Here is a 57,671-nt window from a genome sequence, read left to right as displayed (position 1 = left end):
GGGAACACATGATAAGCTCCTTGAAACTTGTGAGCTATATAAAGAGATATATGATTCTCAGTACAAGAAGGAGGGAGCGGTATGAAGAAAGGTACGCTTAGAAAAGTGCTTCACTATGCGGGAAAGTACCGCGGACTTGTTTTCTTGTCGCTGATACTTGCGGTTGTTACCGCGGCACTTGCTTTATATATTCCAATCCTTGCCGGCGGAGCTATAGATCTTTTGGTTGGAACGGGTGATGTTGACTTTAATAAGGTCATGGCGGTTCTTCTTAAGATGCTTATTGCCATACTTATTACCGCAATCTGCCAGTGGATTATGAACAAAGCAAATAATGTCATCACTTTTAAAGTTGTAAGAGATGTGAGAGCTGAGGCTTTTGATAAGCTTCAAACGCTTCCTTTTGAGTATCTTGATAAAGTGCAGACGGGAGAAATAGTAAGTAGGATAGTTGCGGATATAGATCTTTTTGCGGATGGACTTCTTATGGGCTTTACGCAGCTCTTTACGGGAATAGTGACTATTCTTTTTACGCTTGTATTCATGTTCTATCTGAATTTCAGGATTGCGATAGTGGTTGTTGCGCTTACGCCTTTATCGCTTATTGTTGCGAGAGTTATCGCGGATAAGTCGTTCAAGCTTTTTAAGCTTCAAAGCGAAGCGAGGGCAGATCAGACTTCGTTTGTGGATGAGATGATAGGCAATCTTCAGGTTGTAAAAGCATTTGCGCATGAAGATGATAACATGGAGTATTTTGATGAGGTTAACGAAAAGCTAGAAGATGCTTCTACAAGAGCTGTTTTCGTTTCGGCTATAACCAATCCGGGTACAAGATTTATCAATAATCTGGTTTATGCTTTTGTTGCGCTGTTTGGTTCGTTTGTATGTATCGCGGGAGGAATGACCGTCGGCGGACTTACGATCTTTTTAAGCTATGCAAATCAGTATACAAAGCCGTTTAATGAAATCTCGGGCGTTGTGACTGAACTTCAAAATGCGCTTGCCTGCGCAAGGCGTGTGTTTGACCTTATTGAGGAAAAGAGTGAGGAGAAAGATAAAGATACTGCTCCCGAAAAGTTCAACGCTGAAGGTGTGGTTGATATCAGTGATGTTTCTTTTTCCTACGATAAGAAAAAGAAGCTTATCGAAAATCTTGACCTTAGTATTGTTAAAGGGCAAAGAGTTGCCATTGTCGGACCTACGGGAAGCGGAAAGACGACGCTTATTAATCTACTTATGAGATTTTATGATGTTGATAAGGGAAGCGTTAAGATTGACGGATATGATATCAGGGATATAAAGAGACTTGATCTACGGGATAACTTCGGAATGGTGCTGCAGGAAACATGGCTACGGCACGGAACCGTAAAGGATAATATTACTCTTGGAAGAAAAGATTTTACCGATGAGGAGATAATAGCTGCGGCTAAAGCAACCCACGCTCACAGTTTTATAAAAAAGCTTCCGGATGGATATGATACCGTGATCTCGGAAAACGGCGGCAATCTGTCGCAGGGACAAAAGCAGCTTCTTTGTATCACAAGAGTAATGCTTAATATTCCTCCGATGCTTATTCTTGATGAAGCGACGTCTTCCATCGATACTCATACGGAGATGAGGATCCAGAGAGCTTTTAACAAGATGATGAAGGGCAGGACAAGTTTTATTGTTGCGCACAGATTATCAACTATTGTTGAGGCTGACGTTATCCTCGTTATGAAAGACGGACATATAATCGAACAAGGAAATCATGAGACACTTCTTAACAAGAAAGGCTTTTACTACGAGTTGTATAACAGCCAGTTTGCGTAAATTGTTATGGCGGGGGCTATATTTGCGCTTGGAAGTCGTTAAATGATGTAATAGAATGTAAATAGATGTATTTAACATAAGAGGCATCTTTTTATACAGATAATGAGGGGCAGATAATGAAAGTGAATAAAGAAATCAAAAGGCCTGTTTTTGTTATTGGGCACAAGAATCCTGATACGGATTCGATCTGTGCTGCGATCACTTATGCAAAGCTAAAAAATGCAATAACAGGAGATGAATATATAGCGGGAAGAGCGGGACATCTCAATGAAGAAACGCAGTTTGTCCTGTCACATTTTGGCGTGCAGGTTCCTGTATATATCAAGGATGTAAGAACTCAGGTACGTGATATGGAGATAAGGATGCTCGAAGGAATCGGAGCGGATTTGTCTCTTAAAAGAGCATGGGCTGAGATGCGTGACGCCGAAGTCGTTACTTTGTGTGTTACGGAGAATGACGAGGTTAGCGGAATAATAACGACAAATGATATTGTTGAGACATATATGGATGTCATTGATCCGGGAATCCTCTCGCTTGCAAAGACGTCTTATCAGAATATTGTCGAGACACTGGACGGCGAACTTATAGTAGGCGATATCGGGGATATACTCGATAAGGGAAAAGTTGTTATCGCTGCTGCAAGTCCGGAGATGATGGAAAATCTTATTGAAGAGGGTGATGTCGTTATACTTGGAAACAGGTATGAGACTCAGCTTTGCGCAATAGAGATGAATGCGGGCTGTATCATTGTCTGCGAGGGTGCGGATGTTGCAAAGACCATTCGCAATCAGGCAAGAGAGCATGGAACAAAGATTATTACAACGCCGCATGATACATTCGTGGTGGCTAGACTTATAAATCAAAGTATGCCTATAAACTATGTTATGAAAAAAGATAATGTAGTTTGCTTCCATATGGATGATTATATCGAGGATATTCAGGAAGTAATGGCTTCCATGAGGCACAGATATTTCCCTGTCCTTGATAAGAACGAGCATTATGTCGGAATGATCAGCCGAAGAAATTTCCTCGGTGCGAAAAAGAAACAGCTCATTCTGGTAGATCATAATGAAAAGAATCAGGCGGTAAACGGCGCAGATTCGGCGGATATTCTCGAAATAATCGATCATCACAGACTTAGAACAATCGAGACATCGGGACCTGTTTTCTTCAGAAATCAGCCGCTTGGCTCAACCTGTACTATCATATATTTGATGTACAAGGAGTACGGAGTAGAGATTGATAAGGTGACGGCGGGACTTCTTCTTGCGGCTATTCTTTCAGATACGCTGATGTTCAGGTCGCCGACGTGTACAGCAATCGACAAGAAAGCGGGCGAGGAACTTGCTTTGATTGCGGGCGTCAATTACGAAGAATTTGCAAAAGAGATGTTCCATGCGGGTTCTAATCTTAGCGGCAAGACTGCAAGCGAGATTCTGCATCAGGACTTTAAGAAGTTTACCGTTGATGATATGAATATCGGTATCGGCCAGATTAATTCCATGAGCGCAGAGGAGCTTCTTGAGATAAAATCCAAGGTAGAGCCTGAGCTTAAGAAGGCAGCTGAAGACGATGGACTTGATATGCTCTTCTTCATGCTTACCAATATTATCGACGAGTCCTCAGAAGTTCTTTTCACAGGTGCCAAGTCGCAGTATACGATAAACAGCGCATTCGGAATAAATGCTTCCGGCGATAAAGCAACACTTCCCGGCGTTGTATCGCGTAAGAAGCAGCTCTTGCCGGCGATTGTTGAGGCGATTCAGAACTGATGCGGGGATTGGAACGGCTATTGTGAGAATATGAATAAAGTGTTATTGTAAGTGAATGAAAGCAATCTTCTGTTTGGGCAATTGGAGCCCATTCTTGGAAGATTGTTTTTTTGTTTTATCTAATAGAAATTTCTCCGAGATTAGAAAAAACGCTACGCTATGGATGCGACCGATGCGCAGAAGTATTATGCAAGCTAAAGCTTGCGCGCATTGGCGCGCAAAGAGTTTCTTTGCAACTCTTTGATCTCTTGAGCCGGATGTACGCGGCGTTTGTGCCGGAGGTGGCGCAGGAGCTTATATCAGTTCTGATGCCGATGCATGCTTTAGTGCCGGCGATAGTGATGGCACATTTGCATCATGGGATAAGCTGAAATAATGCCGAGGAGAAGTCGGAGAGAAGAGGGGAGTTTTGAAGAAGCGGTTTAGAAGAGGGGAAGATGAGGCGAAAACAGATGGAAGATATGACCTATAGAAGGAGAGATGCTGAGCCAAAAAATTGTTATATAGTAAAGGGAAGAAGCATCAAAATTATAAATGTCAACATTTTTTGATGCTTCATAAGACTTGCAAATACATGCTTGAAACATCGAAAAAATGTACATTTCCGAAATTTGATGCTGGAGAGACTGTATACTTGGGGGGATAGGCATCAATTCTAGATGTTCTCAAATTTATTGATGCTTATTACTTGTTTGGGGGCGAATGCGATAAATTCCTCTTGATTATAAGTTTTCTCTATGATATAGTAATAAAGCTGTACGTCATCAGAGGTGCAGTGTTATGCCGGCATGTCGGAATGGCAGACGATGCAGACTCAAAATCTGTTGTGGGTAACCACGTGTGGGTTCAAGTCCCACTGCCGGCACTAAGAAATACGCTTAAATAGTGGTGTTCAATAAAGTATGGGGCATTTCGTGGGGCATTATGCGAAATGTTCTTTTTTATTTTTGATTGTACAAGGCATTCTGGGATTCTTTGAGCGATATTCGTGTAATCATGGATGAAAAACTTTTTATATATTTATAAAGATGATAACTATGCTGTTTTGGTTTCAAACATGCTAGGTTATCTTTTATTTTATCTGAAAATGTATGAAGAAGTACCTTGTGCAGTTGCGCGTCATCGAAATGGGGAATGTGATCATCTAAGTATTACTCACTAGTCAGGATGAAATATGCCTTCAGAGAAGAAATGGCTTGAAATAAGGCATAGAATATGCCGAAGAAGTGGTGCTGGAGAAAGAGAAATATGCCTTCAGAGAATGAAAAGTTTGGAATGAGGCATACAATATGCTGTGGAAGTAATGCTGAGGGAAGAAAAATATGCCTTAAGAGAAGAAAAAGTTTGAGGTAAGGCATATTTTGTTTTGAGGAAGCACGGTTGCTGTAAGAAATATATGCCTTATAGCAAGCAAAAAAGCTGTATAAGGCATATTGATAAAAAAAAGCTTGTCGGGGCGCAAGTTGCGCGCACCCAATCAGACTAGAATCATCAATTCACGCTATCAGACTAGAACCACTAATTTACGCAATCATACAAGAATCACAAAAATCCGCAATCAAACAAGAATCAACAATTCACCCAACCCTCTTATCCTTGAACAAATAATATGCCAGCACGTGCAGGGCCTGCTTGAAGTCGCCGCCGCTTATTGCGGACAAGAGCTCTGTCTCGTTCAACAGCACTACGTTAAGAAATTCTGTATCATCAAGCTCCTGTGAAGCGGAGAGTGTGCAGTTTGTGGCACAGTATATGTGCACGTTACTGTTTGATATTGTTGCATTTGCGGGAATTGTGAGAAGGTGCGTCCAGTTGTCGGAGGTATAGCCTGTTTCTTCGCGGAGTTCTCGTTTGGCGGCTTCGAAAGCTTCATCTTCGGACGCGATAATGTTTTCCTTTGTTATACAAGGCTCACCTGCCACATCTTCTTTCTTTGCATATTCAATCCCGCCTGCGGGAAATTCTGTAGTGATCTCATCTATTCCGTGTCTGTATTGGCGGACACAGATGAAATTTCCGGATCTGTCGGTCGCAACTACAAGAGAAAAGCTGTGTTTTGAATAGTTATATACGGGCGTGATGGTCTGTCCGTCGGGGAGTTTATATTCGTTTCTTCTAAAATCAATCCATGCATCCTGGATGATATGTTCTTCATTTATTAGTTCCCAGTATAGTTTTTTCTCAAAATTGGTCATAAATTACCTCTTTTTTTATGTTTTTTACGCAATGTATTTTATCACAAATCAGGCTTTTGCTGATATAATATTTCGTAGGTACGTATATTTGAATGTATCGTTATTTCTTTATGAGGCGGTGTTTATATGAAACTATTGGCAGTTGATAAACTTGTGCCCGGACTTATCGTTTCGGAGAATATATATACGATTGATGACAGACTTGTTTTGGCTAAGGGAACAGTCCTTGATGAGAAGGACATTCTCAGAATAAAATCTCATTCTCTTTATAATATCTTCGTTGAAGATGACAAGCCGGTTGAGCGCAGTGCCAAAGAGGAGCCTACCCCAGAGGACTTTTTATCTTACGCTGATAAACTGAAGAATTCAGAGGGATTTATCAGATTTAAACGCGACATAGAGGAGAAGGCCAAAAAGCTTGAGGAATCATTTAAGATGATCGCCAATGACGGAGCACCTCTTGAGATAGATAAACTTACAGAACCCGTATACCACCTTTTTGTTGAGGCGGGTGGTACTGCCGGAGTTTTCGATATGCTTCACAATCTTAGAGATAACAGTGATGCTGTCTTTATGCATAGCTTAAATGTTTCCCTTATAGCAAATACGCTTGCAACCTGGATGAGACTTCCCGAAGATGTTGTTCGTGTCGTAACTGCGGGAGGACTTCTTCATGATATAGGCAAGATGCTCATGCCACCTGACCTTCTTAACAAGAAGGCGGCTCTTACAGAGTATGAAGAGCGTGTTATGAGAGATCATGTGACCAAGGGTTATGAACTTGTCAAGGATGAGGACATCGATCAGAGGATAAAGAACTGCATTCTTATGCACCATGAATTCAAGGATGGATCGGGATATCCGCTTCATCTTAAGGGAGATAAGATAGACGAAGTTGTTTCTATCGTTACCGTTTCCAATATATATGACGAGATGACATCCAGAAGAACCTACAGAGCGCCTATCTGTCCGTTTACGGTGATATCTCAGTTTGAAAAAGAGGGTATCAACAAGTTTGATCCCAATGTAATAATGACGTTCCTTGGCAATATCGCAAATACATTTATTGCCAACAGAGTTATGTTAAATACAGGGCAGACCGGAGAAATCATCTTTGTAAATGCAGATCACCTGTCACGCCCCGTTGTAAAATGCGGCGAGAACTACGTGGATCTTTCGTCAAACAAGAGTCTGTCTATCGTGGCAGTTATATAATTACTGCATCATTGGATTGTAAATGAATTATGTTTGTAGTATTCTGTATGTTGTAGAAATGGCCGTTGAGAGCACATTGTAGAATACAACATATTGAATGTTTTAGATTTGTTATGCGGAGCCGAACATGACTTGTAAAGAAGCGGATAAACTTATTCCATTATTTTTAGATGATGATCTTGATAACCGTGAACTTGCTGAATTCCTCAATCATGTTGAGACTTGCGCAGGATGTAAAGAAGAACTGACCATACAGTTTTTGGTCAAGGTAGGTATGAAGAGGCTTGAAGATGGTAATACCTTCAACCTTCGAAGTGAACTTGATGCTCTTTTGCTTGATGCAAATAAAAGGCTGACTACCAGAAGATATCTGGTGTTGTCGAGCTATCTTTTGCAGGCGGTGGTTCTTGCTCTTGGTGGAACGGCACTTTTTCTCGCACTTTTTTTATAGAAACGAGTTTTTTTTGTGGCTCTTTCGTGCCTTAGCAGGAATAAACTGCAGTTTCCTGTGATATTAAAATAAGCATTATGTTGGGGAAAAGTCATTGAGTATTAACGTTATTGACGCTACAAATTTCATAAAGGATGCATTTTACGCCATGCCTGTATTTTCCGATGAGAACGGAAATAATATCAGTGGCGTTTACGGTGCATTATATAAGTTAAAGAGCATGCTTTCAGAAAATGAAGAAGCTCTTTTTGCTTTTTCTTTTGAAAGAGATAATGAATCTGAGTATACACCTGCGGTTGTGGATCAGACGGAAAAGTTTGCGGAGATTCTTAAAGGTGCCGAAATTCCGGGACTTTTGGATGTATCAAATGGAGAATCCGCATCACCTGAACTGATCGCATATCTTGAAGGTGAACTTCTTAAACTGTCACCTACGGGTAAGGTTTCCGTAGTTCCAAAGTTTGAACTTAATATTTCCGTTACGTCAGATCTGGGCGAAGTTGAAGAGATTTTCAAAAAAGCTCATGAGTACGGAACAGGGGCAATAGATAATTACATCGGATATTTCCTAATGAGAGAGCGTGAGGCAGATAAATCATTAGGGAAAAAAGACACATTCGGTATAGCGCTTTGCTATGGTGAAAAGAACGTTATATATATTCCTTTAGAGAATTTTATAACCGAGTCGTACATAGGAAACAAGCTGAGCGAACTTAGCAAAGACTGCTCACTTGCCACATTTGATATAAAAGACGGATATGACTTATTTATGCCGTTTGAGATAAGCGAAAGAACTACGGGTTATGACAAGGAAGATACGGGATATCTGACTTCTCCGAAGTGCTTTGATACTCTTATCGGAGCTTATTTGTGCAATCCTATCAAGAACGATTACAGTGTTGAGGATATTTCCAAAGAATATCTTAAGATTCCTTTTGAAAAAAGAAATGATATATTTGGTAAAAGTGGGATAAAAGAAGCAGATGCGGGCAAGATAGCTGATTATGCATGTAAGGCGGCTTATATCTGCAAAGCTTGTGCGCCGCTTATAAGAGAGAAACTCTCAAAGACCGGAATGGAAAATCTTTTTTACAATATCGAGATGCCTCTTTCATACATTCTTTTTGCTATGGAAAAAGAGGGAATCATTGCAAAGAAAGATGAGCTTAAAGCGTATTCGGACAAGCTTGCAGTAAGGATCTCGGAGCTTGAAAAGGTAATTTACGAAGCAGCAGGATGTGAGTTTAACATAAACAGTCCGAAGCAGCTTGGCGAAGTTCTTTTTGAAAAGCTGGGACTTCCTGCAGAGAAGAAGACAAAGTCGGGATATTCAACAGCTGCCGATGTACTTGAAAAGCTTGCTCCCGATAATAAGATCGTTGCGGACATTCTTGAATACAGAGGTCTGGCAAAATTAAAGTCTACATACGCGGACGGACTTGCGGCTTATATCGCCGGCGACGGAAGGATTCATACAAGCTTTAACCAGACGATAACGGCTACGGGAAGAATAAGCTCTACAGAGCCAAACCTTCAGAATATTCCCATGAGAACCGAAGAAGGAAGACTTATCCGAAAGGTCTTTGTACCAAAGGAAGGATACGTATTTGCCGATGCGGATTACTCTCAGATCGAACTTAGGATACTTGCGCATATGTCGGAAGATAAAGGGCTTATCGATGCATATCATGAGGGCAAAGATATTCACAGGATCACGGCATCCAAAGTCTTTCATGTTCCTTTTGAAGATGTCACACCGCTTCAGAGGCGAAACGCCAAGGCGGTCAACTTCGGTATTGTATATGGAATCAGCTCTTTTGGCTTGTCCCAGGATCTGTCCATATCAAGAAGCGAAGCAAAAGAGTATATGGATAAATATTTTGAGACATATCCCGGCGTTAAGGAATATCAGGACAAAGTGATCGCAAGCGCCAAAGCAGACGGAGTGAGCGATACACTGTTTGGAAGAAAACGTCCCATTCCCGAACTTAAAGCGTCTAACTATAATCTCAGGCAGTTTGGCGAGAGAGTTGCGATGAATGCTCCGATTCAGGGAACGGCTGCAGATATAATGAAGATTGCCATGATAAATGTCTTTTTCAGGATAAAGAGAGAGAATCTTAAATCAAGGCTTATACTTCAGATTCACGATGAACTAGTTATCGAGACGGCACCTGATGAAAAAGATACAGTGACGGAAATACTTACAAAAGAGATGGAGAATGCGGCAGATCTTTCGGTTCCAATGGAAGTTGACTGCCATATCGGAAACGACTGGTATGAATCAAAGTAATTTACAGAATAAGATACAAAAAGGAAGAACAAACATTATCGGTGTTACGGGCGGCGTAGGTGCCGGCAAGAGCACTGTGCTTAAATACATAAGCGATAATTACAATTGCAAGGTTGTCTTTTCGGATGACGTTGCAAACGAGATAAAGAAAAAGGGGTATCCCGCATATGATGAACTCGTGAGGGTTCTCGGGCAGGAAATACTGGGCGAAGACGGCGAGATTGATAAGGCCAAAATGGCGACAGCAATCTTCGGAGATGTAAAAAAACTTGAAAAAGTGAATAAAATTTTGCATCCTGCAGTAAATACCTTTATTATTAATATAGTAGATGAAGAGAGACTCAAAAACAGAATCGATTTTGTTTTTGTTGAAGCAGCTCTTTTGATAGAAAATGGATATAAAAATATTGTCGATGAGCTTTGGTATATCTATGCCGATGAGGATACCAGAAGAAAGAGACTCAAAGATACAAGAGGTTATTCAGACGAAAAGATTGACGGAATATTTGCTCAGCAGCTTAATGATGAGACATACAGACTAAATGCGGATTTTGTTATTGATAACAGTAAAGATTTAGAATCGGCAAGTGAACAAATTAACAGTAAACTTGGAGAGTGGAGAGTATGATGGCAAGTTTGGAACAGACTGATCAGAAAGTGGTATTTGGTCTAGATATCGGAACAAGAAGCGTGGTTGGAACTGTCGGATACATGAATGACGGACAGTTTAATGTTATTGCGCAGGCGGTCGAGAAACACCAAACAAGAGCTATGCTGGACGGACAGATTCATGACATCGGTAAGGTTGGTGCTACGATAAGAGTTGTAAAAGAAAAACTCGAACAGCAGACCGACATACATCTTACGGATGTTTGTATAGCGGCTGCCGGACGTGTTCTTCGTACTGTCAGAACAAATTATGAGTATGAATATCCGGAATCACATGATATCACGGATGAAGATATATATAATCTTGATTCTGCTGCGGTTCAGCAGGCTTATTCGGAGTTTCTTCAAAAGAACACATCCGACCTTAAGTTTTATCTGGTAGGTTATTCCGTAATGCATTATTATCTGGACGGATATCAGATTGCAAACCTTGAAGGACATAATGCGGGTAAGGTAAGTGTTGAACTTATTGCGACCTTCCTTCCGGATGACTGTGTAGACGGACTTTACAAAGCGTGTGAGAGAGCGGGACTTAACGTTGCAAACCTGACTTTGGAGCCTATAGCTGCTATGATGGTTGCAATTCCCGATAGATTCAGAATGCTCAATCTTGCACTTGTTGACGTCGGTGCGGGTACATCCGATATCTGCGTTACCAATGACGGTTCTATAACCGCGTATGGTATGCTTCCTATCGCGGGTGATGATATAACCGAGATAATCGCTCAGCACTGTCTTGTTGACTTTAACCAGGCCGATGAGATTAAGATTGCGGCAAGTCATAACGACAGAGTTGATTTCATTGATATTATGGGACTTCGTAAGACCATAACGGCTAAGGATATTGCCAAGATCATAAGACCTCAGGTTGATATGATGGCGAAGAAGGCAGCAGAAGAGATCAAGAGATTGAACGGTGATAAGCCGGTTAGCGCCGTGTTCGTAGTCGGAGGCGGCGGATGCGTGCCCGGATATACCAAGGCTATAGCAAGAGAAATGGATATCCCCGAAGAGCGTGTTGCTTTAAGAGGTGAGGAAGTAATGAAGAGCATTACGTTCCTTAACAACGACGGAATAGAGAGAGATTCTCTTCTTGTAACACCGCTTGGTATCTGTATCAGCTACTACGAGGAAGCAAACAACATTATATTTGTTTCGTTTAACGGCGAGCAGACAAGGATTTACGATAACGGCAAACTTCAGATTATTGACGCTGCTATGCAGGCTTCATTCCAGAATGAAGATCTTTTCCCCAAGAGAGGAAAAGAACTCAGATATCTCGTCAACGGAAAAGAGAGAGTTGCTAGAGGCGAGCCCGGTGAAGCTGCTGTTATTACACTTAACGGCAAAGCTGCGGATATTCATTCAAAGATCCGCGCAAATGATATTATCGATGTAACACCTTCAACGGCAGGCGAGCCCGGAAAGGCTGTTATCGAGAATATTCCTGAATTTAAGACTAAGTTTGTTGTAAATGTAAACGGCGTAAATGTCGAGGCTTCAAGATTTGCGACTGTAAACGGTGAACCTCAGACCGCGCTTTACAATATTAAGAACGGTGATGACATTCAGATACTCGATTATAATACCGTTGAGCAGGTTGCTGCTTTAATGGATATTGAAATTACTGAAGATACGTATATAATCGTTAATAATGAACACGGTGACAAAACAACTCCCGTATATGAGAACTTCAAGGTTGAGTTTAAGGACAGAGAAGAAGCTATCATGGAATATTACAGGGATTTCCCCGATGCCGATGAAGTTGCCGTAAGTATGGCAAATGAAGAGGCATATGAGAGCGATGACTATGATGTGAGAAAATTTGACGGTCAGAGCGATCAGCTTGGATATGACGATCTTCCTGATGATGACGGTGAGTATCGCAGAAGCGAAGACTCTGTTAAGAATATCCTTGCAAGAGACATTCATATTCTGGTTAATAACGAAGCAGTTACACTTCACGGTAAGTCGGAGTACGTGTTTGTTGACATATTCGATTCTATCGATTTTGACCTCACAAGGCCAAACGGCAGAGCAATCGTTACGACCTTAAACGGAAAGACTCCCGATTACTTGCAGTCTATCCACGAAGGTGACAAGATAGAAGTATATTGGAAGTAAGGGGACTAGTTGATGCGTTTTACCAGTATTGCCAGTGGAAGCAGTGGTAACTGTACCTATGTCGGATCTGACAACACTCACATTTTGATCGATGCGGGAATCAGTATGAAGAGAATCGGGGAGGGGCTTAATAAGCTTGATATTTGTTTTGATGACCTCGATGCTATTTTTGTGACACATGAGCATGTGGATCATATAGCGGCTCTTCATACGATACTTAAGAGATACAACATACCTGTATATGCCACGGAAGGTACGATACAGGGAATAAGGAAAAGTGATAAAAAGAATGAGATGACAGGTTCCGTATTCTGTCCGGTTCAAGCGGATAAGAGTCTGTGTGTCGGAGATATGATAATAAATCCCATGACAATTTCACACGATGCTCTTGAACCCTGCGGATACAGGATATATTGCGGGGATAAAAAGATAGGCGTTGCGACCGATCTTGGCTGCTATACGGATTATACCGTTGAGTGCCTTTCGGGGTGTGACGCACTTCTTTTGGAAGCAAACCATGATGAGAGGATGCTTCTTGCAGGGCGTTATCCCTATATGCTCAAAAAGAGAATTTTGGGCGATACGGGGCATCTTTCCAATGCAAAGAGCGCAGAGCTTCTTTGCAAGATCTTAAATGATAAGATAAAGGGAGTTTTTCTCGGACATCTTTCAAAAGATAACAATCATCCCGATCTTGCTTACAAGACGGTAAGCGTTGAGATCGATATGGGAGACAATCCGTATTCAAGCGGTGATTTCCCTTTGATGGTTGCAGACAGAGCGGAGCTTTCGCCTGTTATCGAATTTTAAATAAGTGGAGGAAATATGAATAAGATTATTATTACAGTTGTTGGTAAGGACACAGTGGGAATTATTGCTAAGGTATGTACATATCTTGCAGATTCGGGAGTAAACATCCTTGATATTTCGCAGACTATCGTAAGCGGATATTTCAATATGATGATGATCGCTTCTATGGAAGGAATATCCAAAGATTTCAATACGGTTGCCGACGATCTCGAGAAACTCGGTAAAGATATCGGCGTTGTTATCAAGTGCCAGAGAGAAGAAATTTTTGATTCCATGCATAGAATTTAAGGAGACAACTTAATGATAAATACAAAAGAGGTCATCGAGACCAATGAAATGATCGAGAAAGAAAATCTCGATGTCAGAACAATTACAATGGGTATCAGCCTTCTTGACTGTATCGATTCCAATCTCGAAACACTCAAGAAGAATATATACAATAAGATTTATGAGTCGGCAAAAGACCTTGTTAAGACGGGAGACCAGATTTCAAGAGAGTTCGGTATCCCTATCGTAAACAAAAGAGTATCCGTTACACCCATCGCTCTTGTTGGCGGTGCGGCATGTAAGACAAAGGAAGATTTTGCCGAGATAGCAAAGACTCTTGATGAAGTTGCAAAGAAGATCGGTGTAAACTTTATCGGAGGATATTCGGCACTTGTCAGCAAGGGAATGACACAGGCAGACAGACTTCTTATTGAGTCTATCCCGCTTGCGCTTTCTCAGACAGACCTTGTTTGTTCATCAATAAATGTAGGTTCCACCAAGACAGGTATCAATATGGATGCCGTTCGTCTCATGGGAACAATTATAAAAGATACAGCAGAAGCAACCAAGGAAAATGATTCACTCGGATGTGCTAAGCTCGTTGTGTTCTGTAATGCACCAGATGACAACCCGTTCATGGCGGGAGCATTCCACGGTGTTACAGAAGCTGACAGAATAATAAATGTCGGTGTCAGTGGACCGGGCGTAGTTAAGACAGCGCTTGAAAAGGTAAGAGGAGAGAACTTCGAGATCCTTTGCGAGACTATCAAAAAGACAGCGTTCAAGGTAACAAGAGTAGGTCAGCTCGTTGCAAGAGAAGCATCAAAGAGACTTGGTGTTCCTTTTGGAATCATCGATCTTTCACTTGCACCCACACCTGCTATCGGAGACAGCGTTGCCGATATCCTTCACGAGATAGGTGTTGAGCATGCCGGTGCACCCGGAACAACTGCAGCACTTGCGCTCTTGAACGATCAGGTTAAAAAAGGCGGCGTAATGGCATCTTCATATGTAGGCGGACTCTCAGGTGCATTTATTCCTGTAAGTGAAGACCAGGGAATGATAAATGCAGTGGAAGCGGGAGCTCTTACACTTGAAAAGCTCGAAGCTATGACATGTGTATGCTCAGTCGGTCTTGATATGATCGCAATTCCCGGAGATACCAAAGATACAACTATCGCAGGTGTTATTGCCGATGAAATGGCTATTGGAATGATCAACCAGAAGACAACTGCGGTAAGACTTATTCCAGTTATCGGAAAGGGAGTAGGAGAGACTGTTGAATTTGGCGGACTTTTGGGATATGCACCCATAATGCCCGTAAATGGATTCTCATGCGATGCTTTTGTAAACAGAGGCGGAAGAATACCTGCACCCGTACACAGCTTTAAGAATTAAGAATAAAAACAAAAATATAAAACTTCCCGCAACCATTATAATGTGGCTTTCGGGAAGTTTTTTATCAAGAGTATTTGAGGTTAAAAGGAATAATGATGTTTGAATAAAATTCTTTTTCGCTGTTTCTGAAATCGGCTGAACCACCGTATGTTTCAGCTGCGGATTTAATTGATTTTAACCCTATACCGTTGCCGGAACGTCTGGTGGTGATATAGGTGTTATTTTTTTGCTTAACAAAGCCGTTGAAACTGTTGGTTGCAACTATATAGAGATTACTCATGTTTCTTTCAAGAATCTTTATATCTATCTTTCTGTCTTCCTCCGGAAGATCTCTGCAGGCAAGAACGGCATTTTCAAGAAGATTTCCGATTATATTGCACAGATCGATCGTTGATATCGTTATCTCTTTTGCAGGAAGAGTGACTTTGCAGTTAAACTGTATCTTTTCACTCTTGCATTGCCTCATATAGTGGTTTAGAAGAGCGTTCAACGAATTGTTTTTGCAGTAATATCTGATCTCGCTCTCGGGCATATTGTCTATATAATTACTTAAATATTCCCTGATTGATCTTATATCGCCGCTGTTTGCGAGAGAATCAAGAAGGCATATGGTATGTTTAAAGTCATGCCTTACTCTTGCTGTGGTCTCGATGTAGCTCTGCTGGCTTAGATACTGTGCCTCTTTCATCTGAAGGATATGATATTTTTCTTCATATTTAACGGCGTTCATTATCTCGAATACTATGTTATAGAAGATAACCGTCAGAATAATGAATACAAAGAACATTCCGATCAGAAGTCCCCAATAGGTTGAAAAAATATCATCGATGTAGAGTGAACTATATTTTCCAGGTCTTATGAGAATGCTTATTGCCATAAATATTACAGACACGGGCATTGTTATGATCCATATCTTGGATATTGTAAGCGTATCGACAAGGTTGCTTCCGTGGTCGTAAAGAGGAGACCAGAAAATAGCAAGGATAAAGAAACTCAGCGTAACACGTATAAATGTAGTCTCGATGTTGAAGCTGTCGGAATCGGACGCAGGGTTTACGATAGCGTCATATCCATACACCGCATTTATAATGATAGACATCATGGCACACATCCAAAGGTAGATCGCAAGGGATTTTGCAAGATCTGCAACAAGAGTTTGCTCGTAGATAAAATACAAGATGAAAACCAATAAAAGAAATGTAAAAGCTTTATTTGCATCAAGTGTAAGTGTTATAAACGAAAACAGTGCGGACAGTATTACCGTAATAGTGCTCATTCCGATAAAAAGCGGTTTTGTCCGGTACTTCAGGTTATTCTTAAACGGCAGGTAGCACATGATAAGTGCCGGAATAAGAATGAGGTTTGAAAAAAACATATTCAAAAAATTAAAGGCGTTCATCAGATAACTTCACTTTCGTTTCTAATTTTATTAAAGATATAATTCTTCCAGATCTGCTCAAGTTGTTTTTCTTTTCTGAGCGTGATGGGAGTCTGCATATCCCCGGCTATATAACAGCTTCCGTCTTTTAACGAAGTGATATAGTCCATATTTACCAGGATTCCTCTCATAACAGGAAGAAATCTGATGTCTTCGGTCAGAATGTCCGAGATCCTTGAAAAAGTCATTCTTACTTTATATGTCCTCTGATTCTTGAGGATGATCTCGTTGTAGTGGCCGATCGATCTGATAAGTGCGATATCTGAATACGGCACGGATACGTTATCTTTTTCATATGTAAAGAAAAGATAAGGAACATCTTCAGTCATTGTTTTTTTCTTTAGAAAATCATCCATTACCTTATAGAGTCTGCCTTTTTCGGCAGGTTTTGAGATGTAATCGTAGGCATGGATACTAAATGCTTCCGGCATGAATTCGTTGCTGGTCGAAAGAAAGATGATAGCGGTATCGGTATCGGTTTCCCGTATTTTTTTTGCGGTTTCGATTCCTGAAATGCCATTCATATAAATATCCATGAAGATCAAAGTATAATTATATTTTTTGTACTCGTATAGAAATTCTTCACCTCCGGAAAAGACTTCGATAGAAAGATCGAGTGAGTTCTCGTAAGCGTAACTCATAAGAATAGTTCTGAGCTGATCTGCATCAGAACGCAGATCGTCAACAATTGCAATATTCATTTAACAATAATTCCCCGTCATAAAATTAGCGTTTTGAAAAATATTTCATAATAGATTATAATATTATAATGCATCTTATGCCAAAAAAAAACATTTTATGACATAAATATTGCTTCGAAATCGCGTTGACAATAAAATTTTATACGTCAACGGCAAACGGTTTGACTTAAATGAGCGATATAGTTATGCAAAGAGGGGCACTTATGTTTAGAAGATTTAAAAATCTGTTTGTATTCGCTCTTGTTGCTGCCATCGGCACTGCAGGCCTTTCAGGCTGCGGAGAAAATTCTGAAACGGTTTCTGATATCGATCTTACGAAGATTCAGAGACTTTCTTATGATGCAACAAATGAGCATGAAATTGCGTTGGAGAAATTCAATAAAGGTTGTGAGCCTGCCAAGATCATCCGTGATGACAAGTCTCAGACCAATAAGAATTTTTGCCTGATTTTTCAAGGCGCAAAGGATTCTGTTACGGTAGAAAAAATACTTCAGATCCTCGATGAGAAAAATATCAAGGCCACATTCGCAATAACTGCGGCTACGGCGGCAGAAGATGATGCTTTGATCGATCTTATAATTCAAAAAGGACATGACATTATCGACAATGGTCTTAACGGCGATTCTTCAATTGATGTATTGTCTGATGAAGATATGGTCAGCAATTTTTCTGATTCCAGAAAAGTTTTTTCCACATTAATGGACGTTCCACCCGATAAGATGATGCTTAATACCACATATTACAATGACACGATATGTATGGCTGCATCCGCATCCGGTTACAGCAAGCTGGTTTCGCCGAGTTCGGGAAGTTATCTTAATGAAAAGAGCTTCAGAGACGATCAGAATACTTTCGAATATGTTTCAAAACAGGGAAACGGTAGAATTCTCGTTATCAAGCTTGATGAGTACGTGGAATCTCTTGAGGTTGATCCGAAGGTTGAATACAAGGACCCTGCTATTGACGTGCAGCCGACCATAGTTTCGTCATCAGAGGAAGATGAAGACAAGAGAGATGTTGTTACCATGGTAGGATGGCTTCTTGATGCCATGCAGACACAGGGCATTGACAACGTTAAACTTGATAAGCTCAAAGCTCTCAATGATGAAGAGTATGTAAGACAGCTGTATGAAGAGACAGGCGGATATTCAGCCGAAGTATATGAAGAAGTTGCAACAATGCAGGATGTTACAGGTCTTTGCTTCTACGGAATTCCTGAGAATGTTGAAAGCGTTGATGCCATTACAAAAGCTCTTATTAAAGCAGGTGCAAAAGCTACTTTCTTTGTAAGCTCGGAAGATATAGAGAAGAACCCTAAGGCTGTTGAGAAAATCGTTAATTCGGGATTTTCAATAGCGACAAGAGGTACTACGGGAGGAAATATCAGTAATAAAGAATTCTATGATATTTATGTAGACCTCAAGACTTCTGTCAGAAGTATTCAGAAGAATTACGGACTTAAGGCAAAATATTACATGCCCGAGGATGAGAGCGAGATAACCGAAAATCTCAGAATTGCCGCAAAAGTTGCGGGACTTGATATTGTATCACCCAAGAATGATGCAATCCCCGAAAAAGGAAATATCAGTTGCTTCGATCTTACAAGAGAGTTTGAGATGGAGAAGCTTAATGCCTATATTTCTTCAACAGCAGGCAAAAATCAGCAGATTGTAGATATAACTGAACTTGTTCGTTCGTCTACATGTGCTCCGGTTACAGATAAAGAAACTCTTGAGAGTTTGAGAATGGAAAACCATGCAAGACTTGCTCAGGAGAGAAAGAATATATACACATCCGAAAGAGCGGTAACAATGACATTCTACGGAATCTCCAATAAGGCGGTTCTTAACGACGTTCTTTCAATACTTAAGTTAAACGGATATAAAGCAACATTCTTTGTGACACCTGATGAACTCAGCAGATGCGGAGAATCAATTACCAAGATCCTTAACGGCGGTAATGAGATTGGTATTGCATATGTAAGCAATTCTCAGGTCGACCAGAGCTACGACGAAGTTGCCGGATATATACTCGGTGCTCAGCAGTATGCACAGTGGAAGTATGACGTAAGAGTCTCTGTAGTTATGCAGCCTTACGGTATTCCCACCAAGGATACAAAGGAAGCTGTTGCTTCATGCGGATGCTCACTTGCGGGATATGAGTATTCAATGGTTCAGTCTAAGGACAGAAGTGCGGTAGACTTAAGCTTCTATACAACACTTGCAAAGAAGGTTGAGGCGCACAGAGGAAGCGTTATCTACTTTAATATGAATTATTACACCGCAGACCAGGATGCTGCCGGCGGTGACGGAACAACACTTCTTGCAGAACTTCTCAATAAGTTTATTGAGACAAAGATATATGCACTTACTTATAAAGATGTATACGGAAAGCAGCAGGCTTCGACGGCATATACCGTTAAGACCTTCTCTGAACTTGCATCTTCACAGTATGTATATTCACCTATAAAGAACTCGCAGAAGATTGTTTCAAACAACAACAATATTGTTGGGGCACTTCCCGATAATGCTACAAAGAATGCCTATATGGCAGGACATTACATTGGAAATCCCGATGTTACATATATCCCCGGATTTACCGAGGATGAAATGAAGACTTACGACAAGACAGGTAAGATCTCCAAGAATAAAGTCATCTTCCTTACATTTGATGACTGGGGATATGAACAGGATATAAATGAACTTCTTTATGTCCTTGATAAGTACAAAGTAAAAGGAAACTTCTTTGTCAGAACAAACAACGTTGCTGACAACCCGAACCTCTTAAGGGCAATCGCGGTTGACGGACATATGATAGGATCACATTCGAATTCTCACATGGTTGCATGGAATTCGACACAGAATCCGGATGGTACCTATACCTACGAGTCAATCAGTGAGGAAGCCGGTAAGAGACTCAGAGCTGACGTTGTAAACAGCTACTCGACTCTTAATAAATATTGCGGAGACGTTGTGGTTGACGGAAGGCGAGCGCTTTCGACAATTTACAGACCACCGACACTTGCAATGAGCCGAATCGCAATGGAGAACATTTTTGATGTAGGATTTACATATATTGTCAGCGGAGACTTCAGCTCGGGGGACTATAACTGCAGCTCTGTTGATGAAGTTGTCAATATATTGCGAAACGGCAAGAGCGCATGGTATGGAACAGAGACTATAGGAAACGGTTCGTGTATCGTTTTACATATGTCACCCAATGCACAGTTTACTGCCGAGGCACTTGATATCATGATTCCGGAATGGAAAGCTCAGGGCTACAATTTTGGCAGACTTGACGATTACCTAAGATGATTGAGGGGTAAAAGATGGAATTTCTTGATAAGTTCAAAAAGAAAAAGGGTTCTGTAAACAAAGAAGACGTTATGACTGTTGAAAAGAAGGACAGACGAGTTCTTTCACATGTTCCGGATTCAACAAACAAAAGAACTAATACAGAACGAAGAGGAAACAGTAACGACAATAAAAATAATGATTACGAGGCTTTTCTCAAAGAGAGTAAGTCGGGCGTAAGATATGTTACAGGCTTCCCTGTACATATGAGAAGCTACTCCAAAGAGGGGCCTAAGGTCAGCGGAGTGGGCAAGGTTGTTGATATATCAAACACCGGTATGCTCGTTGAAGTTGGCAGAGAGGAATTTAGTGCCCTCAGTACTAAGACGATGCTCAAGGTTGACTTCAGGGTTGTTCCCGGAAGTATGCCTGAGGGTAATGAGATGCGGGTTAGGCAGAAAGTAAAAGTTGTCCGCACTTTCATTACTTCCGACGGCAAGTTCATGATTGGAATAAATTTCGGCAAAGAGCTTCATAATTATGCCGCTGCGAATAAGGACAGATTCATGTTTATGTCTTCGGTTGTCCTTATCGCGTTTACGATCAGCTGTATCATCCTTATGAGAGCGGAGAGCGTCATTTACTTTAAGTTTAATAAGCTCCTGTATCTGTACAGTATGATCACGGCAGTGTTCCTTTTAAGTAGATATGTATTCGGTGCTTTTTACAGACCGAAGAAAGTGGACCCCGATTTCACACCGGGTGTTTCAATCCTTATTCCTTGCTTTAATGAGGAAGAATGGATCGGAAGAACGATTGAGAGCTGTGTGAATCAGGAATATCCGATAGATAAGCTCGAAGTCATAATAATTGATGACTGCTCGACGGATAAGTCTGTTGAAAAAATAAAAGAAACAATCGAAAGGTTAAAGAAAGAGGCAAGCGGTAAATACGATCTTGAAGGCAGAATTTCCTACTGTGTACAGGAAAAGAACGCCGGAAAGAGAGATGCTCTTGTAAGAGGATCGGAACTTGCAAAACATGAGCTTGTTGTGTTTGTTGATTCCGACAGCTTCCTCGATCCTTATGCCATAAGACATCTGGTTCAGCCTTTCAAAGATCCCAAGATGGGAGGCGTTGCGGGAAGAACTGATGTTGCCAATACATACACAAATGCACTTACCAAGATGCAGAGTGTCAGATATTACATTGCTTTTAGAGTTATGAAAGCGGCCGAAGGATTGTTTGATTCGGTTACATGTCTCTCGGGACCTCTTTCATGCTACAGGAAGGAGATCATCCTTGCGAACAAGGATGCATGGATGAACCAGAGATTCCTGGGGCACAGAGCTACGTTCGGTGATGACAGAGCGATGACAAACTTTATCCTAAGACGCTACAGAACGTCATATCAGGATACGGCTGTTTGCTCAACGATCGTTCCCAACAAGCATTCTGTTTTCCTTAAACAGCAGATGCGATGGAAGAGATCGTGGCTTAGAGAATCACTTATTGCCGCTTCGTTTATGTGGAAGAAAGAACCTTTCGCGGTGATAGGATTCTATATGGGACTTGTGGTTCCCGTAGCCGCTCCTTTAGTGGTTCTTTACAACCTTGTATATGTACCTTTGACACAACACATTTTCCCGACTGCATTTTTACTGGGATTATTCCTGATGTCATTCCTGATGAGTATGTCGCAGATGCTTCTCAGAAAGAGCTCAACCTGGGCGTATGGCCTTTTATTCTGCATTTATTATGAGCTTATTCTTTTGTGGCAGATGCCTATTGCATGGTTTACATTCTGGAAGTCCACATGGGGAACAAGAATGACGCCAAGTGACCTTGAAGAAGCTGAAAAAAAGCGACTTCGCAAGGAACAAAAAAGCAAGAAAAAGTCATCAGATAATAAGAACGTGGAATAAGGTGGAAATATGTATAAGATTGAATCATCAAAAGATATAAAGAAGTTGATACGTTCGATACTGGAGCTTGTACTTCTGCTTGCGCTTTTGGCTTTTGTATTGAACGCACTGCTGACTTCTACAACATACAGACCGTATAATCCTTTGGATACCAATGTGGTTTCACGTATGGATCACGGATTTATAGCTCTTTCATATTCCGGTGTTGCAAGGGACGGTAACGGTTCCAGGATTGGTGTCGACAGGCTGGATGAACATCTGAATGCTCTTAAGAAGAGCGGATATGTTACTATTACGCAAAATGACATCGACAACTATTACAACAAAGGTATCGCTCTTCCCGATAAGGCTCTTTTCCTTATGTATGAGGACGGTAGGAATGACACTGCTATCTTCTCACAGAAGATAATGGAGAAATATAATTTTAAGGCTACAATGTTTACTTATGCCGAGAAATTCAGAAGAAGAGATGCATTTTTTCTTATGCCGGATGAGCTTAAGAGACTTGAAGAGAGCACATACTGGGAACTTGGAAGTAACGGATACCGACTTGGATATATAAATGTATTCGACAGATACAACAGATATATCGGAGAACTTTCAAGTGAAGAGTATTCAGCAATGAGTAAGTTCTTTGGAAGAAATTACAATCATTATCTTATGGACTATATAAGAGATGAAAATGATGTTCCGAAGGAATCTTACAACGAGATGCAAAAGAGGATCCTTGGCGAGTACGGACTTATGAAGAGCGAGTACACGAAAGGGCTTGGAAAAGTTCCGGGCGCTTATGTGCTGCTTCATTCAAATACCGGAAAGTTTGGTGAAAATGACAAAGTAAGTGCTGTGAATGAGAAAGCAATCGGAAACACTTTCAACATGAACTTCAACAGAGAGGGCTACGCACTCAATAACAGAAAGAACAGCATTTACGATCTCACACGTCTTGAACCTCAGTCAAGCTGGTATACAAACCATCTGCTTATGAGGATTAAGAGCGATCTTCCCGAGGAAGATCAGAAAAATATAGAGTTCATCAATGGGGATGGTGACTCAACAAATTCATGGGAGCTTGAAAAAGGAGCTGCCGAGTACAGGAAGAATGATGAAATTATTGCGCTTACATCTCTTCCGCAGGAAATGGGTATCTTAAAATTAAAAGGCAGCGAAAACATTAAAAATGTTGAAGTGTCTGCAACGCTTAAAGGAAATGTACTTGGATGTCAGTCTGTCCTTCTTAAGGCAAACAGTAAGCTTGACGCCGGATTGGAAGTCAGACTTATGAACAATCACCTCTATCTTGTAAACGGTAAAGAAATCCTTGAGGATGTCGACCTTTACGACTTTGACGGAAAAGAAAAGATTTCCGTTGAAGAAGATATGAGAAATTCTCTTGCAGGTGAGTATGCAGCTTTTGCCAGATATGCATCAAGTCACAAAGAGGCAGAGGAGTACTCAAAGCTTTCAAACAATGCCAAGAGAGCAAAGGTCAAAACTCTGGAAGATGGTGGGGAAGAATACAGACCTTCATTCCAGATCGGAGATAAAGGAAACAGAAAGCTTGATATAACGCTTATTGACAATTTGATCACTGTTAAAGTCGATGACAAAGTCGTATTTGAAAATTATGAGCTTAAGAAAGTAGGCGCAGGAGCGGTTTATTTAAAGAGCGCATGGACAGAATACGGTTACAGTCAGAGAAATATTGCCGATGATGTTTATGACGGAGTATTTGAGAAAGTAACCGTAAAAGATATTGATAACGGCACAGTGTTGTACACCAATGTTCTTAAAGGTGTGCAGAATGTTCAGAGAAAAGCTGAGCAGATATTTAATTCGGTAATAAACTGGTTTATTACAAATATTTGATTGGAAGAAGCCTGACAACGAATAGGGGAGACTATGAATAAAAAAGCTTATGCAGTTCTTTCGGCGGCGATATTGAGTTTCGGATTATTCTGTGGCTGTGGGGACACTACAGATAATAAGAAGGATATCGCTATGGGAAATGAAACTGAATACGCTGCGCACGACGGCCAAAATGGGGATGAAGCCAAAGATGCGTCTGTATGGTACCCCTATTGGGACAATGACACTGCTGATGAAGAGCTTGCGGCTATAGGCGACGATCTTGGCACGATATGTTTTTTTGCGGCATATTTTGACGAGCACAGCAAGATGTTTATTCCCGATAATATTACGGACAAGATAGAGCAGTTTGATAAGTCGGGTTATTTAAAAGGAAAGACAACATTTCTTACAATAGTTAATGATAAGTTGCTTGATGAGGGTTCATCCCTGAAAGACACAGAGCTTTTGTATGAGATATTGGGGAGTAGTAACCTTGCGGAGAAGCACGCGGACAATGTAATAAAGCTCGCCAAGAAATCTGGTCTTGGCGGAGTTGAGATTGATTATGAGGCTATCAAAAAAGACACTGAGCTATGGGGGCACTTTAATGAATTTATTAAGGTGTTGTCAGAAAAGGCTTCGAAAGAGGGACTCCTGCTCAGGGTCGTATTTGAGCCATCAGCGCCGATAGACAGCTTTGAATGGCCTGAATATCCGGAATATGTGATGATGTGTTACAACCTTAAAGGCTATGGAACGGAGCCGGGGCCGAAAGCAGATGTGACATTCATCAAGGATATGTATGAGAAGATGACCGTCCTTAAAGGAAAGACCAATTTGGCATTTGCAACGGGAGGATTTGATTTTGCCGAGGACGGTTCTGTAAAACAGGTTAATTACGCAAATGCAGTCTCTATCTGTGAAGAATATAACGGCGAGATTGTAAGAGACCCTGAAAGCAGTGCGGTTCATTTTGAATATACCGATGATATTGGTGAAAAGCACGAGGTATGGTACGCAGATCAGGAAACTCTTAAAGTTTGGATAAGTACAGCCAAAGAAGCCGGATGCGAAAAGTTTTCGATATGGCGACTTGGCGGAAACTTATAATTGTAAATTGATAAACAGGAAAACGATATGAAAAAGTCATAAAACCGACATTAAAAGTAAGTCTATTAATGGCGATTTTATGACTATTTTAGTGCAAAAAAAGTAGTTGCAATATTGGAAATGAGATGATATTATTTTAGTGTACTAAGTTGAATAGTACACTTACTGTGATATTTTATTATTTCATAAATTATTGACGGATGGGAGAACTATGAAAATTATAGACTACCAAGACAGCAGACCTATTTATGAGCAGATAGTCGAGAGTTTTAAAATACAGATTTTTAAAGGTATACTCCGGGCTGATGAGCAAATGCCTTCTGTCAGAAGTCTTGCAATGGAACTTTCCACTAATCCCAATACGGTTCAGCGTGCATATGCGGAGCTGGAGCGGCAGGGATTTATTTATACTGTTAAAGGCAGGGGAAACTTTGTCAAAGGTGATGATACGCTTAAAATTACAAGGAAGCAGGAAGTGATTGATGAGATCGTTGATCTGCTTGTTGAAGCAAACGGTATCGGGATTCCCTATGACGAAGTATTATCGGAGATAAATGAGAGGATAGCCGAGCTTAAGAAGGAGGATGGAAAGGCGTGATTGAGTTAATCGAGCTTAATAAGGCATTTGATGACATCAAAGCTGTCAATCATGTATCACTTAAGATTGCTGACGGAGAAGTCTTTGGTCTTGTTGGGACAAATGGGGCAGGAAAGAGTACAACATTAAGAATAATTGCAGGAGTTATCAAACCGGATTCGGGTGTTGTCTGTGTTGATAACAGGCCTGTTTATGACAATCCTGATGTGAAGAAGGATGTTTTTTATATTTCGGACGATCAGTATTTTTTCCCAAACAGTACACCTGATGATATGGCAGGCTTTTATGCATCGGTATATGAGAATTTTGATAAAGAGAAGTTTAATAAGTTTTTGACTGGCTTTGGCCTTGATAAGGACAGAAAGATAAATACTTTTTCAAAAGGTATGAAAAAGCAGGTTTCAATTTTATTGGGATTATGCGCCGGAACAAAGTACCTTCTTTGCGATGAGACTTTTGACGGACTTGATCCCGTAGTAAGACAGGGAGTAAAGAGCCTTTTTGCTGCCGAGATGGAAGACAGAGGTCTTACTCCCGTAATCGCTTCACACAATTTAAGAGAACTTGAGGATATATGCGATCATGTGGGACTTCTTCATAAGGGCGGCGTTATTTTGTCGGAAGATATCTCGGACATGAAGCTTAATATGCAAAAAATTCAGTGTGTATTCAACACAGATGAAGATGAAGAGAAAGCGCTTGAGGGACTCGATGTGCTTATACATGATAAACGTGGAAGACTCCATACCATAACTGTCAGAGGAGAAAGAACAGATGTGGAGAATGCATTTAAGCGTGCGGATATGGTCTTCTTTGAAATGTTAGCGCTTACATTGGAAGAAATATTTATCAGTGAGACGGAGGTGGTTGGATATGACATCCGCAAATTCATCATGGGTTGATAAAGTTAAAGCAAATAAAAATATTATGAGCAATAAGAGCTTATGGTCATATATATTGGTGGCTCCTGTTATGTTTATAGCTTTTATTGTGCCTATGGTGTTGTGGTTCATCAGATCGCATCATTATGGAATTGAGCATGAGCAGGATGCAGCTCAGTTATTGTTTGAAAAGCAATCGGTAGTTATGCACGCTTTGGGACTTGGATCAATGTTTTATGTTCTGATCGGTGCACTCGGAATAATATATGCATTTACAAAGTTTTCTTATCTTTTCAGTATGAGTAAGCTTGATTTTTATTTGAGTCTGCCAACTACAAGTGCCAGAAGAATTCAAAGCGCATATATGGTTGCCGTTAACAACTTTATCGCTATATTTCTTGGCGTTGAGGCTGTTGCTGTTCTTATTGCGGCAGCGTTCGGTGCTATAAATACCGCACTTATAATAGCAATTCTTATTCAGACGGTGAGAATGATCATATTTTTCTATACGTGCTTTACTATTACAACTCTTGCAATATTATTGTGCGGAACAAGGATGATCGCACTTGTATTGACTGCAATAATGCTTTATTTTCCCTATATTTTGGGAGAAGAGTTTCATTATTTGAATCGCATGTTCTTTTCAACAGCAAGTGAACTGTCTGAAAACACCGCAGTTTTGTCGCCTTGTAATGATGTGCATAGTGTGGCGAATATCATAATGAATAAATTCAGATTTTATTCTGTTGATAAGGTATTTGATGTTTCATCGGTCATGAATACGTATCTTCAAACAGTCAGATATGACATAGATATGATAGTAACGGCTGTTATTGCGACTGTTCTCGTTGTATTCGTATATAAGCACAGAAGGGCAGAGCATGTAGGCAAAACTGTCATCTTCAGACCTGTCAGATGGGCTTGTAAGGTTCTTGTATGTGTGATTGCTTCGCTCGGGGGAATGGTAGTTATTCGTTCCATCTTGGATTCGGCATGGAGCAGAAAGCTCTATATCATTCTTTGCATTGGGATGCTGGCAATCTGTGTTTTTGTCGGATCACTTATTGAGATCTGTCTTGATTCCGATATTAAGAGCTTTGCAAAAGGAAAACGTCAGACTTTAATGGCGATGGCTATCTTATTACTGATTTTTTTCATATACAAAGGTGACCTTCTTGGATACGACAGTTATGTTCCAAGTGCGTCATCTGTTGAAAGCGCAGCATTATTTTACGACGATTTCGGGTCAATGTATGACAACAAGTATTATTACAATTTTGATTCCAGAATAGATTGGTCTTCGTATTCTTTTTCCAATATGAAGATCACGGATATGGATGCTTTTATTCCCGTTGTTCAAAAAGGAATGGAATGTGCCAGAAAATGTAACGGAGATTTTGATAAGGCTGAAAAATATGGCTGGGAGCAAAAGGTCCTCTATAATTTAAAAGACGGAAGAAGAGTCTATCGTGATATCATAATTCCTTACGATATAGATCCGGCGCTTATGGATAAGCTTACAGGAAGCGAAGAATTTATAAAAGGACATGCCCCTTGTTTTTATGAGGGGATTTTCACTACTGAGAATCTGACAATGGCAAATTCATCATTGTCCTGTTCATTCCCCGGGGGTGATGAAAGTACCAATAATGTTTCTGTTATTTATGATGTTGTTGAAGCCTACAAACAGGATGTTTTGGAAAATTACAAGTATTCATATATCAGAGATACAAGTGCTATAGGTGAGTTATTCTTAACTTGTGGACCTACTTTATCATGTAATTTTCCGGTTTATGAAAGCTTTACGCATGTAATTGATGTATTGAAGAAAAATGACCTTTATGGCGGAAAAGATTATCCTTTTGATATGATAAAAGAACTTTCGGTTGATAATTATTTTCCGGGATATAACTTTGCCGAAATGTCTGAAAATGAGGCAATGGAACTATATTTTAAATGGTTTTATGGGACAAGGGAATATGGCTTTCAATCCAAAACATATACAGATAAAGATAAGATAAAAGAAATATTGGACAACTGTACATATGAAAATTATGCGGAGTGGGAGTATCCGTTCGATAAAGTTGATAAGCAGTTCAATTTATATTTTGATGACAAATATAGGGATATATTTGAATGTAATTTTGCATTTAAGAAAGGTTCTGTTCCCGAGTTCATTTATGAGGATTTAAATAAGTGAGGATAAAGTCTTTAATTACCGAAAGAATTAAACAACCGAAGCAAAGAGTAAAGACTGTCGGAAAGAGAGAACTTATTTCATGGTTCTTTCTTCTCCCTTCGCTGATCGGCGTATTTGTTTTTTTCGTGGCGCCATTCATGGTTATCATTGCTTATTCATTTATGAATAATCCGGTACAGAAAGAGTTTGTCGGATTCAGCAACTTTGTTAATGTCTGGAATAATGAAGCATTCAGGAAAGCGGGACTTAATACTCTTAATTTTTCTTTTACGGCAGTGCCGCTTGCGGTTTTGTTATCGCTGATACTTGCTGTCGTGATGGAATCGAGGATTCCGTTTAAGAGTTTTTTCAGATCGTCATTCCTAAGCCCGCTTATGGTTCCGACTGCGTCGATAGTTCTTATATGGCAGGTAATGTTTCATCAGAACGGAATCGTAAACAATGTTCTGGCAACACTTGGAGATACATCCAAGACAGACTGGCTCAAATCGGATAAGGCATATGTTGTTTTGCTGACGCTTTTCTTGTGGAAGAACCTTGGATACAACATGATCTTGTTTATGTCGGCACTCGGAGGTATTCCGAAGGAACTTATAGAAGTTGCAAGAATAGAAAGTGCCGGTAAATTTCAGATATTTTGGCATGTGAAGCTTAGGTTTATATCACCTACAATAATGTTCGTGACTATAATGTCACTTATCAATTCATTTAAGGTTTTCAGGGAAATATACCTGTTAACGGGGGACTATCCTTACGACACGCTTTATATGCTGCAGCATTATATGAACAATAAGTTTGCATCGCTGGATTATCAGATGCTTTCATCTGCGGCGATCATTATGTTCATAATAGTATCGATACTCATATACTTTTTACTTAAATTTGAGGACTCATACGGTAAAGACGTCGAGGGATAACAGCTTATATGGAAAATGAGTTTAGCAAAATATACAGAAAACGAATACAACAGAAAAAAGAACTGGAAGATAAGACAAAGAAGATCATAGTAACGGTTGCGGCGATTGTTTTTGCATTTTTCTTTATTATGCCGACGCTCCTTACGTTTACCAATTCATTTATGGCTGCGACGGAGATAAATGCAAACTACGGTTCGGTCTTCGATAATTACAACAAAAGTGACGGAAGTGCCAGGACATATATTTCAAAGACTGTGAATCTTAAGTTTATTCCGGACATGGTCACTTTCAATCAGTATTTCACAGTTCTTTTAAAGAGCCCCGAATATCTTTTCAAGTTCTGGTATTCGGTGATATATACGGTTCCGATAGTTTTCGTGCAGCTTGCACTGGCTTCGTTTGCGGCCTATGGTTTTTCAAGGCATGAGAGCAGGGCAAAAAAAGTGATCTTTTTTATATACATCATATTGATGCTTATGCCGTATCAGGTCACACTTGTTCCGAATTACCTGGTTTCTGATTTCCTTGGGATTCTTGATACAAATTGGGCAATCTGGTTTCCGGGATTTTTCTCACCGTTTGCGATATATCTTCTTACGAAATTTATGAAGCGAGTTCCGAAAGAGCTTACGGAAGCGGCAGAGATAGACGGAGCGGGTGAATGGGAAATCTTTTCCAGGATACAGTTTCCGCTGTGTAAGGGCGGAGTTGCTTCAATTATGATATTGGTATTTTTCGACTATTGGAATATGGTCGAGCAACCTCTTATCTTGCTTAAGGATGCGGATAAACATCCGCTTTCGGTATTTTTGTCTAAGATCAATCAGGGTGAGATAAGTCTTGCATTCGCAGTTGCGATAATTTATTTGATTCCGCCGTTGTTATTGTTCTTGTACGGCGAAGATTATTTAGTGGAGGGCATTTCCTACCAAGGAGGAGTCAAGGGATGAATAACGAAAATCAGCTTGTGGTTGAAGACAAGGATACAGACAAAGATAAAGGTAAAAAAAGGGATAAAAAAGATATTGTAAAGAACATAGCCATTGTTTTTCTTTGCATTATGCTTGCGCTGACTTTTTTCTCAAATACAATTATGAACTATTCGCTTGCCCAGGTTGCAACAGTTTCGGTTGACAGCGGAGAGATAGTTAAGGAAATTCCGATATCCGGAGAGATCGTTGCAGAAGATCCTTATGAAGTAACGGTGAAGGAATCAAGAAAAATCTCCGGTGTTGCGGTAAAAGAAGGCGCGCATGTAAAGAAGGATGATATTCTCTTTTATCTTGATGATATCGAGTCGGAAGAGTTTCTTGCAGAGAAAGAGAAGCTTGATGAGCTTGAACTTAAATATGATACGGAGCTTTTTTCCGGAAATGTGCCGGATGATGTAATCACAAATGTCCGCAAAGGAAAAAAGTCATCACATGATAAATATCAGAGTGAGTTAAAGGCTGCAACGGACAGATATGATGCGGCACTTGATGCAGACCGTGCGGCTCAGGCACAGATTGATGCAATTACGCAGAAAGCAACTACGGATAAGGCAGACAGTGATTATAACGCAGCAACTCCGGGATATACACTTGCGCAGGCTCAGGCAGATCTTGCGGATGCGCAGGCTCGCGGAGATGAAGACAGAATTGAAGATCTCCAGAAGAAGGTTGATGAGCTTACAAAAGATCAGAGCCAGCTTAACAACCTCGGAACTCAGCTAGATGCGGACAATCAGAAGAAGCTTGCCGCAGCTACGGCAGAAAAGGCAAGAACCCAGGCTGAGCTTGAAGCTGCCACAAAAGAAAAAGAGAAAGTGCTTGCAAGCCTCGGATCGGAGATCGGTCTTACAGATTTAAAAGATAAGATTGCAGAGTCAAAGGCTAAGCTTGCAAAACTTGAGGCTGAATCAACGGGAGCAACCATTAAGGCACCTGTAGACGGAATTATTTCAAGTATAAATAAAGTGGCAGGAGAAAAGACAAATGCCGAAGAGCCCGTTGCGGTCATTCAGGTTGACGGAAAAGATATGACACTTGAGTGTTCTGTAAAGACAGAGCAGGCAAAGCGAGTGAAAGTCGGAAATGTTGCTACTTTGACAAATCCATACAGCTTCGAGAAACCGGATTCCTTTAAGGCGATACTTAAGTCTATTAGGAATGACAAAAAAGACCCCGCCAATATGAAGGTTTTGACCTTTAAGATTGAAAGCCCCGAGGTTACGCCCGGTCAGGAAATATCTCTTAAGATGGGTGAAAAGCCAAAGCATTACGATATGATCGTTCCAAACAATGCGGTCAAGGGCGGAGACAACAAGAGTTATGTTCTTGTTCTTACAGAGAAAAACTCACCTCTCGGAAACAGATATATTGCGACGAAGGTTGATGTAAATACTCTTGATTCAGATTCAAAAAACACGGCTATTGAAGGTAATCTTCCCGAATATTGCAGTATTATTACAACAGCTTCAAAGGCAATAGATCCGGGCGACCAGGTAAGACTTGCAGAGAAATAATTATGGATAAAGAAAAAGTATCAGAGTTTAATGATAAAGCAAAAAACAAAATAAAGACTTTTTTTATCGAAGCAAAAGTACCTCTCATACTTATTACGATACTGCTTTTGATAGATCTTATTCTTGGAATCATAACAAGATTTTTGGTTGGAAAGATGCCGGATCAGAATGTCATTGATAGGATATCGGCAGATGAAAACTGGGCACATGTAAGTGTTTTTTATGCCCAGAATCAGTGTATAGATGAAAATTCCATCAAGAAACTTGAGTATGATTTTAAGAACAAGATGGTGGATGAAGGTGGAATAAACGAAAAAAAACTGGATTTTTGTAGCTGTTACAGCGCTCAGGGTGCTGTAAGCATAAGCTATGACAGTGATAAAGAGCCGTACAAGGTTCGTGCCATAGGAGTGGGCGGCGATTTTTTTCTTTTTCACCCGCTTAATTTTGTAGCGGGTAGTGCTTTTAAAGACGATCCCACAATGCCTAATTATATTGTACTTGATAAGCAGGTGGCATGGGATATATTCGGATCAAGCGATATTTGCGGAGAAGTTGTCTATATAGAGGGTTTCCCACATTATGTCGCAGGTGTCGTAGACAGAGATGAGGGAAGATTTAATGAAGCCGCAGGACTTAAAGAGCCTATTATCTATATGTCCTATGAAAGTCTTTCAAGATTTGGAGAAATTTACAGCGGCAGAACAGTAGAAAAAGAGATTTCCGAAACCGGACAGAAAGCGAAGTTCGGCGGGATCAATTGTTATGAGATTGCTTGCCCCAATCCTGTAGAAGGGATTGTTTGCAAATATATTACTGAAAGTTGCGGCCTGGATGGCGGATCGGTGCACATCTGCGAAAATTCAGAGAGGTTTAAACCTATGTCGCTTCTGGAAGTTGCAGCTTCTTTTGGAACAAGAAGCATGTGGCAAAAGGCTATATATTATCCCTATTGGGAGAATATAGCCAGAGGATATGAAGATATTTTATCTGTCCTTTTTGTAATCGGATTGTTTCTGAAAGTGAGTGCCGGTGTGACAGTCATCCTTTTTGTGAAGAGTTGCTATGTGCGCAGGGAGACTGATTTTAGCGGATTCATGCAGAAACTTGCCGATAAGAAATATGAACTCGAAGTAAAAATGAATGACAGAAAGAAGAAAAAAGAGGATAAGTAAATGGGAAAAAGACGATTTGTCGGGAGAGTAGTAAGTGGTTTGCTGGTTTCCGTTCTATTGGCAACATCATTGACCGGATGCGGTAAGAAGAAAGATAAAGGCGTTTCATTGGAAGAAGCCAAGAAAATTGATAAAAACTGTATTTTTAAACAGGAAGATCTTGAGGGTATTCTTGAACCGGGTGAAGAAGTCGGGGTTTTAAGCAGTGCAGGCGGCAAGATTAAGCTGTTTGCCCAGACTGAAAAAGGAAAGACCAGATTGATCACTTTTAATCCGGACGGATCGGATGTTCAGTCTGTTGATGTCGGAAGCGGAAAGAATTTTTATGTATACAATTGCGTGTTTGATAACGACGGAAATGCTTACTTGAATTGCTTTGAGGGCGATAGAGAGGCGTTGTACGGAAGAGGCGGAGAATCAGATGATTCTGAAGAGGCCGGTTCCGAAGAAGCTTCATCTTCCGATAACTCAGTAGCAGATGCTTCTGTGGCAGAATCCTCTGCATCGGAATCTTCTGTAGCAGAATCTTCTTCAGCAGAGACTTCGGCTGAAGAGGCTGAACCTTCTGAAGAGAAAAAGCAGGAAGGTGATGTTTCCGGGGAGGCTAAATCTTATTTTGTAAAACTCGATTCTTCAGGAAAAGAGATTGCAAAGGTTGACCTTGCTCAATTTGCTCCCAAAGATGCACAGGGCATGGAAGAAGGGTTCAATCTTTATGGTATGGTATGGACTGAGAAATACGGTATTCTTTGTCCTTCAGAAAATGGAATACAAACTTTTGACGAGAAAAACGGTCCTCAGATGCTGATCGAAAAGAAGAAAATCTGCGGTGATGACGGGTGGATCAACAATCTTTCAAAATTATCCGAAAATGAGCTGCTTATAACTTATTATGCAGGTGATGGAGAAGGCGGCGAAGTAAACGCAATTCTTGATCTTGATAAGAAAGAAGTTGGAAAAAAGCTTGAGGGATTCGGTAAGTATGGCAATTATCAGTTCTTTACGGGCAGTGATGGTTCCCTGTATGCATCTGATGACTCCGGAATTTATAAATATGATATGAACGGTGGCAAGCTCAATAAGCTTGCAGATTTCAGAGATTCAAATATCGGCACGGGTGGATATATGTGGCTTGAGACCGTTGCATTAAGCGATACAGAGTTTATTGTAAATATTCCCGGACCGGATATGGGCACTAGCATTACTTCAACTTTGGCAAGACTTACCAAAGTAAATCCGGAAGATGTAGTTGATAAGACAGTTATTACATTGATGGCACAATACATGAATGGTGATATCGGGAATGCGATCATGAAATTTAACAGGTCAAACGATAAGTATATGATCAAGATGATCAATTATGATACTCTTTATCAAGATGATTGGGAAACTGCACGAAAGCAGTTCAATCTTGATATTACATCCGGAAAAGCGGCTGATATTATTTGTGTTTCAAATAACGAAGCGTCATTACGTAAGTATGTTGATAAGGGAATATTGCTTGACCTTACACCTGCTTTTGAAAAAGGCGGACCGCTCGGTGATATTGAATATCTCCCCAATGTGGCTGAGATGATGAAGATTGACGGTAAATTATATACATTCATGCCTTCGTTTTATGTTGAAACATGTTCAACAAAAACTAAATTCCTTAACGGAAAAACTACTTTGTCGTTTAAGGACTGGGATGATATTATTACCTCTAACGGTGCCAATTATGATCTTGCATTTGGAACCTATGTATCCAGAGAAAATCTCGGATCATATTTATGGACATATTACGGCGATAAGTTTGTTGATTGGAAGAATAAGAAGTGCAACTTTAACAATCCGGAATTTATTGAGTATCTTAACTTTGTAAATAAATTCCCTGATGAGGAACATCAATTTGAAGGTGAAGAAAACGGAGAGTGGGTTCCTGAAGAAAAATTTGTTCAGGAAGATAAAACATTGTTCTACAGAACATATATCTCAAGCTTTGATGATTATGCACGTACAGCACAGCTCACTTTTAAAGAGGACTTTGAATTTGTAGGTTTTCCTAATGAGGGAGGAGAGAATCTGGCAGTAATTTCTCCTTCTACATTTGCCGTAAACAGCAAGACAGAACATAAGGAAGTTATCTATGACGTGATTAAGAGTATTATGACTGCGGATAAAGAAGCTTTCTATGGTTTCTCTCCGGTTAAGTCTAAGTTCGATGAACAATTTGCAAAAGCTATACAAGAAAAGTCCGAAGATGATATTGACGCGTACGGGTGGGATCCGGTTACCGATAAGGAAGTAAAGGTAAAGCCTCTTTCTCAGGAACAGGCTCAGAAGTTGAAGGATTATATCCTTGGTATTAAGGCAACGGATTGCTATGATGAGGAAGTGTCCAAGATTGTTGAAGAAGAAACTGCTACATTCTATAGCGGACAGAAGACTGCCGAGCAGGTTGCGGAGATTATTCAAAACAGAGTTACAACATATCTTAATGAAAATAGCTGATTTTATAGGAGGGTACGCGATATTTGCGTATCCTCCTATGCTATAATAAAGGTTAAAAGTGGAGAAAAGAGTATGGAAAAAGAAAAAATATCAAAAAAAATTGTTACAGGCATCCTTGCATCGGTGCTTTGTGTCACAGCTCTCGCAGGATGCGGGAATAAAGCTGCCGACGGAATGACTGTTTTGGAGGAAAAAGTTCCACAGCAGGCGGACAGCGGCATTTTTAAACAGGAAAAAATCGAGGGAATAACAAAAGACGGTGAATATCTTGAATTCTTTGATCTTGAAGGCGGAAGAGTTATCACCGTAGCTCACGGACAAGACGGAAAACGCAGATGTGTTTCTTTTAAACCCGACGGTTCCGATATAAAATCTTTTGATATTGCAGGCGACGGAAACAGTATGTCAGCTCTTTTTACTGCCGACAAGGACGGAAATCTTTATATGCAATATCAGGAATTTGCCGAGGAAAAAGGAGGCGCAGAGGATGAGGAAGGCGTTGCTCATGCAGGTGAAAATGACGGCAGCCTCGAAGCGCCCGGTGATGATGAGAATGACGATGCAAATGTTGGGGATTCAGCTCCTGCAACCGAGGAAGGCGCTGAAGATATTTCTTATAAAGTGAGTGAGGCTTTTCTTGTGAAGTTTGATGCTACAGGAAAAGAAGTTCTCAAAAAGGATATCGTTGATGCGTTTTCGGGAGAAGAAAACTTTAGTGTTAACGGCCTTGTCTGGACTCAGAAAGACGGCCTTTTGTTCAATACAACCAAAGGAATCATGAAATTTGATGAGAACAGTGGGCTCAGTTCTGTTATGGAATGCAGCGATTTCGGCGATTCCTACGAGGGTTATTGCACTCTCTTTAAGGGAGCGGACAATCAGCTCTTTGCTTCGATATACAGGGTCGATGGCGAAGGATATATGTGCTGCAAGGTGGATCTTGACAATAAGAAACTCAGCGATCCCCTTGGGGTTTTTAATGAAAATTATTATGATTTCTTCTCAGGCGAAGGTTATGATTTCTTTGCCGCAGATACCGATGCACTTTACGGATATGACGGCAAGTCGGGCAAAGCCGTAAAGGTTGTTGATTTCCCCGGATCGGGAATGAATCCGGACGTTGCGGGTATCGTGTTAAATCACGCCGTAATCGTAAGCGATAAAGAGATTATTGCAGATATGCCCGGCGGATCAGAATTTACAGCAAACATCTGCAGACTCACGAAGTCGTGAGCGTTATAGCGCGGATAAATAGGGCATCTTAGTCACTATATACTGTAAAAGCCGACACGTTATATGGTTAATTTTATCTTTGTAGGTTAATATTAATGTGTTTTTTCCTTTGGAGTGATATAATACATCCTGGAGGAAAAATGAAGAAATGGATGATAAGAAGATTATGAATGAGAATGTACCCTACGTTGTCCATGAGGCAACCTTGTCAAGGCTTGAAAGAGGCAACAGAAGAATGTTGATCGCGCTTGCTATTTGCGTGGTCGTGATGCTGCTAAATAATATTGCTTGGTTTGTGCATGAGGAGCACATCGCAAATCCTGATAGGCATACTAAACAGGAGAGTGTAACTGATAACGAAGATGAATCCGGATACGATGACGGCTACGGAGACGAGTACTCTGATGAAGATTATCGTGACGGTAGAAGGGAGTCGGGGAAAGAACGCTAAAGATGAAAGCTTCCTCGATAAATTGTTTGGTGGTCTTAAGAAAAATAAAAAAGACAGTAAAGATTCTAAAGACAGAAGAGACACCAAAAAGAGAAGAGTAACCGGAGACAGAAAAGACAGTTAATGATATTTGACCGATAAAGATAGAATTATATACAGACGGGTTCACGGATTTATCTCTGTGAACCCGCTTTTTTTCCTAAAAAAATGTGGTATAATCTCAGTGTATTGTTGGCAAATTGTTATTGTTCACGCTTGAATGATAACGATACAATTTCATATTGATAAGGGGAGAATAAGCATGACAGACAAAGTTAAATCAGTTACAAGTAAAGGCAAAGGTCTTGCAAATGAATTCCGTGAATTTATTATGCGAGGAAATGTTCTCGACATGGCAGTCGGTGTAATCATAGGTGGAGCATTTCAGAAGATCATCTCATCTCTTGTTGATGACATAATTATGCCGGTGATCAGTATTATCACAGGCGGAATTGATTTCAACAATATGTTTGTATGCCTTGACGGCAACTCGTATGTAACACTTGAAGCGGCAAAGGAAGCAGGTGCCGTAACTCTTAACTACGGAACATTTATTACCGTTGTTATCAATTTCCTTTTGATGGCAATAGTAATCTTTGCACTTGTTAAGATAATGAACTCAGTCAGTGCAAAGTTTGAAAAAGAGAAGGCAGAGGAACCGGCAACAACAAAGATCTGTCCTCGTTGCAAATCTGAGATCAACATTGAGGCTACAAGATGCCCTCATTGTACTTCCGAATTATCTTAAGCAAATAATTTTTGATATATGCGAAGAAGCAGCAATTATGCTGCTTTTTCCATTTAAGCAGACCTGTTAAAGAGGATGGATTTATGGCAAAAGTAATTATGGTTCAGGGAACTATGTCGGGGGCAGGAAAGAGCCTTCTCGTAGCCGGACTTTGCAGGATATTTAAGCAGGACGGTTATGTGGCCGCACCCTTCAAATCGCAGAATATGGCGCTTAATTCTTTTATAACTTCAGAGGGACTTGAGATGGGAAGAGCGCAGGTTATGCAGGCAGAGTGCGCCGGTATTGAGCCTTTGGTATGCATGAATCCTATTCTTTTAAAACCTACAAGTGACGTTGGCTCTCAGGTTATAGTGAACGGTGAAGTAATCGGTAATATGCGTGCCCGCGAGTACTTTGATTATAAGAAAAAACTTGTTCCCGATATAATCAAGGCATTTGACCGGCTTAGTAAAAAAGCCGATATCATCGTAATAGAAGGTGCGGGAAGTCCCGCAGAGATAAATTTAAAAGAAAATGATATTGTAAATATGGGAATGGCAAAGATGGTAGATTCGCCGGTTTTACTTGTCGGAGATATAGACAGGGGCGGAGTTTTTGCTCAGCTCTTTGGTACGACCATGCTTCTTGAAGATGAGGAGAGAGACAGGATAAAGGGCTTTGTCATCAATAAATTCCGCGGAGATGTCTCTTTGCTTGATTCGGGAATTGATATGATCACTGAGAAAACCGGAATTAAGACGGCCGGAGTTATCCCGTATATGAATATCAAAGTAGACGATGAGGATTCCCTTACCGATAAGTTTAATGATAAAGCAAATGCGACATTAAACGGAAATGCGGCGGATATTGCAGTTATAAGATATCCAAGGATTTCCAATTTTACAGATTTTAACTGCTTTGATGCTCTTGAAAATGCGGTTGTAAGATATGTTGATTCAATTTATGATTTAGGTGACCCCGATATTATATTTTTACCCGGAAGTAAGAATACGATAGCCGATCTTAAATGGCTAAGAGAATCGGGGCTTGAGGCCGCTATAAAACGTTTTTCCATGAAAAAGCCCGTATTTGGAATCTGCGGAGGATTTCAGATGCTTGGGAAAAAGATAATCGATCCTTCCGGTACAGAGAGCGGAATAGGCTCAGCTATAAGAGGGATGGAGCTTCTTGATATCGATACGAAGATACAGGAAGAAAAGGTCAGGAAGCAGGTCAATGCCAAGGCCTCTTTTCCGAAAGGGGTATTTGAATCGCTGGGAGATGCGGAGATTTCAGGTTATGAGATACACATGGGCGAGAGTACAAGAGACGGGAAGATTGAAAGTGATCTTGTTATAAGTGACGGAAAATATGTCTATGGAAGTTATGTTCACGGACTTTTTGATAAAGGTGATATTGCCGCATGTATATTGAAGGTTTTGGGAAAATCAGGTTCCGGGAATTTTTCTTATGAAGAATTCAAAGAAAGCCAGTATGATATACTTGCAGATACAATAAGGCAAAATATGGATATGGATTATGTATATTCCTGCCTTAAGGAAGCGAAGATTACGGAGTGATATATGTCAGATAGTATTTTAAATAATGAATCAAATAAGAGGGCTCTGATCGCAATGAGCGGTGGCGTGGACAGCAGCGTTGCGGCGTCAATTATCCATGACAGAGGATATGAGTGCATGGGATGCACTATGAGACTTTATGAAAATGATGTTATAGGTGAGGATCTTTTCGGAACCTGCTGCAGCCTCAAGGATACTCAGGATGCGAGAGCGGTCTGTGAGAAGATAGGTATTCCTTACAATATTTATCATTATGAAGCAGAGTTTAGAGAGAAAGTCATTGAGCCTTTCATCTGCAGCTACGAAAACGGTGAGACGCCCAATCCTTGCATCAGATGCAACAGATATCTTAAATTTGACAGCCTTTACAATAAGGCAAAAGAACTTGGATTTGAATATATTGTAACGGGGCATTATGCGCGAATAGAGGAAAGAGACGGTAAATATTACCTTCTCAAAGCAAAAGATCCAAATAAGGATCAGAGCTATGTTCTCTATGATCTTACACAGGAGCAGCTTGCGCATACATTCTTCCCGCTCGGAGAATATACGAAGAACGAAGTAAGAGAAATTGCAGAGGAAAAGCAGTTTGTGACATCTCATAAAAGTGAAAGCCAGGACATCTGCTTTGTTCCCGACGGCGACTACGCTGCGATGATAAGACGTTACAGAGATAAAGAGTATGAGAAAGGCGATTTTGTTGACACTGAAGGAAACGTTCTCGGAACCCACGAGGGAATAATAAATTATACGATTGGACAGCGTCGTGGTCTCGGCATTCCTGCAGACAGAAGACTCTACGTAAAGCAACTCGACGTAAAGAATAACAGAGTCATCCTTGCCGACAACAAAGATCTCTTTGAAAAAGAACTTATTATACGTGATTTCCATTGGATCACAGGTGATGTTCCGGTTGAGCCAATGCGCTGTAGCGCCAAAATCCGCTATCGCCATAAGGAACAACCCGCAACCCTCGAAGTCCTCAGCGATGGAAAAGCAAAGATCACCTTTGATGAACCTCAACGCGCCATCACCGCCGGCCAATCCGCAGTTCTCTACGATGGCGACATCGTCCTCGGTGGCGGAATCATCACAAATGAGTGATATTTTTGGTGTACCACAGATAAGAATTGTTCTAAATGACATTGAGGACATGCGGGACTTTGGTTATTTTATATTTGTATGAGCAAGATGATTTTCAAAATTTATAAAAACAGGAGATGCTGACTTCTCTGAACAACGTGAAAGGAAGCATCTCCTGTTTTTATAAATTAATGAAAATCACTGCGCAGACAACCAAAAAATAACCAAAGTCCCGCATGGAAAGTATACATAAAGGGCAACACCGTATATTCTTGCACATCCCCTTGTACATAAAGGGCTATACCGTAAATTCCGGCATAGCCCTTAGATATTTAGAAGTTTGTTGACCCTCTCTTAATGAGTTCTCCCGAGAAGATTGTCTTCTGCGGCATCTCATTCTGGTTGAGGGTTCCGATAAGTGTTTTTACAAGCTGAATACACATATCTTCAAGACGATTGTCGATAGAAGATATATTGGGTTCCGAACAGTGTGCGAGGATAGAATTGTTATATCCCACAATCTGAAGCTTGCCCGGCACATCAATCTTATTTGCTTTCGCAAAGTTCATGGCACCGATCGCAAGGAAATCTTCACTTGTTACAATTCCGTCGAACTTAAGTCCTTCTTTGTAAAGCTTGTCGACAAAATCCCTTACTCCGTCGATGTCTTCACGACTTCCGGGGAAGCACTGCTGATACTCCTTTCTGAGAGGAATGTCATGTGTTAACAGTGCATTCTGGAATCCTGCAAGCTTTTTGAGACCGGAATATGTTGTGCTGTTGTAGAGATATAGAATATTCTTTATTCCTGCATCAAGCATACATTCAGTAGCATCCTGAGTTGCCTTGTAGTCATCACAAAGAGTGCAATAAACATTAGGGCAATCAAAGTCTGCATTCAGAAGCATGATTGGTACTGAAGCAGCGCCCTCAATAACATACTTGTTATCTTCAGCATTGTTCATTATAAAGTTAGAACCGACCATTATTACGCTGTCTACATGCTGAGAGAGCAGGAGATTAAGGCATTTCTTACGGGATGGGATCTCGTAGCCCGTACAGCACAATACTGAATTGTAACCATTTTCTCTAAGGTTCTGCTCAATGTAGTAAATTGCCTTTGCAAGATATAGATCGGATGCATCGGCGCAAAGAATACCAACGGTCTTCATTGAATTGAGACCGAGTCCTCTTGCGAATGCATTTGGTTTATATCCGCATTGTTCAATTATATCCAGTACCTTTTTGCGGGTGCGGGGCTTTACGTTAGAGCTTCCGTTAAGTACACGTGAAACTGTAGCGATTGAAACTCCGGCTTTTTTGGATATGTCGTAAATAGTCATTTGGTTGCTCATACTTATCTCGTTTCTAAAGGAAATTTGAAGTATCTTACTGCATTGTTATATGAAATGTCAGCGGCGATCTGTCCGAGTGTATCGATGCACTCTTCGGGATATTCACCGTTCTCAACAAGTGATCCAAGGAAGTTGCAAAGGATTCTGCGGAAATACTCGTGTCTTGTGTAAGAAGTAAAGCTTCTTGAGTCTGTAAGCATTCCTACGAAACCTGAAAGGTTACTTGACTCTGCAACGGCCTTTAAGTGCTGTTCCATACCAAGCTTTGTATCATTGAACCACCAAGCGCTTCCCTGCTGGATCTTAGCTACTGTAGGAGCCTGGTTGAAGCAGTTGAGCATAGTGTTGATGATCATAAGATCGTTGGGGTTAAGGCTGTAAATAATTGTCTTGGGAAGAGCATCCTTTGAGTTAAGAGCATCAAGGAAGTCTGCAAGCTCGCCCATAGGATAGTAAGCGTCGATCGCGTCAAATCCTGTGTCGGGTCCAATCTTGTTGAACATAGCAGTGTTGTTGTCACGCTTGCATCCAAAGTGAAGCTGGATAACCCAATCTCTCTTTGCACATTCCTCGCCCTCGAAGAGCATGAATGCTGTCTGGTACTGAAGGTACTCTTCGTAAGTAACTTCTCCGCCGTTCATCTTCTTAGCGAAGATCTCTTCGATCTTTTCATCTGAAACGGGCTTGTACATTACATATTCAAGAGCGAAGTCTGCAACGTTGCATCCCTTCTGCTCGAAGTAATCGTGTCTTACCTTAAGAGCTTCTTTCAAAGCCTTGAATGAATCAATCTTAACACCGCTTACTTCAGATAACTGATTGATATATGAAGCAAATTCGGGCTTGATGATGTTCTTAGCCTTGTCGGGACGCCAAGCGGGAAGAACCTTAACATCGAATGTCTCATCATTCTTTATCATATCATGCCATTCAAGAGTATCAACCGGATCGTCTGTTGTACAGATGAGTGTTACGTCTGACATCTTGATGAGCTTTCTTGCGCCCATGTCGGGAGCCTGAAGAACCTTGTTGCAGATATCGTAAACTTCCTCGGCTGTGCTCTCGTTGAGAACTCCGTCATATCCAAAGTACTTCTTGAGCTCAAGGTGTGCCCAGTGGAAGATGGGGTGTCCTACAGCTTTTCCGAGGCATTTTGCAAATGCAAGGAACTTCTCTTTGTCGGAAGCATCTCCTGTGATATATTTCTCTTCGATACCGAAAGATCTCATGAGACGCCATTTATAATGATCTCCGCCGAGCCAAACCTGAGTGATGTTGTCGAAATGCTTATCTTCGGCAATCTCTCTGGGATTGATGTGGCAGTGATAGTCAAGTACGGGCACTTTCGCAGCGTAGTCGTGATAAAGTGTCTTAGCGGTTTCACTCTGTAAGAGGAAATCTTTGTCCATGAATTTTTTCATTAAATACCCTCCGTTTATAAACGTAATTTTTTATTCTTTAAATATGTAAGCCTTTTCATATTTTTCAAAAGTATTATACAAGAGCCGTATATTAAATACAATAGCAAAAATTCGTTGACGAGTGGTTATAATATGGATATGATTAAAAATGTAAATGCTTACATTTTTATGAGGGTAATAAAGAGGTAACAAATGAGCAAATATCTAAAAATCAATGAGAAGGACAATGTTGTTGTTTGTCTTGAAGCCGTAAAGGCGGGGGATGAGATCGCGCTTTCGGACGGATCTGTTATCAAGGCAAGAGAAGATATTCCTTCGGGACACAAGATGTCCGTAAAAGAAATCAGACACGATCAGGAAGTTATCAAATACGGCTTCCCGATAGGGCGCGTTACTGAGAATACGGAGCCCGGATCATGGATCCATACACATAATACAAAGACTAAGCTTGACGGTATTCTTCAATATGAGTACAGACCGGATGCGGAGGATATATCCGGGAAACTCAAGATGATGGGAAAAGAAAAGAGCTTTTTTCACGGATATGTAAGAGATGACGGAAGAGTCGGTATCAGAAACGAAATATGGATAATCCCGACGGTGGGATGTGTCAATAATATCGCAACAGCCCTTGCAAAAGAGGGAAATCACATGGTCAAGGGAAGCATTGACGAAGTCGTTGCTTTTACGCATAACTACGGATGTTCGCAGACCGGAGGCGATCAGGAGTATACAAGAACGATACTGTCAGATCTTATAAAGCATCCGAATGCAGGCGGTGTGCTTGTTGTGGGACTTGGCTGTGAGAACAGCAATATAGATGTTTTAAAACCTTATCTTGGAAATTTTGATGAGAACAGGATCAAATTCCTTGTTTGCCAGGAATCGGATGATGAGATGGAAGACGGCATAAAACTTCTTCAAGAAATCATCGATGCGGCATCTGGAGACAGAAGAGAGAAAGTCAGCACTTCAAAGCTTGTTATCGGCCTTAAGTGCGGCGGAAGCGACGGCTTTTCCGGAATAACGGCCAATCCTCTGGTCGGACGTATTTCAGACATGACGATCAGACGCGGCGGAACATCGATACTTACGGAAGTGCCTGAGATGTTCGGCGCGGAGACGCTTCTTATGAACAGATGCAAGGATAAAAATACTTTCAATGATACCGTTGATATGATCAATAATTTCAAAGAGTATTTTACCAAACTAGGAGAGCCTATATATGAGAATCCTTCACCCGGAAACAAAGCGGGCGGAATCACAACGCTTGAAGATAAGTCGCTTGGCTGTACACAGAAGTCGGGAAGTTTCCCGGTTATGAACGTCCTTGATTACGGTGAGGTAACGGACACCACGGGACTTAACCTTCTTTGCGCACCCGGTAACGATCTTTGTGCGGCTACGGCACTTGCTGCATCGGGCGCTCAGATAGTTCTTTTCACAACGGGAAGAGGAACGCCGTTTGCATGTCCCGTACCTACGCTTAAGATCTCAAGTAACAACAGGATCAGGGATAAGAAGAATAACTGGATAGATTTTTCTGCGGGAGATATTCTTGAGGGAAAGAGCTTTGACGAACTTGCTAAGGAACTCTTTGATATGATCCTTAATGCGGCATCCGGCGAGAAGCTTAAAAGTGAGATTGCCGGCTTCCACGATATGGCAATATGGAAGCGCGGCGTTACATTATGATTTAAAGATTTATTTATCAAGATAATCAAGTTGGTCTGTCAGTTCATGCGGAACTTTCAGACCTTCTTTTATCAGTCTTAATTTAAGATTTCGAAGAGGTCTTATAACATTTACATTGTGTGCCGTGTAGTGATTTATGAGTTCTTTGTACTGCGGATTGTCATAAACGGATTCACGGTACTCTTTTGAAAAAGGACATGATTTAAAAAGGATTTCTCTCACGACTTTGTTAAGTCTCAGAGACCCGTTTGCTTCAAATTTAAGATAAGAGAGATAATCGCTTATAAATATGCTCTTGTAATTGTTGTTGTGCTTTTTTAAATCAAGGCGCAGCTTGTCTTTTTGCTCTGCTGAAAGAGTCTGGTTTTTCTTAAAGAACTGCAGATAGTCGCAGTACATGGAAGTAAGGGAAGGGTCCGTTACATCATTCCAGTGTACGCCCTGTTCCGTTTTGCACATTTCCCATCTGAACTCGCCAAGTAGCCTTATCATGCAATCTTCGGTATTTTCGAGGTTGAATATCGAGATAAGCATCCGGGCTTTGGTATTTCGTTTTTTGCCTTCGATTTCCTGCCACAAAGTAGCTCGGGTTCCCGCATTCGGCATAAGTATTATATAGGGTTCGACTTCTACATCATGGTAGATCTGTGTTATTCCGATGTCGGTGTTGGAATAAACGGCCTGTCTGCAAAATACGCCAAAGTCGATATTCTTTATCTTTGTGATATGTTCTTTTATCTTGGCCGCGGTCATATATGCGAGATTGAGCGGTCTTAGAACATTCATGGAATCAAATACCGGAACAAACAGCGAGATTCTTCCGAACGTTATCCTGTTTCCGAGTGAAAAGAGATTGTTTATCTCGAAATCAAGACGGCTTTCGGGATTGTTTATCATAGCATCAATCTGTTCCTGTCTAAGAGCCCCCGTAGCTTTTTGTTCGCGAAGGAATGTTTCCCAGTCCTGATCAAACTCATTTCTTGAAGGCTCGGCCTGAAGTTTGTAGATTTTTTCAAGCCACTCAGAAAGAAGGAGTATATTGCCTTCGGGATCGGGAACGTAGGACTTTGCTATGTTGCAGAGTATTGCGGTGTTTTTTTCGCTTGCGAGTTCTTCATCCACAAAACCAAACATAAGGAACATTTTGATCTCTATAGGCAGGTCTTTATCGGAAAGACTCTTTAAAAAGACCTTTTTATATATTTTATAAAAAGAAGATGAGATATTTTTTCTGAGAAGACGTGCTTCGTCGGATGTATCATAGCGGGAATCGCTTTCTTTGAACTTTGAGATCTCATCATTGAATTTGGCGGACAGCTCAAAGCCGCACTCCGAATATGTAAGGATGGCGGCAAGAGCGTTTGTTATGACAGGTCCATTTTCATTTCCTTCCAAAGCTCTTTCGTTATTTTCAATCTTTGAATTTATTACCTTCAGTGCATCGGAGAAATTGGCGGTATTCCTGCCCAGCTGTTTTTTGTAAGCCGTAAGGAATTTGATTGAAACGGCAATGAGTTTTTGGTTCTTTTCTGCGATCATGATCGCCCCTATTGCAATATCGGGACTTAATGCGTAGAAAGATTTTGAAAGAGAAGACTCATGTTCCTTCAGGCTTTTGTAAAAGTCGTATTCCCAGCTTGCTATCATGTTGTTTTTTACGGGAGGAACTATGAGTTCGAGCATTTCAAATCTTGCGGGCACCTCACCTGCTTTTATGCAAAGGTCTGGATAGTCCGCATAATCAGATTTTATTTTTTTAAATTCTAAAAGAGCTGATTCAAAAAGATGCTCATATTCTGAGAAAAGGTCATGAGTTGTCGAAATGGATTGTAAAGCGAGATAAGAAATGATTTTATCGTTGCATTTAAGCATTGCAAGAAGGTCGTCGGTTCCTTCGTACGGATAAGTGTAAACGGATGAATCTTCAAGAACTTCGTATGTGTACTGATATTCTTTCGAAGGGGATTCAACCAGACCGATGATTCCGCCGACATTTATAACAAATGAAGTGAATTGATCGGTTGCTTTGATTTTTCCTTTTACAAGAATTTCTAAAGTATTTACTGTGTCGGACATCGCTTTATGCACGATCTGTCCCTTGGTTAATGTAACAAGTCCCATTGAAATCTCCCTCGAAGTCGGTCTGAATATTTTTTAGCATAGTAAGAAAAACAATAAGATTAGCCAAAATCGTAAATATAAAGTTCTACATGTATATGTTAGCACGGTAAAAAGACGTCTGCAATCCGAAAAAAACGCCGTTTTAAGGCATTTTTACCGAAGTATGATCGGCGGAAGACTGAATTCACTGACGTTTTTCTTGCCGCATAAAAGATTGTAGACTTTTGATGCGGTAAGGTTTTCGTTTAGAAGCTGCACAGATAACGGATCAAGGAGTTTCTCTGCATCTTTCAGTCTGTTGATAACAGGAATTTCAGAGGCTTCGCCTATTTTTGCAAGCAGGGGAAAAGAACTCTTTTTTTGTCCGAGGATCCTGATGAAAGAGGTGAAGTTGTCATCCTTATATTCCTGCATGTTGCTGGTTTTGATATCAAGAAGAATGTGCATAAGGCATCTGCTTATGCGAGTGTGGGAGAGGTCTTTTGATTTAAGAATGTTGCAGAATCCGTCAAAAGTATCATATTTATCTATATTTTTGTTTATCTTGTTTGAAAGACTTTCGCTTACGTCAAGGAAAGGCGTGAAATCGCCTTTGTTCTGCAGGAGCTTGTAATAAAGGAGATTGTTAAGAATGTCATCTTTTACATAATCTCCGCATGTAAGCTTATCATTCAATAAGTTAAATGATTCTTCCGGCATAGCATTTTTTACGGAGCCTGGGAGCATAAAGCTGCCGACTGCATTTTTGCTGATGCTGTTTCTTATCGCAGTGGCGGAAGAGTATTCGGAAATATCCGTTGAATGATAGTTTTCACCGATTCTTTTTATCATAACCGGAGAAATCCGGCTGTTTGTTCGCTTTAATGCACGCAGGTACTCAATTGCGAGAATATTGTTTGGTAATGTAAGCGCTTTTTTGATCTCGGCTTCTTTGTGATGATCGTGCAGAGATCCTGAAGCACTGTAAAGCTCGGAAAATACTGCGCTTTCGCGTGATGAGGCATAACTTTTTCCGCTTTTTGTATTTTCTTTTATATTGCGTTTGAATGAATCTGATTCAGCGTTTAAAATGTCTGCGATATCGGATAATAAATCTATGTCTTCAGATTCGCTTCCAAAACACAGATAATCTATTGAATTTAACTTGTTTAAAAGGGAAACGGCGCCGGAAGCAAAGTACTCGGCGCTTCCGAGAGCATAATATGACGGAAGTTCCAAAACAAGGTCTGCGCCTGAAAGAAGAGCGGCTCTTGCTCTTGTAAATTTATCGGTTACTGCGGGTGCTCCGCGCTGCACAAAATCACCACTCATGACTACTGCACAGTAGTCTGCACCGGTTCTTTTTTTGCTCTCTTCAATGAGAAATTTATGGCCGTTATGGAACGGATTAAACTCAGCAATGATTCCTACAGTTTTCATCTTGGTGTAAACGCTTTCAAAAATTTTTAATTTTTGTACATTTTTTCTATTGTTATGAAATAGTATTATAAGTATCATTGATTATAATATTACATTTGAAAAGAGGCAATTTGATATGAAAATTTTAGTTATTAACTGTGGTAGCTCTTCGCTTAAATTTCAGCTTATCGATTCAGAGAGCGAGCAGGTTATCTGCAAAGGTCTCTGCGAGAGAATCGGTATTGACGGAAGCAGAATAGTATACACACCCGAAGGAAAAGATAAGATCACTGTTGAAACTCCCATGCCGGATCACAACAAGGCTATCGAGCTTGTGATCGAAGCACTTACAAACAAGGAGAACGGTGTTGTTTCTCTTGATGAGATCGGAGCCGTAGGACATCGTATCGTTCACGGTGGTGAGAAGTTTACAAAGTCTGTTGTTATAGATGACGAAGTAATCAAGGCTATTGAGGATGTAAGCGATCTTGCTCCTTTGCACAATCCTGCAAACCTTATCGGAATCAAAGCTTGCCAGAAGGCAATGCCAGGCGTACCTATGGTTGCCGTATTTGATACAGCTTTCCATCAGACAATGCCTGAGAACGCTTACCTTTACGGACTTCATTATTCATATTACGAGAAGTACGGAATCAGAAGATACGGCTTCCACGGAACAAGCCATTCTTACGTAAGTAAGAGAGCTGCCGAGATTCTCGGAAAAGACATAAATGACCTTAAGATCATCGTTTGTCATCTCGGTAACGGTGCATCAGTATCTGCCGTTAAGAACGGTAAGTGCATCGATACTTCAATGGGACTTACACCTCTTGAGGGACTTATCATGGGAACAAGAACGGGAGACATCGATCCTTCTGTAGTAGAGTTCATTATGAAGAAGGAAAATCTTTCCGTTGCTGAAGTAAACAATGTTCTTAATAAAAAGTCAGGCGTATTTGGTCTTTCGAACGAACTCTCATCCGATTTCAGAGATCTTGAAGAAGGATATCTCAACGGAAATGAAGGCGCTAAACGTGCAGTTGACACATTCGCCTATAGAGTTGTAAAATACATTGGCGCTTATACTGCAGCTATGGGCGGAGTTGATGCAATCTGCTTCACAGCCGGTGTGGGCGAGAATAGTGGCTTTACTCGTAAAATCATAATTGACGGCCTTGGATTTATCGGAGCTTCTCTGAATGAAGAGGCTAATACTGTACGTGGTAAGGAAGAGATTATTTCTAATCCTGATAGCAAGGTAACACTTATGGTTGTTCCTACAAATGAAGAGCTTGCGATCGCTCGCGACACATACGCTCTTTGCAAGTGACTTTTAAAGCCGGCTTTTTAGTCGGCTTTTTTCTGTATTGGCGCTGCGATCGATTTTATGGAGAGAGGTTATGTATAGTAGAAAAAAATGGGCGGTGCTGTCCGGAATAAGTTTACTGTACTTTATTCTGTGCATAGTATTTGGCTATTTAAAATATGCCACAAGCGACGATTCCATCATGAATCTGATTGCGGCAGGAGCTTATGGCAGCCCTTCACAGTACCTTATTTTTAATAATATTGTCATCGGATATTTTCTGAAATTCATGTATGCCGTTATACCTTTTGTAAACTGGTATCTATGGCTTTATCTGATTTTTAATCTTTTAAGCGTTATCGTTATCTGTGTTGTTGTCACAGACAGACTTCCGATGAAGGCATCGATTCTTGTTGCGGTGCTTATTAATTTCCTTTTGGCTTACGATTTTTACTCGAATATTCAATTTACACAGAGCTCGACTTTATATGGCGTTGCAGGCGCGGCACTTATCCTGGCGCAGTTTTTTAAAGAAAAGAAGTCGCTGATACTCATGATTGTTGCCAATGCAATAATTGCGGTTGGTGTAGGTGCCAGGGTTGCGGGTGTCGCTTTGATGGGGCCGTTTGTTTTGACGGTGCTGCTATTTTATAAAGGCAATCTTAAAGATAAGATCAAAAAGACTTTAATATATTTCACTGTGCCTGTGATAATCGCGGTACTGATGCTTGCGGCTAATTTCTACGCTTATTACATGAATCCCGAGTGGAGATATTACACCGACTGGAATAATATAATGTCCGAGAAGCGCGATTTTGGTAATTTCAATTTTTCTTGGAATGAAGAAGAATACCTGGCCGCCGGCTTTACCGAAACAGATTTTAAACTTATGGACATGTGGCTTTGGAACGATACCGAATATTTCACGCTTGACAGGCTTAAGACGATGAAAGAGATCGGTAAGAATACCAGAGTTGACGGATTTAAACTTAATGCCGAGGTACTTACGGATTCACTTGAAAAGATGGGAGAGTCTTGGAAATACGGGGCTTATTCCGTTGCATTTCTTGCAATCGCAGTACTGGCGCTTATCTTTTTCGAGAAAAGATACAAAATTTTCGTTATTTTACAGGCATTTTTTGTACTTTTTGAGTATTATGGTTTGACGTGTTTCAGACGAATAATGTGGAGGGTAGAATGCGGAATCTGGGTTTCGGCGTTATTCTTCACACTGACATTTCTGATATATGAAGGGTGCGTTGATAAATTTCTTGCCAAAGTCACCACCGAAAAATATAAAAAAACATTTGCCATATGCGCAATCGTTCTATCGGCTGTTATTACTATTATATTTGGAGCGGGGAAAGTCGATACGTTTGTGAACGAAAAGCATTGCCGCGTTATTCCGGAAGCTGACGGAATGTACGACAAGGTAAAAGCAATAACGGATCTGGACGGGTTTTATTTCACTGATGTGGATACTTTGTACAGCAATCTGAGCGGAGCGAGAAATATCTTTGATATTGACGCAAAATATCTTGACTTTTATGCAAATGTTTGTCCGTTCGGAGGTTGGGTAATGCCTTCACCCATAGGACTGTATCACGCCAATCTGGCCGGGATTGCCAATCCTGCAAGGGCTCTTGTGGAGAGAGACGATGTATTTTTTATCTGCGGGGGCGAAAAGGCCGGATATGTATATGTTTATTTGAATGAAAAATACGGGCCGGGTATCAATATGGAAATGGTTGATGAGGTTTATGGAGCGCCCGTATGGAGATTTTCTAAATGAGAGGGAACCACTATGAAAGAACTTAACTCTTGCAAAGAGGCTATGGCTGAAAGCATGGAGAAGAAATATTTCTCCGTCGCTCATCTTTACAAGGATGAAAAGGCAATGGATATGCATATCCACGATTGCTATGAACTGTATTATTCGATATCGGGCGGAAAGCAATTCCTTATCGATAACAAGCTTTACGATGTTGCACCGGGCGATATCTTTCTTATAAGCCAGTATGATTCGCATTATCTTACACAGATAGACAAAGAGCTACATGAAAGAATTGTTATAATGATAGATCCTGAGTTTATGAAGAGCGTGTCAAGTGAGGAAACAAATCTTAATGCATGCTTTGAGAGAGAAGGAGAGGAGCATTCACACAAGATAAGTCTCAATCAGGAACAGCAAAAGAGATTTCTTTATTTTGTAAATAAGATACTTACAAGCAACGGTTACGGACACGACCTTCTGGAAAAGGCAACATTTGTCGAACTCTTTTTGATGATCAACAAGATTGTTATCGACAGAGACAGCAATAAGCAGGATGAAGAAGTTGCCACATATAACGAGCAGGTGGATGCGATCCTTTCGTATCTTAACAATAATATTCAGAACCCCGTAAGCATAGGTGATCTTGCAAAGCATTTCTACATAAGCGAGTCCTATATATGCAGAATTTTCAAATCGGCTACGGGAACGACTATAAATAAATATATGACAGCCAGAAGAATTTCTATTGCAAAGTCGCTTTTGGCGGAGGGAAAAGGTGTCAGCGAAGTCTGCGAAGAGTGCGGCTTTTCGGATTACAGCAACTTCCTTAAGGCATTTACAAAATCTGTGGGTATATCACCGAAAAAGTACTCACAAAACTGCTATAGATAGTGCGAAAAAACTGTTGACAAATGAAAAACCTATGAGTATACTACATAGGTATGCTAATGAATAAACGTAAACAATTGCCTTTCTAAACAGGCAGTTTCTTATACGGTTACTGTAAGGAGGTGTTACTCAAATGTCAATCTGCCCTAAGAACAAGTCATCAAAAGGCCATAGAGATCAGAGAAGAGCTAACTGGAAAATGACAGCTCCCACTTTGGTAAAGTGCAGTCATTGTGGAGCTCTTATGCAGCCTCATCAGGTTTGCAAGAAGTGTGGCTACTACAATAAGAAGAGTATTGTTGAGACTGAGGCTTGATATACTTTTGGTATGACCTCATAAAGTCAGAATTTAAAGGCTTTCCGGCTATGTCGGAAAGCCTTGATTTTTGTCATTCACTCTAGTATATTAAAATAAGTTCAATTTAATAGGAGGTCCCGAATATGTCGGAACTTATACGTGTTGCCGTTGATGCTATGGGTGGAGACAATGCACCTGTTGCAACGGTCAAGGGAGCGGTTGAGGCAGTAGCCGAGTCAAATGCTCTCAAAGTTTTTCTTGTCGGTAAGAAAGAGGTTTTGGAGAAAGAACTTTCTGCATACAGCTACGATAAGGACAGAATTGAAATCGTTAATGCAACAGAAGTAATAGAGATGGCGGAACCGCCGGTTTTGGCTATCAGGACCAAGAAGGATTCTTCAATTGTTAAGGCCATGTATATGGTAAATCACGGTGAAGCGGATGCTTATGTATCTGCCGGAAGCACCGGAGCTACACTGGTTGGCGGTCAGATAATTGTCGGAAGACTTAAGGGAGTTGACAGAGCGCCTCTTGCGCCGCTTATTCCTACAGAGAAAGGAAATTCTCTTTTAATCGATTGCGGAGCAAATGTTGATGCAAGAGCAAATCATCTTGTTCAGTTTGCCAAGATGGGAACCGTTTATATGGAGAACATCATGGGAATCAAGAATCCCACGGTTGCGATCGTTAATATCGGAGCTGAAGAGGAAAAGGGAAATGCACTTGTCAAGGAGACATTCCCTCTCTTGAAGAATTGTCCCGATATCAACTTCATCGGAAGTATCGAGGCAAGAGATATACCTTCCGGTTATGCCGATATTATTGTCTGCGAAGCTTTTACCGGAAATGTCATTCTTAAGATGTACGAGGGTGTTGCGAAATCTCTTGTAAATGTTATTAAGAAGGGACTTATGTCAAGTCTTAAGAGCAAGATAGGAGCACTTCTTATCAAGGACGACCTTAAGAAGACTCTTGGCAATTATAGCCTTGAGAAACACGGCGGAGCGCCCATGCTCGGATTAAAGGGACTTGTCGTTAAGACTCACGGAAGTTCAAGTGATATTGAGATTAAGAATTCAATATTACAGTGTGTAACTTTCACAGAGCAAAAAATAAGCGAGAAGATCAGTGCCAAGATATCACAGGTATGATCTGTACCTGCTTGTATGGATCGAAGATCGCTTAAAAAAGAAATATAAAAGCTGCCATGCAGTGGAGGAAAAGTTTTATGGAATTTGAGAAAATGAAAGAAGTTATTGCCAGTGTACTCAATGTTGATCCCGAGGAGATTAGGATGGAAACAACATTCACAGAGGATCTCGGAGCTGATTCTCTCGATCTTTTTCAGATTATTATGGGGCTTGAGGACGAATTTGATGTTCAGATAGAGCCTGAGAAGACTGAAAATATCAAAACTGTTGGGGAAGCTGTTGAGCTTTTGAAGGCTGCAATAGAAACTAAGTAATTCTCAATTGATTTTTGTTTGTTTTATCTGAGGCAGCATCATAACTGCCTCTTTTCTATTTTATTCTAAACACTTTTCGAGGTGACTATGTTAACAGAAAACGACATCAGCAGACTGGAACAGATTATCGGTTATAAATTCAACGACAAAGCTCTTATTATCGAAGCTCTTACACACAGCTCTTACGTGAATGAGCACAAGATCAATAAGAAGCATGACTATGAACGTCTTGAATTCTTGGGAGATGCCATATTGGAGATGATTTCCAGCGAATATCTTTTTAAGACATTCCCGGAAAAGAAAGAGGGCGAGATGTCCAAGATAAGAGCTGCGCTTGTTTGCGAGCCTGCCTTATATCATGATTCTCTTCAGATAGATCTTAAGAATTTTATTCAGTTTGGAAAAGGCGAAGAGGCGACCGGTGGAAGAAATAAGGAGTCCATTATTGCCGATGTTATGGAAGCTGTTATCGGAGCTCTTTATCTTGACGGTGGTTTTGATGAATCAAAGAAGTTTATTGACAAGTATGTTCTTAGCAATGCTGAATCCTATCAGATGTACAACGACAACAAGTCTACTTTGCAGGAACTCGTACAGAGCCTTAAACTGGGCGCTGTGAGGTATGAAACATGTGGCGAAAGTGGCCCTGAACATGATAAAATGTTCAAGGTTCGTGTTTTTGTAGCAGATAAGAATATGGGAGAAGGGACTGGTAGAACCAAGAAAAGTGCTGAGCAACAGGCGGCATATCAGGCGGTTCTTACTTTGAACAAAAAGAAATAATGTATTTAAAAAGTATCGAGATTCATGGTTTTAAATCATTTGCAAATAAAATAAAATTTGATTTCCATAACGGAATTACCGGAATTGTCGGACCTAACGGCTCAGGTAAGAGTAATGTTGCCGACGCCGTAAGATGGGTTCTTGGTGAGCAGCGTATCAAGCAGCTCCGTGGCGGATCCATGCAGGACGTTATTTTCTCGGGAACAGAGCTCAGAAAACCGCTGGGCTACGCTTTTGTTGCAATAACACTTGATAATTCAGACCATTCACTTGCAATAGATTATGATGAAGTTACCGTTTCAAGACGTCTCTATCGTTCCGGAGAGAGTGAATATATGATAAACGGCTCCGTGTGCCGTCTTAAGGACGTAAACGAGCTGTTTATGGATACCGGTATCGGTAAAGAGGGCTACTCCATTATCGGACAGGGTCAGATCGATCAGATCCTTTCAAGCAAGCCTGAGGACAGAAGAAATCTTTTTGACGAGGCTGCGGGTATCGTTAAGTTTAAATCCAGAAAAGAAACTGCGGTTAAAAAGCTTGCCGAAGAGAAGATAAATCTTACCAGAATCAGCGATATTCTCGCTGAGCTTGAAAAGCAGACAGGGCCTTTGGAGAAACAGTCAGAAAAGGCAAAAGAGTACCTTAAATACAGAGAGAGACTTAAGACTCTCGATGTAAACATGTTCCTTGTTGAGAATAAAAATCAGAAGGAACAGCTTGAAGAAGCAGGAAAGAACCTTCTTATAGCGACAGAGTCTTTAAGCGAGTCGAAGAACAATTATGAGAAGGCCAAAGAAGAATACGAAAATATCCAGAAGAAACTTGAACTTCTCGATGCGGAGATAGACGAAGCGAGAGCAAAGATCACAGATTCTTCCGTTAAAAAAGAAAAGCTTGAGGGACAGATCGGAATCCTTAATGAGAAAATCAATTCCGCATCCTCAAATGATGCTCATTTTAAGACAAGAATCAATGATGAGCAGGCTAAGATCGCAGATAAGAATAAAGAAAAAGAGAAATATCTGCAGGAAAAAGAGGAGATCGATGCAGAAGTTGCGAGACTCCTTGAAAGTAAGGACGAAGCCAGAAAAGAGCTTGATAAAGTCCTTAACCGGATAAGTGAAATAAACGAGCAGATCGAAGAGTGCAAGAGCACTATCATAGAGACTCTCAATACGAGAGCTACCATTAAGTCAAAGCTCAGTTCCCTCGATACCATGAAGGAACAGGTCAACATCAGAAAGGCCGAACTTACAGGTAAGCTTGTACGTGCGCAGTCGGATGAATCCAGACAGGAAGAGACAATCAAGAAATTAAGGGATGAGTTTGATGCGATAACTGCTGAGATTTCTGAGATGAACAAAAAGCAAAAAGCTACGGAACAGGAAATTGTTGCGATCAGGGAAGAAATGTCCCGCAAGGATACAGAGCTTAGAAAGACTCAGGGACTTTATCAGCAGGAAAAATCAAGACTTGATGCACTTGCCAATATCACCGAGAGATACGAGGGATACGGCGGAAGTGTCAAGAAGGTAATGGAGAGGAAGGACACCGTTCCCGGAATAATCGGTGTCGTTGCCGACATTATCAAGACCGAATCCAAATACGAGACAGCCATTGAGGTTGCTCTCGGCGGAAATATCCAGAATATTGTTACGGATGATGAAGAGACTGCGAAGAAAATGATCGCATACCTCAAGGAAACAAGAGCGGGAAGAGCGACATTTTTACCTCTTACATCACTTGATAACCCTCCGGAGTTAAAGGCTAAGGAAGCTCTTAATGAAGAGGGTGTGCTTGGTATGGCCGACGAACTTGTGACCACGGATCCCAAGTACAAGAGCGTTGCAAAGGCTATGCTCGGAAGAATCGTTGCAGTCGACAATATCGACAATGCGGTAAAGATAGCAAGAAAGTACAAATATACCGTAAGAATGGTAACTCTTGAGGGTGAACT

The 57,671-nt window shown here is 40.7% G+C and carries 46 protein-coding genes and 1 tRNA gene (2 of these 47 cut by a window edge); 40 read left to right on the top strand and 7 right to left on the bottom strand.

All coding sequences use genetic code 11. The features are described 5' to 3' along the window. The 5 genes from BLP87_RS10045 to BLP87_RS16055 all read left to right on the top strand — a co-directional run. Nucleotides 1-85 carry the 3' portion of an ABC transporter ATP-binding protein gene (locus BLP87_RS10045; RefSeq protein ID WP_074462586.1) on the top strand. It extends 1,640 nt beyond the left edge of the window, so the window shows 85 of its 1,725 coding nt (coding positions 1,641-1,725); its start codon lies beyond the left edge, outside the window; the stop codon is at nucleotides 83-85. Further along, on the top strand, nucleotides 82-1,812 hold the full coding sequence (locus tag BLP87_RS10040; RefSeq protein ID WP_074462585.1) for an ABC transporter ATP-binding protein: 1,731 nt from the start codon (nucleotides 82-84) through the stop codon (nucleotides 1,810-1,812). The genes BLP87_RS10045 and BLP87_RS10040 overlap by 4 nt, the downstream gene beginning before the upstream one ends. A gap of 116 nt (nucleotides 1,813-1,928) precedes the next feature. After that, entirely contained in the window at nucleotides 1,929-3,584 is a 1,656-nt protein-coding gene (locus BLP87_RS10035) for a putative manganese-dependent inorganic diphosphatase (protein ID WP_143002127.1), read from the top strand. A 782-nt stretch (nucleotides 3,585-4,366) separates the two neighbouring features. Next, nucleotides 4,367-4,449 (top strand) — tRNA-Leu (locus tag BLP87_RS10025). A 350-nt stretch (nucleotides 4,450-4,799) separates the two neighbouring features. Next, nucleotides 4,800-4,937 (top strand): hypothetical protein, encoded by a 138-nt coding sequence (locus BLP87_RS16055; RefSeq protein WP_176756635.1) that lies wholly within the window; start codon nucleotides 4,800-4,802, stop codon nucleotides 4,935-4,937. 224 nt (nucleotides 4,938-5,161) lie between these two features. On the opposite strand, the gene BLP87_RS10020 is transcribed toward BLP87_RS16055, so the two are convergent. Beyond that, entirely contained in the window at nucleotides 5,162-5,779 is a 618-nt protein-coding gene (locus tag BLP87_RS10020) for an NUDIX hydrolase (RefSeq protein WP_074462583.1), read from the bottom strand. Between the two features lie 126 nt (nucleotides 5,780-5,905). Here BLP87_RS10020 and BLP87_RS10015 point away from each other — a divergent pair, with 126 nt between their 5' ends. The 8 genes from BLP87_RS10015 (at nucleotide 5,906) to BLP87_RS09980 (ending at nucleotide 15,006) form a co-directional block, all read left to right on the top strand. Next, nucleotides 5,906-6,994, top strand: coding sequence for an HD-GYP domain-containing protein (locus BLP87_RS10015; RefSeq protein WP_074462582.1), 1,089 nt, complete (start codon nucleotides 5,906-5,908; stop codon nucleotides 6,992-6,994). A 127-nt stretch (nucleotides 6,995-7,121) separates the two neighbouring features. Continuing rightward, on the top strand, nucleotides 7,122-7,445 hold the full coding sequence (locus BLP87_RS10010) for a zf-HC2 domain-containing protein (protein ID WP_074462581.1): 324 nt from the start codon (nucleotides 7,122-7,124) through the stop codon (nucleotides 7,443-7,445). Nucleotides 7,446-7,539: 94 nt separating this feature from the next. Next, nucleotides 7,540-9,738, top strand: coding sequence for a DNA polymerase I (gene polA, locus BLP87_RS10005; RefSeq protein WP_074462580.1), 2,199 nt, complete (start codon nucleotides 7,540-7,542; stop codon nucleotides 9,736-9,738). Beyond that, nucleotides 9,725-10,366: a dephospho-CoA kinase gene (coaE, locus tag BLP87_RS10000; protein WP_074462579.1), complete on the top strand. Its 642-nt coding sequence runs from the start codon at nucleotides 9,725-9,727 to the stop codon at nucleotides 10,364-10,366. The genes polA and coaE overlap by 14 nt, the downstream gene beginning before the upstream one ends. Further along, nucleotides 10,363-12,531: a cell division protein FtsA gene (locus BLP87_RS09995; RefSeq protein ID WP_330390039.1), complete on the top strand. Its 2,169-nt coding sequence runs from the start codon at nucleotides 10,363-10,365 to the stop codon at nucleotides 12,529-12,531. Before coaE ends, BLP87_RS09995 begins: the two co-directional genes overlap by 4 nt. Nucleotides 12,532-12,543: 12 nt before the next feature. After that, nucleotides 12,544-13,341, top strand: a complete 798-nt coding sequence (locus tag BLP87_RS09990) for an MBL fold metallo-hydrolase (protein ID WP_074462578.1) — start codon at nucleotides 12,544-12,546, stop codon at nucleotides 13,339-13,341. A 15-nt stretch (nucleotides 13,342-13,356) separates the two neighbouring features. After that, the gene (locus BLP87_RS09985) at nucleotides 13,357-13,629 is read left to right on the top strand and encodes an ACT domain-containing protein (protein WP_074462577.1); all 273 of its coding nucleotides are present in this window, start codon (nucleotides 13,357-13,359) and stop codon (nucleotides 13,627-13,629) included. Nucleotides 13,630-13,641: 12 nt separating this feature from the next. Beyond that, nucleotides 13,642-15,006: a PFL family protein gene (locus tag BLP87_RS09980; protein ID WP_074462576.1), complete on the top strand. Its 1,365-nt coding sequence runs from the start codon at nucleotides 13,642-13,644 to the stop codon at nucleotides 15,004-15,006. Between the two features lie 64 nt (nucleotides 15,007-15,070). On the opposite strand, the gene BLP87_RS09975 is transcribed toward BLP87_RS09980, so the two are convergent. Both BLP87_RS09975 and BLP87_RS09970 read right to left on the bottom strand, forming a co-directional pair. Beyond that, entirely contained in the window at nucleotides 15,071-16,405 is a 1,335-nt protein-coding gene (locus BLP87_RS09975; RefSeq protein ID WP_074462575.1) for a sensor histidine kinase, read from the bottom strand. Further along, entirely contained in the window at nucleotides 16,405-17,145 is a 741-nt protein-coding gene (locus BLP87_RS09970; protein ID WP_074462574.1) for a LytR/AlgR family response regulator transcription factor, read from the bottom strand. The genes BLP87_RS09975 and BLP87_RS09970 overlap by 1 nt, the downstream gene beginning before the upstream one ends. Before the next feature lie 203 nt (nucleotides 17,146-17,348). Between BLP87_RS09970 and BLP87_RS09965 the strand changes: the two genes are divergently transcribed. The 18 genes from BLP87_RS09965 to mnmA all read left to right on the top strand — a co-directional run bounded on the left by BLP87_RS09965 (nucleotide 17,349) and on the right by mnmA (nucleotide 41,228). Then, the gene (locus tag BLP87_RS09965) at nucleotides 17,349-20,459 is read left to right on the top strand and encodes a polysaccharide deacetylase family protein (protein ID WP_074462573.1); all 3,111 of its coding nucleotides are present in this window, start codon (nucleotides 17,349-17,351) and stop codon (nucleotides 20,457-20,459) included. A gap of 14 nt (nucleotides 20,460-20,473) precedes the next feature. Then, nucleotides 20,474-22,363: a glycosyltransferase family 2 protein gene (locus BLP87_RS09960; RefSeq protein ID WP_074462572.1), complete on the top strand. Its 1,890-nt coding sequence runs from the start codon at nucleotides 20,474-20,476 to the stop codon at nucleotides 22,361-22,363. Nucleotides 22,364-22,372: 9 nt separating this feature from the next. Beyond that, on the top strand, nucleotides 22,373-24,232 hold the full coding sequence (locus BLP87_RS09955; protein ID WP_074462571.1) for a polysaccharide deacetylase family protein: 1,860 nt from the start codon (nucleotides 22,373-22,375) through the stop codon (nucleotides 24,230-24,232). 33 nt (nucleotides 24,233-24,265) lie between these two features. Then, nucleotides 24,266-25,324 (top strand): glycosyl hydrolase family 18 protein, encoded by a 1,059-nt coding sequence (locus BLP87_RS09950; RefSeq protein ID WP_083334561.1) that lies wholly within the window; start codon nucleotides 24,266-24,268, stop codon nucleotides 25,322-25,324. Between the two features lie 211 nt (nucleotides 25,325-25,535). After that, nucleotides 25,536-25,922: a GntR family transcriptional regulator gene (locus BLP87_RS09945; RefSeq protein ID WP_074462569.1), complete on the top strand. Its 387-nt coding sequence runs from the start codon at nucleotides 25,536-25,538 to the stop codon at nucleotides 25,920-25,922. Further along, the gene (locus BLP87_RS09940; RefSeq protein ID WP_074462568.1) at nucleotides 25,919-26,824 is read left to right on the top strand and encodes an ABC transporter ATP-binding protein; all 906 of its coding nucleotides are present in this window, start codon (nucleotides 25,919-25,921) and stop codon (nucleotides 26,822-26,824) included. The genes BLP87_RS09945 and BLP87_RS09940 overlap by 4 nt, the downstream gene beginning before the upstream one ends. Then, a complete protein-coding gene (locus tag BLP87_RS09935; RefSeq protein WP_074462567.1) occupies nucleotides 26,796-29,003 on the top strand; it encodes a hypothetical protein in 2,208 nt (735 codons plus the stop codon). The genes BLP87_RS09940 and BLP87_RS09935 overlap by 29 nt, the downstream gene beginning before the upstream one ends. After that, on the top strand, nucleotides 29,000-29,920 hold the full coding sequence (locus tag BLP87_RS09930; protein WP_330390038.1) for a carbohydrate ABC transporter permease: 921 nt from the start codon (nucleotides 29,000-29,002) through the stop codon (nucleotides 29,918-29,920). Before BLP87_RS09935 ends, BLP87_RS09930 begins: the two co-directional genes overlap by 4 nt. A gap of 8 nt (nucleotides 29,921-29,928) precedes the next feature. After that, complete coding sequence (locus BLP87_RS09925; RefSeq protein ID WP_083334560.1) at nucleotides 29,929-30,870, top strand: carbohydrate ABC transporter permease; 942 nt, start codon at nucleotides 29,929-29,931, stop codon at nucleotides 30,868-30,870. Then, nucleotides 30,867-32,426: an HlyD family secretion protein gene (locus tag BLP87_RS09920; protein WP_074462566.1), complete on the top strand. Its 1,560-nt coding sequence runs from the start codon at nucleotides 30,867-30,869 to the stop codon at nucleotides 32,424-32,426. Before BLP87_RS09925 ends, BLP87_RS09920 begins: the two co-directional genes overlap by 4 nt. A gap of 2 nt (nucleotides 32,427-32,428) precedes the next feature. Continuing rightward, the gene (locus BLP87_RS09915; protein WP_074462565.1) at nucleotides 32,429-33,601 is read left to right on the top strand and encodes an ABC transporter permease; all 1,173 of its coding nucleotides are present in this window, start codon (nucleotides 32,429-32,431) and stop codon (nucleotides 33,599-33,601) included. Beyond that, on the top strand, nucleotides 33,602-36,091 hold the full coding sequence (locus BLP87_RS09910) for an ABC transporter substrate-binding protein (protein ID WP_074462564.1): 2,490 nt from the start codon (nucleotides 33,602-33,604) through the stop codon (nucleotides 36,089-36,091). 72 nt (nucleotides 36,092-36,163) lie between these two features. Further along, complete coding sequence (locus BLP87_RS09905; RefSeq protein WP_074462563.1) at nucleotides 36,164-37,324, top strand: hypothetical protein; 1,161 nt, start codon at nucleotides 36,164-36,166, stop codon at nucleotides 37,322-37,324. Between the two features lie 148 nt (nucleotides 37,325-37,472). Next, nucleotides 37,473-37,775, top strand: coding sequence for a hypothetical protein (locus tag BLP87_RS09900; protein ID WP_074462562.1), 303 nt, complete (start codon nucleotides 37,473-37,475; stop codon nucleotides 37,773-37,775). Beyond that, nucleotides 37,729-37,899 carry a hypothetical protein gene (locus tag BLP87_RS16050; RefSeq protein ID WP_176756634.1) on the top strand — a complete coding sequence of 57 codons (171 nt, stop codon included), beginning with the start codon at nucleotides 37,729-37,731 and terminating at the stop codon, nucleotides 37,897-37,899. Before BLP87_RS09900 ends, BLP87_RS16050 begins: the two co-directional genes overlap by 47 nt. 177 nt (nucleotides 37,900-38,076) lie before the next feature. Continuing rightward, nucleotides 38,077-38,562, top strand: a complete 486-nt coding sequence (gene mscL, locus BLP87_RS09895; protein WP_074462561.1) for a large conductance mechanosensitive channel protein MscL — start codon at nucleotides 38,077-38,079, stop codon at nucleotides 38,560-38,562. A gap of 83 nt (nucleotides 38,563-38,645) precedes the next feature. Continuing rightward, a complete protein-coding gene (locus tag BLP87_RS09890) occupies nucleotides 38,646-40,124 on the top strand; it encodes a cobyric acid synthase (RefSeq protein WP_074462560.1) in 1,479 nt (492 codons plus the stop codon). Between the two features lie 3 nt (nucleotides 40,125-40,127). Further along, nucleotides 40,128-41,228, top strand: coding sequence for a tRNA 2-thiouridine(34) synthase MnmA (gene mnmA, locus BLP87_RS09885; RefSeq protein WP_074462559.1), 1,101 nt, complete (start codon nucleotides 40,128-40,130; stop codon nucleotides 41,226-41,228). Nucleotides 41,229-41,539: 311 nt separating this feature from the next. Here mnmA and BLP87_RS09880 read toward each other — a convergent pair whose 3' ends face one another. Both BLP87_RS09880 and uxaC read right to left on the bottom strand, forming a co-directional pair. Continuing rightward, a complete protein-coding gene (locus BLP87_RS09880; protein WP_074462627.1) occupies nucleotides 41,540-42,550 on the bottom strand; it encodes a LacI family DNA-binding transcriptional regulator in 1,011 nt (336 codons plus the stop codon). Nucleotides 42,551-42,564: 14 nt separating this feature from the next. Beyond that, nucleotides 42,565-43,983 (bottom strand): glucuronate isomerase, encoded by a 1,419-nt coding sequence (uxaC, locus tag BLP87_RS09875; RefSeq protein ID WP_074462558.1) that lies wholly within the window; start codon nucleotides 43,981-43,983, stop codon nucleotides 42,565-42,567. 192 nt (nucleotides 43,984-44,175) lie between these two features. On the opposite strand from uxaC, the gene BLP87_RS09870 reads away from it, so the two are divergent. Next, nucleotides 44,176-45,678, top strand: a complete 1,503-nt coding sequence (locus BLP87_RS09870) for a UxaA family hydrolase (protein ID WP_074462557.1) — start codon at nucleotides 44,176-44,178, stop codon at nucleotides 45,676-45,678. 9 nt (nucleotides 45,679-45,687) lie between these two features. On the opposite strand, the gene BLP87_RS09865 is transcribed toward BLP87_RS09870, so the two are convergent. Then, nucleotides 45,688-47,799 (bottom strand): hypothetical protein, encoded by a 2,112-nt coding sequence (locus tag BLP87_RS09865; RefSeq protein ID WP_074462556.1) that lies wholly within the window; start codon nucleotides 47,797-47,799, stop codon nucleotides 45,688-45,690. A 153-nt stretch (nucleotides 47,800-47,952) separates the two neighbouring features. Further along, nucleotides 47,953-49,218 carry a tRNA(Met) cytidine acetate ligase gene (locus BLP87_RS09860; protein ID WP_074462555.1) on the bottom strand — a complete coding sequence of 422 codons (1,266 nt, stop codon included), beginning with the start codon at nucleotides 49,216-49,218 and terminating at the stop codon, nucleotides 47,953-47,955. Nucleotides 49,219-49,333: 115 nt separating this feature from the next. Between BLP87_RS09860 and BLP87_RS09855 the strand changes: the two genes are divergently transcribed. The 8 genes from BLP87_RS09855 to smc form a co-directional block, all read left to right on the top strand. Next, nucleotides 49,334-50,527: an acetate/propionate family kinase gene (locus tag BLP87_RS09855; RefSeq protein WP_074462554.1), complete on the top strand. Its 1,194-nt coding sequence runs from the start codon at nucleotides 49,334-49,336 to the stop codon at nucleotides 50,525-50,527. 70 nt (nucleotides 50,528-50,597) lie between these two features. Further along, entirely contained in the window at nucleotides 50,598-52,295 is a 1,698-nt protein-coding gene (locus BLP87_RS09850; RefSeq protein WP_074462553.1) for a hypothetical protein, read from the top strand. Between the two features lie 12 nt (nucleotides 52,296-52,307). Then, on the top strand, nucleotides 52,308-53,168 hold the full coding sequence (locus BLP87_RS09845) for a helix-turn-helix domain-containing protein (RefSeq protein WP_074462552.1): 861 nt from the start codon (nucleotides 52,308-52,310) through the stop codon (nucleotides 53,166-53,168). 130 nt (nucleotides 53,169-53,298) lie between these two features. Beyond that, a complete protein-coding gene (rpmF, locus tag BLP87_RS09840) occupies nucleotides 53,299-53,481 on the top strand; it encodes a 50S ribosomal protein L32 (RefSeq protein WP_026512861.1) in 183 nt (60 codons plus the stop codon). 125 nt (nucleotides 53,482-53,606) lie between these two features. Then, nucleotides 53,607-54,614, top strand: coding sequence for a phosphate acyltransferase PlsX (gene plsX / locus BLP87_RS09835; protein ID WP_074462551.1), 1,008 nt, complete (start codon nucleotides 53,607-53,609; stop codon nucleotides 54,612-54,614). A 77-nt stretch (nucleotides 54,615-54,691) separates the two neighbouring features. Beyond that, nucleotides 54,692-54,928, top strand: a complete 237-nt coding sequence (acpP, locus tag BLP87_RS09830) for an acyl carrier protein (RefSeq protein ID WP_074462550.1) — start codon at nucleotides 54,692-54,694, stop codon at nucleotides 54,926-54,928. 87 nt (nucleotides 54,929-55,015) lie between these two features. Then, nucleotides 55,016-55,711 carry a ribonuclease III gene (gene rnc, locus BLP87_RS09825; RefSeq protein WP_074462549.1) on the top strand — a complete coding sequence of 232 codons (696 nt, stop codon included), beginning with the start codon at nucleotides 55,016-55,018 and terminating at the stop codon, nucleotides 55,709-55,711. Then, on the top strand, nucleotides 55,711-57,671 hold the 5' portion of the coding sequence (gene smc, locus BLP87_RS09820; protein ID WP_074462548.1) for a chromosome segregation protein SMC. The gene runs 1,597 nt beyond the window's last position; only the first 1,961 of its 3,558 coding nucleotides appear in the window; its start codon is at nucleotides 55,711-55,713; its stop codon lies beyond the right edge, outside the window. Before rnc ends, smc begins: the two co-directional genes overlap by 1 nt.

The organism is Butyrivibrio hungatei (genome assembly GCF_900101605.1).
Classification (GTDB): domain Bacteria; phylum Bacillota; class Clostridia; order Lachnospirales; family Lachnospiraceae; genus Butyrivibrio; species Butyrivibrio hungatei_B.
This window is presented reverse-complemented; position numbering and strand designations above follow the sequence as displayed.

Excerpts from the sequence above, each read along its gene's own strand:
- BLP87_RS09890 (WP_074462560.1), top strand. The coding sequence starts at position 38,646 with ATGGCAAAAGTAATTATGGTTCAGGGAACTATGTCGGGGGCAGGAAAG.
- rnc (WP_074462549.1), top strand. The coding sequence starts at position 55,016 with ATGTTAACAGAAAACGACATCAGCAGACTGGAACAGATTATCGGTTAT.
- BLP87_RS09925 (WP_083334560.1), top strand. The coding sequence starts at position 29,929 with ATGGAAAATGAGTTTAGCAAAATATACAGAAAACGAATACAACAGAAA.
- BLP87_RS09975 (WP_074462575.1), bottom strand. The coding sequence starts at position 16,405 with ATGAACGCCTTTAATTTTTTGAATATGTTTTTTTCAAACCTCATTCTT.
- BLP87_RS09860 (WP_074462555.1), bottom strand. The coding sequence starts at position 49,218 with ATGAAAACTGTAGGAATCATTGCTGAGTTTAATCCGTTCCATAACGGC.
- rpmF (WP_026512861.1), top strand. The coding sequence starts at position 53,299 with ATGTCAATCTGCCCTAAGAACAAGTCATCAAAAGGCCATAGAGATCAG.
- BLP87_RS09870 (WP_074462557.1), top strand. The coding sequence starts at position 44,176 with ATGAGCAAATATCTAAAAATCAATGAGAAGGACAATGTTGTTGTTTGT.
- uxaC (WP_074462558.1), bottom strand. The coding sequence starts at position 43,983 with ATGAAAAAATTCATGGACAAAGATTTCCTCTTACAGAGTGAAACCGCT.
- BLP87_RS09950 (WP_083334561.1), top strand. The coding sequence starts at position 24,266 with ATGAATAAAAAAGCTTATGCAGTTCTTTCGGCGGCGATATTGAGTTTC.
- BLP87_RS16055 (WP_176756635.1), top strand. The coding sequence starts at position 4,800 with ATGCCGAAGAAGTGGTGCTGGAGAAAGAGAAATATGCCTTCAGAGAAT.
- BLP87_RS09970 (WP_074462574.1), bottom strand. The coding sequence starts at position 17,145 with ATGAATATTGCAATTGTTGACGATCTGCGTTCTGATGCAGATCAGCTC.
- BLP87_RS16050 (WP_176756634.1), top strand. The coding sequence starts at position 37,729 with ATGAAGATTATCGTGACGGTAGAAGGGAGTCGGGGAAAGAACGCTAAA.
- BLP87_RS09850 (WP_074462553.1), top strand. The coding sequence starts at position 50,598 with ATGTATAGTAGAAAAAAATGGGCGGTGCTGTCCGGAATAAGTTTACTG.
- BLP87_RS09920 (WP_074462566.1), top strand. The coding sequence starts at position 30,867 with ATGAATAACGAAAATCAGCTTGTGGTTGAAGACAAGGATACAGACAAA.
- BLP87_RS10035 (WP_143002127.1), top strand. The coding sequence starts at position 1,929 with ATGAAAGTGAATAAAGAAATCAAAAGGCCTGTTTTTGTTATTGGGCAC.
- mscL (WP_074462561.1), top strand. The coding sequence starts at position 38,077 with ATGACAGACAAAGTTAAATCAGTTACAAGTAAAGGCAAAGGTCTTGCA.
- BLP87_RS09960 (WP_074462572.1), top strand. The coding sequence starts at position 20,474 with ATGGAATTTCTTGATAAGTTCAAAAAGAAAAAGGGTTCTGTAAACAAA.
- BLP87_RS09855 (WP_074462554.1), top strand. The coding sequence starts at position 49,334 with ATGAAAATTTTAGTTATTAACTGTGGTAGCTCTTCGCTTAAATTTCAG.
- BLP87_RS09990 (WP_074462578.1), top strand. The coding sequence starts at position 12,544 with ATGCGTTTTACCAGTATTGCCAGTGGAAGCAGTGGTAACTGTACCTAT.
- BLP87_RS09935 (WP_074462567.1), top strand. The coding sequence starts at position 26,796 with ATGACATCCGCAAATTCATCATGGGTTGATAAAGTTAAAGCAAATAAA.
- BLP87_RS09845 (WP_074462552.1), top strand. The coding sequence starts at position 52,308 with ATGAAAGAACTTAACTCTTGCAAAGAGGCTATGGCTGAAAGCATGGAG.
- acpP (WP_074462550.1), top strand. The coding sequence starts at position 54,692 with ATGGAATTTGAGAAAATGAAAGAAGTTATTGCCAGTGTACTCAATGTT.
- plsX (WP_074462551.1), top strand. The coding sequence starts at position 53,607 with ATGTCGGAACTTATACGTGTTGCCGTTGATGCTATGGGTGGAGACAAT.
- BLP87_RS09955 (WP_074462571.1), top strand. The coding sequence starts at position 22,373 with ATGTATAAGATTGAATCATCAAAAGATATAAAGAAGTTGATACGTTCG.
- BLP87_RS10015 (WP_074462582.1), top strand. The coding sequence starts at position 5,906 with ATGAAACTATTGGCAGTTGATAAACTTGTGCCCGGACTTATCGTTTCG.
- BLP87_RS10040 (WP_074462585.1), top strand. The coding sequence starts at position 82 with ATGAAGAAAGGTACGCTTAGAAAAGTGCTTCACTATGCGGGAAAGTAC.
- BLP87_RS09865 (WP_074462556.1), bottom strand. The coding sequence starts at position 47,799 with ATGGGACTTGTTACATTAACCAAGGGACAGATCGTGCATAAAGCGATG.
- BLP87_RS09880 (WP_074462627.1), bottom strand. The coding sequence starts at position 42,550 with ATGACTATTTACGACATATCCAAAAAAGCCGGAGTTTCAATCGCTACA.
- BLP87_RS09980 (WP_074462576.1), top strand. The coding sequence starts at position 13,642 with ATGATAAATACAAAAGAGGTCATCGAGACCAATGAAATGATCGAGAAA.
- BLP87_RS09910 (WP_074462564.1), top strand. The coding sequence starts at position 33,602 with ATGGGAAAAAGACGATTTGTCGGGAGAGTAGTAAGTGGTTTGCTGGTT.
- BLP87_RS09945 (WP_074462569.1), top strand. The coding sequence starts at position 25,536 with ATGAAAATTATAGACTACCAAGACAGCAGACCTATTTATGAGCAGATA.
- coaE (WP_074462579.1), top strand. The coding sequence starts at position 9,725 with ATGAATCAAAGTAATTTACAGAATAAGATACAAAAAGGAAGAACAAAC.
- BLP87_RS09915 (WP_074462565.1), top strand. The coding sequence starts at position 32,429 with ATGGATAAAGAAAAAGTATCAGAGTTTAATGATAAAGCAAAAAACAAA.
- BLP87_RS09965 (WP_074462573.1), top strand. The coding sequence starts at position 17,349 with ATGTTTAGAAGATTTAAAAATCTGTTTGTATTCGCTCTTGTTGCTGCC.
- BLP87_RS10010 (WP_074462581.1), top strand. The coding sequence starts at position 7,122 with ATGACTTGTAAAGAAGCGGATAAACTTATTCCATTATTTTTAGATGAT.
- mnmA (WP_074462559.1), top strand. The coding sequence starts at position 40,128 with ATGTCAGATAGTATTTTAAATAATGAATCAAATAAGAGGGCTCTGATC.
- BLP87_RS09995 (WP_330390039.1), top strand. The coding sequence starts at position 10,363 with ATGATGGCAAGTTTGGAACAGACTGATCAGAAAGTGGTATTTGGTCTA.
- BLP87_RS09900 (WP_074462562.1), top strand. The coding sequence starts at position 37,473 with ATGGATGATAAGAAGATTATGAATGAGAATGTACCCTACGTTGTCCAT.
- BLP87_RS10020 (WP_074462583.1), bottom strand. The coding sequence starts at position 5,779 with ATGACCAATTTTGAGAAAAAACTATACTGGGAACTAATAAATGAAGAA.
- BLP87_RS09985 (WP_074462577.1), top strand. The coding sequence starts at position 13,357 with ATGAATAAGATTATTATTACAGTTGTTGGTAAGGACACAGTGGGAATT.
- BLP87_RS09905 (WP_074462563.1), top strand. The coding sequence starts at position 36,164 with ATGGAAAAAGAAAAAATATCAAAAAAAATTGTTACAGGCATCCTTGCA.